Source organism: Propionispira raffinosivorans DSM 20765 (genome assembly GCF_000381065.1).
Lineage (GTDB): Bacteria > Bacillota > Negativicutes > Selenomonadales > Selenomonadaceae > Propionispira > Propionispira raffinosivorans.
This window is the reverse complement of sequence record NZ_KB905839.1, coordinates 1-57671: the sequence shown is the minus strand read 5'-3', so window position 1 is coordinate 57671 and position 57671 is coordinate 1. Positions and strand designations below refer to the sequence as shown.

The following is a 57671-nucleotide window of genomic DNA, read 5'->3' as shown; positions in this document are numbered from 1 at the left end:
TCTTTACGTTCCAATAACTCCATCAGTTCTGCTAAAGCATTCAAGTGACTGTTATTATCTGCAGCACTTAAACAGAATAAATATTTTACTGGGTCATTTTCTTTATTACCAAATGCAACAGGATTTTTTAATGTTGCAATACCAATAGCACTTTCAATGGCCCCGGCTTCCGGTCTGGCATGTGGCAAAGCAACATACTTCGTGATTACGATATACGGACCAGTTTCTTGCACGGCTTTTATAATGGCATCAATATAAGCGTGCGTAATTTTTCCATTTTGCAGCAATGCATCTGCTGATTTTTGAATCGCCTCCTGCCAATTTTTTGCATCTATATTTAGCCGAACAAGGCCTTCGCTAGTTAAGTCTTTTAGCATACTACTTAGCTCCTTTTCTCTACTATTGCTCTAATGTTTCTATCAGGACTTCAAATTTTGGATTTTTAATTAATGTGTTTACACCAAAATCACTAATAAAATATCGATCTACTTTTTCAAAAACCGGTTCCCATATTTTGCTTTTACTTTTAGGTATGCTCAGTAAAAATACAACCTGTACTTTTTCCTTATCCCAAAGAATTGCTTTGTCTAAAATCGCCACTGAAATCACCGCTTCATCATTGTGATTTTCCAATGCATGCGGAATAGCAACAAGATTTCCCAGCTCTGTTGATGACATATTTTCTCTATCAAACACTGATTTTTTCCCAGCTTGATTCATATATCCTTTTGTTACCATAACGTCTGTCAATTTTTCTAAAACATCGATTTTAGAATTGCCTTTTAATCTTGGAAAAAACAAGTCTTTGCGGAAAAATTTTTCCTGCTGCATATCCAATTTTCGTGTATCGTCTGTAATTACTGCTTCAATCCTGCCTAGATCTTGTTCGGTTAAAATGGACTCTACAAAAACAATCTTTGCGGAAGAAATTGCCTGAATTGGTACGGTTGTAAAAACAAAGTCCACACTATTAACAAGTTCTTCGGTTATTTCGTATAGTGGACTTATCTTTACAACACTAAGCTGTTTGCCAAATTTTCTTTGCAGCCTACTCTTTACAAGCATGGCTGTTGATAGACCTGTTCCACACACAATAATTGCTGTTTTTGCTGTCGGAACATTACATTTTCTACGTTCCATTGCTGCCCCAAAATGAATCGCTAAAAAACCCATTTCGTTTTCATTCGTTCGCAAATTTTCTTTTTTTTCTAAAACCTTACTTGCAATAACAGCCATTTCAAAAGCCAAAGGATAATTTTTTTTAATAGGAACTAAAATTTCATTACGGATATTCATATTAAATTTCAACCGACTGACAGCAGCTCCCAAATGAATCATTAATCCAGAAATCAATTCCGTATCCGCAGATAAATCAACGCCAATATCTATTTGGATTTTTATTAAAATACTATCAATCAAATCCCTATATTCTTTTTTTATTTGTGTGTTCTTTTCATTTTCCATCAGCTTTTTACTCGATATAAAATGTTGTGTCAAATAATACACTTCATTTTCAATATCTATATTCATTTGGCTGGAAATAATAGTTATGATTTCTTGTGCTACAGAAAAATAAATAGGTTGTTCTAACGTTTTCATTTCCATTTTGCTATACTCTGTTGTATTTTTGCTATCGGCCCGTTTCAATGTAATAATGACATGCACCAATAAATTTTTAAAAGCAATATCTGTCAAATGAATATCATACTTTAAAATAATTTGTAATAGGATTTTCTTTACTTTCTCAATCTCTTCTGTTGAAAAAATATCACAATAAAATTCATTTTGCGCTAGATCTAATAGGTCATTGCTATTAAAAATATACTCTGAAATGCAGTAACGAATTTGCGCTTCATCTCCCTGAATACGAATTCCATTCAATCTATCAGCCATAATTTCCAGTCCAAAACGTTTCAGACTTTTCTTAATATCTTTTAAATATTTCTTTAATGTAGAAAGACTAATGTACAGTTTGTCTGCCAATTCTGATTCTGTGATTATTTTTTGATGTAGTGAATTCATCAATAGTTCAGCGATAATAAAAGAAATTCTGTCATTTGGATTGGATGGAATAATATGATTGACCAATCGATCCCGTCTGTTTTCATTAACTTGCCTATTTTTAAAAGCTTGATACCGTTCTGGATCGTCAACCTGCAGCCTATATCCAACACCTGTTTCCGAATAGATTTCTGCACCTTCATTGCGACATAAAGCATTGCATTCTTTAATATCATTACGGATTGTTCTGGAACTCACCCCAATTCGTGCTGCAATACTTGCACCATCCCATATTTTTTTTTCGCCGTTAAGTAATTCTAATATTTGAAAAATTCGTTTATTTTGAGTTTCCAATGCCTGATCACCTCGCTTGCTACAAATTTATTATATAATCCTTTAAGCATCCAACATAGACATTTAACTGCCACAGCTTACGGAATCACAAATTAAAACCTGCGTATTTATTGAGCTGATCCCCCTTTTTAACTTTCTCAGCAAAAATATCATTCTTATAAAAAAAAGAATCAACTGCATAAGTTATTGAACCCTGCACAGTTGACCCATTGTAAAAAAAAGATAAATTGAATCGTTTATTTGATTTTCGCAAAAAAATAAATGTTGGAATTAACCAGCTAGCGCTAGCATTCCAACATTTATTATAATCTCTATACTACTATAAAATTTTTATTATTTTAGCAGGTTTTGCATTTATCGTAAATACCATTTTCTTTTAAGACCTTAATCATAGTTTCGCCCATATGAGCTACTGTATCAGCAACTTGAATGCCCGCTGCATTCAAAGCTTTAATTTTATCAGCCGCTGTACCTTTACCGCCCGAAATAATAGCTCCAGCATGACCCATACGTTTCCCTGGAGGGGCTTGGCGCCCGCTGATAAAGCCAACAACTGGTTTTTTCATATTTTTATGAATCCATTCCGCTGCTTCTTCTTCTGCCGTACCACCGATTTCACCAATCAACATAACCGCTTCTGTATCAGGATCTTGGTTAAAAGCTTCTAATGCATCAATAAAGTCAGTACCTTTGATCGGATCGCCGCCAATACCAATTGCCGTTGTTTGACCGATACCAGATGTAGTCAATTGATATACAGCTTCATACGTGAGTGTTCCTGAACGTGAAATGACACCCACATGACCTTTTTTATGGATATATCCCGGTATAATACCGATTTTACATTCATCTGATGTAAGTATTCCTGGACAGTTTGGACCAATAAGACGCGTTTTTTTACCTTCCATATAACGTCTTACTTTTACCATATCAAGAACTGGAATATGCTCCGTAATACAAACAACAAGATCCAGCTCTGCATCCACAGCTTCAAGAATTGCATCGGCAGCAAATTTTGCTGGTACATAAATTACTGAAGCAGTAGCGCCCGTAGTATCAACCGCTTCTTGAAGTGTATTATATACTGGGATACCATCCACAACCTGTCCGCCTTTACCTGGCGTAACACCTGCGACAACATTTGTCCCATAATCACGCATTTGTTTTGTATGAAATAACGCCGTTTTACCAGTAACACCTTGTACTACAACTTTTGTATTTTTATCAACATAAATGCCCATGATTTTTTCCCCCTCAGCCGATCAATTTCGCGTTTTGTTTTGCAACTAATTCGATAATCTTCTGTGCACCTTTTTCCATAGACTCTGCAAGAATTACTTCCGGAACATCTGCTTTGCGCAAGATTTCTCTGCCTTCTTTAACATTTGTTCCTTCAAGTCTTACAACAACCGGCACAGTCAAACCAACAAGTTTTGCCGCTTCTACGACACCACCCGCAATTACATCACACTTATTGATTCCGCCAAAGATATTGACAAATATACCTTTTACCTGATCATCAGAAAGCATAATTTCAAATGCTTTCGCTATTTTTTCAACGCTGGAATCACCACCAACATCAAGGAAGTTTGCTGGTTCACCACCATAATGTTTAATGATGTCGACCGTAGCCATTGCTAAACCTGCACCATTTACCATACAAGCGACATTACCATCTAAGGTTACATAACTGAAACCTTCTTTAGCAGCATCATGTTCTTTAGGGTCTTCTTCCGATTCATCACGAAGTTCCGCAACATCTGGATGACGGTAGAGTGCACTATCATCAAAATTCAATTTCGCATCGAGTGCAATAACTTTATCATCATTCGTTACAACCAACGGATTAATTTCAGCCAAAGAACAATCTTTTGCCATAAAAGCTCTATACAAAGCCCCCATGAGTTTTTCAACTTGACCAATAACTGTTGGGGCAAAATTCATTTTAAAAGCCATGCGTTTTGCTTGAAATGAAGCAAGGCCAACAAGCGGATCAATATATTCTTTAATGATTTTTTCCGGCATTGTATCAGCAACTGCCTCAATATCCATGCCGCCTTCTTCAGAACCCATCATAACTACACGAGCCGTATTGCGATCAATTACAAAGCTGAGATAATATTCTTTTTTGATATCACAACCCTCTTCGATCAGAAGCCGATTTACAACTTTACCAGCTGGACCAGTCTGATGTGTAACGAGGGTTTTACCTAAGATTTCTGTAGCATATGCTTTAACTTCTTCAATAGATTTTGCTACTTTAACGCCGCCGGCTTTACCACGGCCGCCAGCATGTATCTGTGCTTTTACTACACATACTTTTGTGCCCAATTCTTTTGCTGCAGCCACTGCCTCTTCCACTGAAAAAGCTGCCTTTCCGTTCGGTACTACAACGCCATACGATTTCAATATGCTCTTGCCTTGATACTCATGAATGTTCATGTTTTTGCCTCCCCTATTTACTTCGTAATATAGACAAGACACCGGGATTTTCCATTGTATTCCACGAACGAATATACACTCAAAAAATTCTGAGTCTAGCACGTTCCAGAACATCCCTATGTCGTGTTAACAACAATGATTTTTCATAAACAAAAAAACTGTATTCACCTAGCTTTTAGAATCTCTTATATTATTTATTATTAATTCGTATCAGTTCAACAGTTCAATTGTATATGAATCGCAACAATTCGTCCACTACTTATTAACAATAGTAAAATTTACACAATTTATTATAAATTCTTTTTTTTTCGCAGAAAAAGATTTCCTCTGTAAAACCTTCAATAAACTAGGCATAATAGAAATATTATACAAAAATTCCATTTTATTTAAAATTATGCTGTCATACATTTTATTTATTATTGATTTGGTCGAATTCGAAATCTTGCATCGTTAAAGCACCACATTACACCTCTGTTTATACTTCGCTAAACAGAAGACTTATCCTCTTTCTCCGACAGCCTTCAGCCCTATTAATGCAAATTTTACGATCATTCTATAAAAAAACAACCAGACTTTCATTCGGAAAAAGTTGGTTGTCCTTGTATTCGTCCATAAGAAATATGCTACTATTTTTTATTATAATCTTCCAGGGCCTGCACTGCATCCTGCAGCATTTTTTTACTAACTGGATATGGCGAATGAATAAGTTCCGCACTTTTTGCGGTAGATTCAAGAATCGGAACCAATTCTTCTAGTTTTATGTCAATATCAGCTAATTTCGTTGGTAAACCAACGCTTTTGCAAAATTCATATACTCTTTTCAAATCATCTAACTGCTGATCACACATCAGTAACACCAACACGCCATACATCACAACTTCACCGTGCAGATGCTTTGCCTCAATCTGCGGCAAAGTCGTGAGTTCACAAAATAAAGCATGGGCAATATGGGCATTGAAATCTTGCTGAACAAAATTTGAAACCATGCCCGTACTGACAACAATAGCCAGCATTACCTCTTCAAACGAGGCACTTGTCAGTTTGTTTTCATTATCAAGCAAAGCCTGTGCACCATATTGTAGAATTGGTGCCGCACACATCGTACTAATTGCTACACCAAGTCCATCTGAATGTTTTAGACTATCACCACGAGCTGAAATATTGGCTTCATAATATTTTGCAATCGTATCCCCCATACCAGCCCATAAAAATGACTTTGGTGCTTCCACGGCAATGCGAGTACACATAAAGACATGAACTGGTGGTATATTGGAAAAAGAAATTTCTTTATGCCTGCCATCAGGGTAATACATCACTGCCAAGCTAGTAAAAGCTGCACAATTGCTGGCAACTGTTGGAAATGTAAAAAATGGTATATTCAAAGTATGCGCCAATACTTTAGCTGTATCAATTGCCTTGCCGCCGCCAACAGCAAAAATCATATCGGCTTCTTCAACGGCCTGATCCTGACTTAATTTATGTACATTTTCATAGGAAGCTTCGCCGCCATATAGCAAAAATCCCGTAAATTCTAAGCCAATTCCTTCAACGGCTTCAATCAATTTATCTTCAGCCTTAGCAATGGCCGTTTTTCCACCAATTACAACAACTTTTTTCCCATAACGTGGACAAACTTGTTTTACAACCTCATAGGCATCTTTACCAATGGTATATCCCGGAAAAACTACAGTATATTTGCTATCGTTCATCTATTTCGGCTCCTTTATTACGCATATTTTCCTATAAAGCGAATACTCCAAAAATTCTCATGAAGAATGAAGTATCATAAATTCAGTATAGCATAAAACATATCGCTTGCCAAAAGCAAAAAGGCCATACGATAGTGATAACTCAACTATCGCACGACCTTTTTTTAATTTTATAGTTTTCCAGCTTCCACAACAACATCATCCGGTTTAACAGTATCACCATAAGCTGGTTTTAAAGTAGCTTCAAAATCTTTATGGAAAAATTGTTCAGCACCGAGTTTTGTTATTTCATCATTAAGCCAATTGAGTAATTCTGTATTACCTTTTTTAACCGCTGGCGCAATGGAATCCAAATCACCAAGTTTCGTTACACCAACTGTAAATCCAGCATTTTCTCTAGCCCAGGCAAAAACTAAAGTATTATCATGTGCCAGTGCAGCACCACGCCCATCTTTCAATGCCTGGAATGCTTCTGTATTTTGGTCATATTTCAAAAGTTCAATATCAGGATAGTTTTTCGTAAAATATGTTTCTGCTGTTGTACCTTTGTTTACAATTACTTTTTTGCCCTTAAGCTGATCCACACTCGTAATCGGCTGACCATCTGGAGAAACAATCCCCAAGGCAACTTTCATATATGGGTTGGCAAAATCAACTTTTTCTTTGCGTTCTGGTGTCACCGTAAAGTTCGCCAATGTAATATCAACCTTGTCCGCATCAAGAACTTCAGCCCGAGCTGCCGCTTCTGTCAAAACAAACTCAACTGCATTTTCATCACCCAGCAAGTCTTTGGCAATGCGATGCGCAAAATATACATCATAGCCTTGATTTTTCCCATTGGCATCCACAAAACCAAATGGCGGTTTATCACTAAATACTGCAATACGGATTTTACCGCGATCCTTTATTTGCTGAATCGTGGATTTTTGATCCGCTGCTTTCGTATCAGAAGAAGCTGCTTCCTTAGTTTCACTGCCGCATCCCGCTAAAAGCCCTATTGTAAAAACTAAAGTAAATAAAAGTGCCAGTATTTTTCCTGCCTTGTTCATCTAAATTCCCCTTTTCTATTGATAAATCTATTTTAATTTATAACGGCTTGCGCCTAAATTAACCAAATTAATAATTTACGATACTTGTTCATTAAATTTAAAAATATTCAAAAACTTTTTGGCCCGTTCACTTTTAGGGCTCGTAAAAAACAATTCTGGTGCTGCTTCTTCAACAATTTGACCCTGATCAATAAAAATGACACGGTCGGCTGCCGCTTTAGCAAAGCCCATTTCATGTGTTACAATGACCATCGTCATACCAGCTTGTGCCAATTCCAGCATAACATCCAACACTTCGCGAACCATTTCAGGATCTAATGAGGCGGTAACTTCATCAAACAACATAATTTCTGGATTCATACACAATGCTCGGATGATCGCAATTCTTTGTTTTTGACCACCAGAAAGCTGTGATGGATAGGCTTCTTTCTTATCAAGCAAACCCACGCGTTCCAGTAATTTTTCTGCCTGCTGCAAAACCTCTAAACGGTCTCTGCCCTGCGCTTTAATAGGACCTAATAAGATGTTCTCCAAAATCGTCATATGCGGAAATAAATCATAGCTTTGAAAAACCATTCCTATTTTTTGGCGAACAACATGCCATTTTGTTGCATCGGCATTAATGATCTGTCCATTTAGCTTGATTTCTCCTGCCTGAATTTCTTCAAGACCATTCAGACATCGCAAAAAGGTTGACTTGCCGCAGCCAGATGGTCCGAGCAGTACCACGACTTCGCCCCGCTGTACCTCAAGATTAAAGTCTGGCAGAACCTCAGTCTCACCATATTTTTTATTTAAATGTCTAACTTCCAAGACTTTTTCATTGGACTGTTTTGCCATAACAAAACATCCCCCCTAAGATTTTCTTATTTTCCATATTCGTACTATAACGATTATATCTTTCTCTCCTTTTTATTGCTGCCATTTCGTCTCTAGTTTTTTTGAAAACAAAGATACCGGATAACAGATGATAAAATAGAGAAAAAAGATACAACCATAAACCCAAAAAGATGCCGTCGGGTTTTTTAAAATCGATACTTCGATAATCTGCTGACCAACTTTTAATACTTCAACAACACCAATCAGAACAACGAGTGATGTCGTCTTAATCATCCGCGTGGCAAGATTGATTGCCGAGGGGATTAGGCGACGTAATGCTTGTGGAATCACAATGTATCGATAGACTTGCAATTTGGTAAGCCCAATCGCAAAACCACTATCCATTTGGTGTTTCGGCATGGAAGTAATTGCGCCCCGCACCAGATCACCCATTTCAGCCGTACCCCATAACGAAAAAACAATATCCGAAGCAAACTCAGCACTTAAATGAAAATGCAAGATTTTCGTAAGACTGAAATAAAACAAGAACAACCAGACAAGTGTAGGTATGATCCGAATTGCTTCCAGATAAAGCCGACAAATATAACGAATCAGGCGATAGCGTGACGTCATCAAGACCCCCAGCAAAATTCCAAAAACAGCTGAAAAAGCAATTGATACAGCTGCAATCCGAATACTCACGCTAAGTCCGTCGACAAGCCTAAATAGATTTTGACCTTCAAAAAGAACACTAATTCCCCACTCCTGCATGACGCACTCTCCTTTCTATATACGTCAGAAAAATTGATATCGGCAATAAAAGGATCAAATACGCCAAGACCAAAAGCACCAATGCTTCCGTAGTTTTATAATACATACCGATCAAATCTTTGGCGACAAACATCAAATCCGCCAAGGCAATCGCTGACACAACGGATGTTTCTTTCAATAAAAAAATAGCATTCGCGCCAAGAGCAGGTACAGCAACGGCGAAAGCCTGCGGTAAAATAATATACCGTGTCAATTGCCAGCGAGTAAGCCCGATACTGAGTCCTGACTCAATCTGGATTTTGCTCACAGCTTCCAGTCCGGCTCGAAATGCTTCTGACATGTAGCTGCCACCGAGAAAAGCCAGCCCTAATATTGCACAAGTATAGGCTTCCAGCTTAATCCCCAGCTTCGCCAAACCATAATACAAGAAAAATAACTGGATTAAAAGAGGTGTATTTCTTGATAATTCAATATAAATCCGCACGATTTTATCAAGTATTTTAATCTTATAATAGCCAATCAAAGCACAAATAAAGCCTATAATTAAAGACGATAAAATCCCCCACACTGCCAAATCCAATGTCATTTTTGCCGCTTTGATATACAATGGAATACTAGCTGACATAAAATTGAAATCCATTAAACCATTCCTTTATAGTATTTAAAACATATTTGTAATATATGTTTTATTTTTATCTGTTTGTATTATAATCCCTTTCATTTTTCTTGTCAATAGTTTTCATATATATATTATATGCTTTAGTGTAAACAAAAAGCACGGCAGTCCACAATCGGTCTGCCGTGCCCCTAGTTAAATAATATAATCAAAATAAAAGGTAAGTTTGCGATATTTATTAAAGAAAAACCATTTATTGGAGAATTTTGCATTTACTTGCGGATTATTGTAATCAATCGCTGCATAATCTTTGAAGATATCTTGCACATCCAAAGTTGAATTCGCTTTGATCCCAAAGCCCCGCCCATTAACGAGCGGATACGCTTCATATTCATATTCGCTAAATGGAATCAACGCCGCAACTTTGCCGCTGCGAATCTTGATTACGACTTGATCACGAAATACTAAAATATCAAAATGCTCTGGGTAATCAAAACTTTCACCCTGCGTTTTGATTGGATCACCAATTGTATATACATTGCTATGACCCGCTATTTTTGTGACTTCCAAAGAGTCAACATCATAATAAAATTCATCAAAAATATCGCCATGAGCCGTCAGTTCATTGCCGAAAAATGTTGGTGTGTTTTCAGCAATTGCTATTTGTTCACCGGCAATAACAATTCCGCCGCCGGCAACATCATATCCATCGACAACAACAAATCGTCCGGTCACATGGTTTTGCTGAAATACATCAAAAGCAATCGGCTCTTTTGTCTTAAAAACAACTTCCGCCACATCATTTAAAACAATTTTATCAACAACTTCTGCGGCGTGGAGCTGGGTTGCATCAATCACTCGAACAATCTGTTCCACTTCGCATTCGACTTCCTGCGTCGCCAATTTCAGTTTATATTTTTTATGTAATACTAAATCGGTTTTTCCCATCCAAAAGATCGAAGCACGGAATCGGTTGGAAATAAGGGGTTCGGAGCCGACACGTGTAATAATTTCACCACGCTTATTAAAAAACTCATCTTGCACAGTAATACCGGTCGACTCTCCGGCCGAAACGGTTTGTTTTTTATCACGTTCACTCCAATGTTCAATGGATTGCACTGTTGTTTTTTTTCCGCCTGGACAGATGATGATCTCATCGCCTACCGACAGCGTGCCAGCTTCAATACGTCCGGCAATAATACGACGGTCATCAAATTTATAAACATCCTGTATAGGAAAACGCAACGGTTTATTGCCGATTCCAGCTGCTGGTTCCAATAAGTCAATCGCTGCCAGGATTGGTTCACCTTTAAACCACGGCATTTTATCCGACTGCTGCGAAATATTTTCACCCAAAAAACCAGAAACCGGAATATATTTGAGCGGATAGACGCCGAGCCCTGACAAAAATTCTTTCATTTCCGCCACGACGGAATGAAAAACGCTTTCGGAATAATCCACTAAGTCCATTTTATTGATTACTACATATACTTTTTTTATCCCGAGCAGCGACAGCATATAACCATGGCGTTTGGACTGTTCTTGCACTCCTTGTTTGGCATCAATTACCAAAAGTGCCGCTTCGGCATTGGCTGCACCGGAAATCATATTTTTCAGGAATTCTTTATGCCCAGGGGCATCGATAATAACATATTCTCTTTGTTTCGTAAAAAACTGTATTTGGGTCGTATCAATGGTAATGCCTTGTTTCTGTTCTTCTTCAAATGCATCGAGCAAATAAGCATACTCAAACGGTTTTCCTGTTTCTTTGGCAATGCGTTTGACTTTATCGACTGCACCTTCTGGCAGTGAATTCGTATCATATAAAAGTCTGCCGATCACCGTTGACTTCCCATGATCCACATGACCAACTACAACAATTTTTAATCCATCTTTCTCTTGCGCCATGACTTAAACCTCCTAATAGTTTCCCATATATTTTGCAAAATCAATCTAAAACCGTGCTCTTCTTTGCGCTTACATATAACCATCTTTCCTGAGTTTCTGCATGGCATAAGAATCTTCCTGATCCTGTTTGCGGCCAGCCCGTTCACTTGTTTTGGTTGTTTTTAATTCTTCAATAATTTTATCGAGTGTATCCGCCTCTGAATCGATTTGGCCGGTACACATTTCACAGCCCAAACTCCGATATCGTTTACCATTTTTGGCAAAATACAGATCGATGATCGGTATATTTTCTCGACGAATGTATTCCCAAATATCCACTTCACTCCAAGCTAAAAGTGGATGAACCCGAATATGATTGCCCTTAGGAAAATCGGTTTTAAACTGATCCCAAAGTTCTGGCGGTTGATTGGCATAATCCCACGAATAATCTTTGCTGCGTTCACTAAAAACCCGCTCTTTGGAACGTGATCCTTCTTCATCACGTCTCACCCCAACGATCAATCCTTCAAAACCATATACTTGCACGACCTGCTGCAGCCCTTCTGTTTTGAGTGCTTTGCAGCAAGCCAGCCGACCTTTATCCGGACCCATTCCGGCATCAATTGCTGCTTGATTCGTATGGACAATTAAATCCAGATTAAGTTCTTTCGCTACACGATCTCGATAAGCAATCATGGCTGGAATTTTATGTTTTGTATCAACATGAATAAACGGAAATGGGCAGTGACCATAAAATGCTTTTTTTGCTAACCATAAAAGGACTGTAGAATCTTTACCAATTGACCATAACATGCCTAATTTACCAAGTTTTTTATATGCTTCCCGCAAAATATAAATACTTTCCGCTTCTAACTTATCTAAATGATCCATAGCCTAAGCCCTCCCGTTAATACGAATTTGAATTTGATTTGTTAATAATAATACTTTCCGTTGTCCCGTCACCTTTATCAATGACCCACTCGATGGTTGTTTCATTATCTTTAACATAGAGTAAGGTACCATTGCCACCCATATCCGCTCCCAAATAATAACGAATGGCATTTTGCGGACACTCTTTCAGACAAGAAGCACACCCCCAGCACTCTTCGGCGGCATGAATTTCTGCTTTCCCCTGTTTATCCAGTCGAATTAAATTCCCCGGACAAACCTGTTTGCACTTTTGGCAGCCAATACATTTTGTTTTGTCAATTTTGATGCTCATATCGTTCACCTCGACCGACTAATTTACGAAAAATAATTTTGATTTCGCCTGCATGATAGCGCGAGTTTACATATTTTTCCCAAGCTTGACTTTTGTTCGGATAATCAAGATTTTCAGCAAAACTATGCCATCTGGTTTCATGACGCGCTTTCAGATGAGCAATCAACACCTGACATACCGTTAGGCGTTCCTTCAGTTCAAAAATCTTGACCAATTCATACATATCCACTGCATTTAATTTTTTACTTAATTTCACTATTTTTTCAATTTTCTGCTGGGCCAAATCCAGCTGCTTTTCATTAAACTGATAATGACTGGTTATACCACCAGCATAGGTATCCATTACCTTCTGCATTGCTTCTTCTAGTTCACCCGTTGAGTATAGGCTTATTTCATTTTGAAAATAACCCTTTACGGATTGATACTTTTGCTGAAGTAAGACTTCATTTAATTTTGGCAATTTCTGATTAGCTGCATAAACGACTGCTGCCTTACCAGCTATTTCGCCTTCCACAAACGCTCCGGTAACATACTTTTGCGGGCAGCCTCCAGCAACATCCCCCGCCGCAAAAAGGCCCGGTAGTGTTGTGGCTCTATTACCATCAACCCAGTAGCCGCTAGCAGTATGACCACCTACAATATAAGGTTCTGTTGCTTCTATTTCCACGTTATCCTGCCCCGGACCTGTACCGGATTCAATCCACTTCAGTGTCTGGGCTGGAGACATATTCAGGTAAGCTTTTTTCAGAGCCTCTTCTTGCTCTAAGCTAATACCTTTTGTCTTTAGATAACACGGACCACGGCCTGCCAAGTTTTCTTGAATCGTTGCATAGACCCGTTCGGCTGTTGTATTACCATATTTATATTGATACTCTTCGCCACAAGAATTGATTTGTGCTGCCAAAACACCTTGGGCAAGCGTCCCAGTCGGTGAAATTGTATCCTTACAACGAAGCGCAATAAAGCGCATCTCAAAGGTTGTCATCTCGGCTCCCGAGCGAATCCCCATCGCGTAGCCTGCCCCCGTATTAAAAGGGCTGTACCACATCTTGTGCCTTGAAAATCCCGGATTATTGGGTTTGTATAAACCAGCAGCTCCGCCGGTTGCACAAATCACAGCCTTCGCTGTCAAAACATAAAACAGATTATGCTCAGCCGATAAGCCATAGGCACCAATCACTGCACTAGATTGATTGATATAATCAATGATATTAACATGATTTAAAACAGTAATATTTTTATGCCGCACAACTTCTTTTGCCAGAATAGGTTTAATGTTTTCACCGTTTATCTTTAGGTTACGACTCCCTCTTGTCACATACTCACCATTTGCATCCTTCAAAATCACCAAACCTAGACTTTCTACTTTTTGCGTAACCCGGTTCAAACCTTGCGCCATTGACAAAAGTAAATCTTCCCGCACAATATCTTCGGCATCTCGTTTTGCATAAGCAACGTAGTCTTCAGGTACTTGCCCTTTGGTAATATAGGCATTCAAGGCATTGACACCAGCTGCTAAACAGCCACTGCGCTTAATGTTAGCTTTATCCACAAGAATAATCGATAACGCGGGGTTTTGTTCTGCTATCGTAAATGCCGCATAACAACCAGCTGCCCCACCGCCAATGATCAAAATATCTGCGGCTTGTTGTTTTATTTCCATAAAAGCTACTCCTATCCCCGTTAAATATACACGGAATTCTGCTCTGTTTTAATGCGATTTTCAATAACTTCTGTATGACTTCCTTCAAAAGTGTAGACACGATGAATCAGAACAAAAACTTCCATACCAATCGTCAGGTCTTCCTGTTCGAGAGTTCGATACCCTGTTAATGGCTGACCTTTGACTTCAATATCGACCTGAATATTATTTCCCCGGAAATAAATGGTTCTTACAATTCCCTTTTCTGCCGCGAGCGGCGTAAGTATTTCTGTTTCATCTTTGGCTATCTCAATAAACTCCGGACGTAAAACGCCTTTTTCTTGGGGTTTTGCTCCATCTTTGCTTTCAAAGCCTTTAAATTTCGTATAATCATCAATAATCGTTGATTCTCCAATAAACTGGGCCACAAAAGGCGTTGCTGGTTTTTTGTAAATTTGCAGTGGTGTACCTTTTTGTTCAATCTGACCACGATTCGTTATAATGATTTCATCAGCCACTTCAACAGCCTCTTCTTGATCATGCGTAACAAAAATACTCGTGATCCCCAGCTTACCTATCGTCGTACGAAGCCACTGTCGCAGTTCTTTTCTTACTTTTGCATCAATCGCTGCAAATGGTTCATCAAGTAAAAGCAGTTGTGGATTTGGAGCCAAAGCCCGCGCAAAAGCAACCCGCTGACGCTGCCCGCCTGACAATTGATTTGGATATCGCCCTTCAAATCCCGTCAGACCAATCAGTTCCGTCAATTCATTTACTTTTTGGATAATTTCTTTTTTACTTTTTTTCTGCAAAGTAAGACCAAAAGCTATATTATCAAAAAGCGTCATATGCCGAAACAAAGCATAGCTTTGAAACACAAAACCGATACCACGTTTCCCCGGGGCAATATCGTTGACACGGCTGCCGCCAATCATAATATCCCCGCTATCTGGTTTTTCCAGACCAGCAATCATTCGTAAAATAGTTGTCTTGCCGCTGCCACTCGGTCCCAATAGGCCAACAAGTTTCCCCTGTTCGATCGAAAAATTCACATCCTGAGATGCTTTGAAATCACCAAATTTTTTATTGATCTGCTTCAATTCAACATACATGCGGCTAGGCCTCCTTTTCATTCTTCCATTCAACAATATTGCGGACAATCAAGATAAGTATCGCAAAGATGACAAGAATGGATGCTACCGCAAATGCAGCGGTGAAATTATATTCATTATAAAGAATCTCAATATGCAGCGGCAGCGTATTGGTCTTGCCGCGAATGTGTCCGGAAACAACCGATACTGCACCAAATTCTCCCATGGCACGTGCCGTACAGAGAACTACCCCATAAATCAGCCCCCACTTGATATTGGGCAGCGTGACTTTTCGAAAGATGGTAAAGCCACTGGCTCCCATCATCGTTGCTGCTTCTTCTTCATCTTTCCCCTGCGAATGCATCAGCGGAATCAATTCTCGTGTCACAAAGGGAAATGTGACAAAGATTGTGGCTAAAATAATGCCCGGTGTCGCAAAAACAATTCTCAGATTGTTTGCCGTCAGAAAATCATTTAGATAACTAATCCTCCCAAAAGTCATAACAAAAACCAACCCGGCAATAACCGGTGAAATAGCAAAAGGGAGATCAATCAGACTGCTCAAAATATTTTTCCCTTTAAAGCTGTATTTCGTAAGAACCCATGCCGCACATAAACCAAAAACAGTATTGCAGACAACAGCAACTACAGTAGCAATCAGTGTCAAATTCATTGCCTTCAGGGCAAATGGATCTAAAATCGCTTTGAAATAAACGGCAAAACCTTTTGATAAAGCTTCTACAATCACCACGAGCAAGGGTATAATCAGCATCAAAGTCAAAAACACAACACTAAGACCAATCAAGGTATATTTTACATATTTACTTTCTTGCATTGTCTCACCTCATATTCCCTTTAATCGGCTCATCCGCCATTGAATCAAATTGATGCTAAATAAAATCAGAAACGATAAAATGAGCAAAACCAGGGCAATCGCGGTTGCACCGTAATAATCATATTGTTCCAATTTGGACATGATCATTAAGGGAGCAATTTCCGTTTTCAGCGGTGTATTGCCAGCAATAAAAACAACACTGCCGTATTCACCAACGCCTCGGGCAAAAGCTAAACCAAACCCTGTCAAAAGTGAAGGCAGTATTTCAGGGAAAATAACCCGACGAAAAGTTGTCCAACGATTCGCACCGAGCATCATAGATGCTTCTTCGTATTGCGTATCCAGATCTTTTAAGATAGGTTGAATATTTCTTGTCACAAAAGGAATCCCAATAAAAATCAAAGCAATGGTAATTCCCATAAGTGAAAAGGATGATTCAATGCCAATTGCATAAAAAAATCTTCCAATCCAGCCATTTTCAGAATACAAAGAGGTCAGCGCAATCCCAGCTACCGCAGTTGGCAGAGCAAAAGGCAAATCAATCAACCCATCGATGATTTTCTTACAGGAAAACTCATAACGCACCAAAACCCAGGCCAAAATAATACCAAAAATACTATTGATAATCGCTGCAAAAAAAGCGCAGCCAAAGCTTACAATATAAGAATGTAACACGCGAGGATCAAGTACGGTTTGCAAAAACTTACCAAATCCCATGCCCCCGCCTTTTAAAATCAAACTCGCCAGCGGAATTAAAACAATCAATGTCAAATAAAATAGTGTGAACCCCATCGTAAAGCGAAATCCAGGGATCACTCGAGTGACTTTTGCCATATGCTGCGCTCCTTCTCCATTAAAATAAGCTCATATAACATTTGTCTTTATTTCCATAGGTAAAGGGATTCAATGTATGAATTAATACACTTGAATCCCCTTTCCTTTTAATCTGGATTTTTCGACAAATACAGCTATTTTTATTTATCTGTATAGATCTGATCAAAGGAACCGCCATCGGCAAAGTGATCGGCCTGCGCTTTAGCCCAACCGCCAAAGGCACCATCAATCGTCACAAGTTTAAGTGTTGGAAATTTATCTTTATATTTTTCGGCAATTTCAGGATCACGTGGCCGATAGAAATTTTTTGCTGCGATTTCCTGACCTTCTTTGGTATAGAGGAAGTCAAGATATGCTTTCGCAAGTTCTCGTGTTCCTTTTTTATCCACGACTTCATCAACAATGGCTACAGGCGGCTCTGCCAAAATACTAATAGAAGGCACAACAATTTCAAATTGATCCGGACTTTCCACAAGCGATAAAAAAGCTTCGTTTTCCCAAGCGATCAAAACGTCACCTTGTTCACGCTGCACAAAGCTCGTTGTAGCACCGCGGGCTCCTGAATCTAAAACTTTTACATTGTGAAATAATTTTGCCATAAAGGCTTTGATTTGACTTTCATCACCACCAAATTTTTCACTGGCATAAGCCCAGGCGGCAAGATAATTCCATCTAGCGCCACCGGATGTTTTCGGATTTGGCGTAACAATTGACACATCATCACGAACAAGATCATCCCAGTCCTTGATGTTTTTCGGATTTCCTTTCCTCACAAGCAATACAATCGTCGATGTATATGGCGAGGCATTATCCTTGAAATTCTTCTGCCAATCCTTATGTATAAGACCAGCTTGACTGATTTCATCAATATCATAAGCCAGCGCCAATGTGACAACATCAGCATCTAAACCTTCTATAACCGAACGACCTTGTTTGCCAGAACCACCATGTGACTGGGCAAAGTTAACTTCTTGACCTGTTTTATTCTTCCAGTATTCGGCGAAACTTTTATTAAACTCTACATAGAGTTCTCGCGTTGGATCATAGGATACATTTAAAAACTCTACGGGTGCTTTATCATCGGTTTTTGCTGCTGATTCATCGCCACATCCTGTGAGTCCAACCACTGCGAATAAGATTGCCGCTGCTACACTCAAAATGCTTTTTTTGTTCATTTTGCCGCCTCCAAATTATAAAATAAATTCATTGTTAATAAGTATGTTTTATATGCTTTCTGTATTTATAAATTATAATCTTTCAGTGTAATGTTGTCAATATATTTTTCATATATAACATATCAATTAGCTATGTATTCTGCGTAAAAAAAGCATGATCCAAGTCGATGGATCATGCTTTACATTTTAGCTATATTACATATTTATAATTTTATCTTTGCGTACGAGTACATCGCCAGTAAGAAGTTCCTGTTGAAACCATTTGAACCCCAAACGCTCAATCATTTTACCCAAACGTTCTTTTGTCTTGCCATTTTCTTTAAATAAAAGAATAGTCTTTTCGATCATCTCCATTGCTTCCTCACGAGTATAAAGACCTTTGATTGGTTTGCCGATGTTGATAAATTTCCCCCAAGTACCACCAACAAAAATGCGAATTCCTTCTTCATAACCATCAAGTGCTTTAAATGGACATTTTGCCCCGCAGCGCCCGCATTGAATACATTTATTGCGATTTAGACGTTTTTTTCCATCCGGTCCTGTCGTATAAGCTCCCACTGGGCAAATTAATTCACAGCCACATTTTTTACAGCCATGGCACTGACTGCGATGAAAAATTGGTTTGTGACTGCCGACAAGACCAATATCATTGAGCATTGGTTTAATACAATTATGCGGACAGCCCCCCACACCGATCTTAAATTTATGCGGTAGCTTCACCTGCCGATAGCCCATATAAAATCTATCATGTGCTTCTTTCGCAATACTATGTGTATCGATTTTGCCAAATTTACAAACAGTACCTTTACAGCTTGTCACCGGACGGACTTTATCGCCGGTCCCGCCAACTTGCATACCATGGTCTTTAAGAAATGCTGTAAACGGTTCAATATTTGCATAAGGAATCGCCAAAACCTCTACCGTCATTCGCGATGTCAAGGAAACATTGCCGTCGGCATAAAGGCGACTCGCTTCGGCAATTGTTTCCAATTGTTCGGCGGTTAAACAAGTATTTTCTGTAAGCACCCGAGCGGAAAATTTTTCAGTTCCACGATTGTTTAAAAAACCTAGTCCTTTTACTCGCATAATTTCTTCATTGCTGATTATCATCTGCCTGCCCCCAAATACAAATTAAATTTACACAAAATATCTAAAACTATGGATGAGTATATCATGCGCCGGAAAAAGCGTCAATACAAAACATATATGCATTATAAGATATGTATGTTTATAAAATGGTCAATAAAAAATGACCTCACACAAAAAAGTGAGATCATTCTCTTCCATTCAATTTAAAATAGATTTTTCTGACGTCTGATCAAAAAGATGAATTTTATCCATATCGAAAACAATTTCTATCGTTTCTCCTGTCTGTGCTTTTGTCTTCGGACTAACTCTGGCAACGACATTCCTATCCGCTATTTTCATAAATAAATACGTTTCTGCACCCATCAGCTCAATCACATCAACTATGCCTTTGATAATCATAGCATTTGCCTCTTTTAAATCATTTGCATCATCATACAAATCTTCCGGGCGTATTCCCATGATAATTTCTTTACCAATATACTCTTTCAGCTTTGGATTATTCGTTACAACTGGCGGTAAAACAAGACTCTCATCAGCAAAATCCAGCGTGAAAACTGTCGCTTTTTGCGTCACCGTAACTTTGAAAAAATTCATCTGCGGACTGCCTAAAAACCCAGCTACAAATAAATTACAAGGATGTCCATACAATTGCTGTGGTGTGTCAACCTGCTGCACAATGCCATCTTTCATTACCACGATCCGCGTACCCATGGTCATTGCTTCACGTTGGTCATGGGTAACATAGATGAAAGTTGTTTGTAATTTTTGATGTAATTTACGAATTTCTGTCCGCATCTGATCACGTAATTTTGCATCTAAATTGGACAGAGGTTCATCTAATAGAAAGACCTTAGGCTGCCGCACCATCGCCCGTCCCAATGCCACACGCTGACGCTGTCCGCCAGACAAAGCTTTTGGTTTACGGTCGAGCAAATCCTCAATTCCCAATGTATGCGCGGCTTCTAAGACACAACGCTGTATTTCCGGTTTCGGCAATTTACGGATTTTTAAACCAAATGCCATATTTTCATATACAGTCATATGCGGATATAATGCATAATTTTGAAATACCATGGCAATATCTCTATTTTTGGGTAAAATATCGTTTACCACCATACCATCAATTGATAATTCTCCCGTTGTAATATCTTCTAAACCAGCAATCATACGCAAAGTGGTAGACTTACCGCACCCAGATGGACCTACTAAAACAACAAATTCTTTATGTTTGATATCGAGGTTCAAGTTTTTTACAACCTCAACCCCGCCCGGATATGTTTTACTAATATTTTGTAACTGTACACTTGCCATAGCTATCACAATCCTCTCTACTATCTGGTTTTTCTTACAGAAGATGTTTTGTATTACTTCCACCTCATTCATTATGTATAGGAAACAACACTAGCTTTTATACTTTGCTTTATATTCTATCGGCGTTACACCTTCCAAAACCTTAAACACTTTAAAAAAGTACGTATAATTATTGAAGCCTACCTGTTGGACAATTTCCTTAAGTTTCGTATCCGTATGCTCCATTAAGTGCTTAGCCTGTCGAACCCGAATCTTATTTAAATATTCGGCAAAGCCAATGCCACAATCTTCTTTAAATATACGGCTGAGATAGGAACTATTACCACCGATATGCTCTGCCGTCTGATGCAGTGAAATATCTTTGGTATAATTTTGCCGAATATATTCCATGATTCTTTTTGTCAAATCACTATAATTGCTTTTTATATCGACGTCCAAAAGCAAAATAATCAAACGATGATACACTTCCAAAATCCAAGTTTTCACATCAAGGATTGTCTCATGTTTTTTCATTTCATCATAGGGTATCTCTGTATTCGTATACAAAATAGTAACATCCACCGAAGCTGCTCTAGCCAGTCGATTTGCAATACCAATGAGCTCTGCACAAATCATCTGAACCGACTTATAACTCACCTTAAGCAGCAGCATTTTGTCAAAAACAAAATCGAGCTGCTGGCTAACTTTTTCATAATCACCAGTACGCAAAAATAACATGATTTGCTTTTCATCTTTTACATCCAGATTGAAAAAATCAACCGTATGCTGCACAGGCTCAACATCACGAAAAACCTGATCTTTTCCCATGATCATCTTCCTATTTAATAAATCAACGGCTTCTTGATACATTTGCCGCGTATTCTCAATATGATCAAAAATTTTACCAATACTAAAACAAGCTGTAATATTCAAGTACCTTTTAATACTGACACTGATCCGATTCACTGTCGTATTAATTTGAGTCCAAATGCCGCGTTGACTGCGAATTGTCCCAAATGAAAATAAAATGACAAATTTACCTTTCTCCAGATAAGTCAGCACACCGTTGTTCATATCCCGTAAAATATCTTCGGTAAGATTCATAACCGAAGCCACCAGTCGAACTTCTTCAGCCTTTGTCAAACGACCCTTAATTAACTGAAAATCATCAATTGAAATCGCAACAAGCGAAAAATTATTTACTCCCAGCGGCAGTTCCAATTCTTTGATTTTCCCTTGAATGACCCTGTTATCTTGCTCATCCCCTAAAACCAAAGATCTGATAAATTCATGCTGCAAAATCGCTTTACTTTGTGCAAACTGCCGACGCAGCTTATGTTGTTGACTAATGGTATCTGTAGCTGCTTTTAATACGTTCAGTAATACTGTACGATCCAATTTGTGTTTTAACAGGTAATCAACCGCTCCATTTTTCATACTGTCTTTCACATAAGCAAAATCTTCATATCCACTCAAGGCAATACTCTTAATATCTTTGTAGTTTTCCTTTATATATTCAATCAAAGCCACACCATCCATAACGGGCATACTCATATCCGTAATCACTATATCAGGCAGGCATTCCTTGATCATTTCAATTGCATTTTGTCCATTCGTAGCCTCGCCACAAATTTCAAATCCATATTTTCCCCATTCAATGATGGTACGCAGATTCGTTCGCGTTGTAAAATCATCATCAACAATCAATACTCGGAACATTGTGCTCACCTCCTTGCTGCATTGCAGGCAAGATGATCTCTACTGTCGTATAAAAATTGAGCTCGCTCTCGATTGATACTCCATAGGAATTTCCAAAATACATTTTTATTCTTTCATTTACATTCGCAATACCAATACCGCTTAGTCCTGAACTACTCGCTGTTTGCCTTTTCAATAAAATCGCTAAAGTTTCTTTAGACATGCCCACACCATTATCGGTAATAACAAACTTAACTGTCTGTTCTTCCAAATACCCCTTAAGAACAATCATGCCCTGCCCCTCCATTGGTTCAATGCCATGAATCAATGCATTTTCAATAATTGGCTGCAATAACATTTTTGGTATTCGATACTTAAAAAGTTCTGGCTCAATATTATAAATAATATTGAATTTATTTAGATAGCGATATTCTTGAATATTCAAGTAATTTTTAATATATTCAATTTCCTCGCCAATACCAATAAGATCATCGCCGCTTCCCACCATAGCGTGAAAAATATTAATCAAGGATGTTGTAATATTTTCAATATTATAAGCATTTTGTGCTTTTGCTAAAAACCTTACAGTATTTAAGGTATTGGATAAAAAATGGGGATTGATCTGTGACTGTAAAGCCTTCAGCTCGGCCCGTCTTTTTTGCTTTTCTTTATATTTTATATTTTCTAGCAACTTTTTTATTTGCTGCAGCATAACATTGAACCGTTGCGTCACTTCACCAATTTCATCATTGTACTCATCTTTTATACTGACCGATAAATCACCCTGACGGGCCTGATTCATTGCTGTACGCAACCGCTGCAACGGTGCCAAAATCGTAGCAGCAAAAAAATAAGCTAAAAATACGGCTGCAAAAAAACAGCCAATCGCAATAACAAGTGTTTTTTCATAAATTTCCTGGCTGTTTGAGTTTAGATAACTAAACGGGATCACACCAACAACAAACCAGTCCGCACCTTTAATAGGGGAAAAGGCAATCAGATTTTCATTCTCTTCGATTGAATAATTAAAGACACGTTTGCCCGCTTGTGCTTGTTGCTTAAGCTCCGCAATCAGTTCCATATCCTGATAATGACTGCTGATACGCATTTGCGGATCACCGCTGGATATAATCGTCCCTTTTGTATCTACGACAAAAATTTTAGAACCGGCTCCAATATCAATGTCTTTATAAATATCAGATAAATATTCTTCACTGCTCCGAATAATCAAAGAACCAATTGCCTCTCCTGTATCGATTGATTTTATGGCTCGTCCCAATAAAATACCATCACTGCGCCGCAATTGTTCAGCACTCGTGGCATATTTGACCAGATAAAACTCATTATCCGAATTCACAGCATCCCAGACGACACCACCATCCTTGTCTTGCAGCTGCAGCAGAAAATCTTTTGTATAATCTGCCGTTAAATTCAATTTCATGCCCGGATCACCATAGGCATTTATTTTTTTCCCTTGCCTGGTATAGATCAAGACATCCGAGACATTACGCAATGAATAAAATTTTTTCGTATATTCTTCACGCATCACAACCTGGGCATGCTCAACTTCCCATTCGCTCATTGCATCATATTTTAACAAAGTGTTTTGAACTACATCCGAAAATTCAATTTCGATACTGTCATTTTCGAGTCTATCGAGATCCCGTTTAATATTTTGGGCAACTTGACTCATAACCTGAACGGAATATGTACTGATTTTTTCTTGAAGCGAATAATTGAATTGTTGATAAAAAACAAACACCGTCACCAGTAAAGGAATCAGTGAAAGGATCATAAAGAGAAAAACCAGCCTCGTTCTGATTTTAAGATTTCTAAACAACATAATAAATTTTGCCACAAAATAAATTTGGACTAATCGTTTACTAAACCAATTCTTTAAATATCGCATGACGATGCTCCTGTCTGCTCTGCTGTATTTTAGAAAAAATTCGTCTGATTTTTTATTTTATACATATCCATATTTCTCCAAAATCAGTATACCACAAAGCAGACAGTGAAACGTCAATAAGGATGAGTCACTTTTTACACCTAGGTAATTTTTTTATTTTATAACAATAAAGCGGAAAACATGCCAGGAAAGTTTCGGTAAAACGATTTGAAATACGGTAGTACCAACTACAGGAATTTCATTTTTCGGCACAACTGCCTGGGAGTTCTCAAATGTATTTTTAGCAAATAAATCTGGACCTGCTAATATACTATGTTCTATCATTTCAACTTTTCCAAAAGAACGCAAGTCAAGGGTAAATTCTGTGTCTTCTTTCATTTCACAGTTAAGAACGAAAACACTGATACTGTCATCTTGTTCGTTGTACGAAGCAGCGATCTGCATAGCAGGTACCATACCCCGATCTGGTGTATTTATACAATCTGCTTTCGTAAGTGTCTTCAAAGATTTGCCTCGCCCATAAGTGGACACTTGCTGAAATGGATAATAAATAGCTTGTTTTAAGACGCGTCCGCCTTTTTCGGTAAAGATAGGTGCTATTACATTGACAAGCTGCGCCAAGCAAGCCATCTTTACGCGATCGGCATTATTAAGCAATGTACATAACATACCGCCAAAAACTAGCGCATCCAATAAAGAATATTGATCTTCTAAGATCGGTGGCGCTTCCATCCAAGGAAAACGGACTTGTTTTTGAATATACCAAACATTCCATTCATCAAAAGAAATTTTCATTGTTTTCTTACTTCTGGTTTTGGCTTTTACATAATCTGCAGTGGCTGCAACTGTTTTGATAAACTCATCCATATCAATATATGACGTCAGAAAGTTTTCCACACTGCCTTCATTTTCATAATATCTATGCATGGAAATATAATCTACCTGTTCATAAGTATGTTCCAAGACAATACGATCCCATTCGGGATACGAATCTAAAAGCGGACTCGAGCTTCCACAACAAACCAGTTCTACCGATGGATCAATCCACTTCATAATCTTAGCTGCTTCACGAGCTTTTTCACCATAAGCCGCCGCCGAAAGAGCACCTGTCTGCCAAGGCCCATCCATCTCATTACCCAAACACCATGTTTTTATAGCATGTGGCTCTTTATGTCCATTTTTGCGACGTAAATCACTCCAATAAGTGCCAGCAGGATGATTGCAGTATTCCATCATATACCCAGCATCCTGTGGTGTGCCTGTACCTAAATTAACTGCAGCCATAACTTGGGTATTGGCTTTTTTACACCAGTCAACAAATTCATCAATACCAATTTGATTTGGCTCAACAGAGAGCCACGCGTAATCCAGACGTTTGGGTCTTGCATCTACCGGGCCAATACCATCGGTCCAACGATAACCAGATACGAAGTTTCCACCCGGATAGCGGACAATTGGTACGGAAAGTTCCCGAACCAGCTCCAAAACATCCTGTCTAAACCCCTGCTCATCGGCACGAGAATGGGTCGGTTCATAAATACCAGAATAGACCGCCCGTCCTAAATGTTCAATAAAAGATCCATATAATTTCGGATCAATATCTGCGATAGTATATGCTTTATCAATTTGACACGCTGCGTGTTTCATTACCAAACCCTCCAATAGTTATAATTAACCTTTCACTCCACCAACTGTAAGTCCTGAAATAAATGCTTTTTGATTTAAAATAAACAAGATAATAATTGGTATAACTGACATCACTGCACCAGGAAACAAAATATCATAATTGTTGCCATAAGGAGTAATCAAAGATTGCAATCCAATCGGCAAAGTCAGCATATCGTTCGAACGCAATACAATCAGCGGCCAAACAAAATTATTCCAGCTAAACATGGCCTGCAAAATCCCCATAGCACCAAAAGCCGGTTTCATGAGTGGCAGCATGATCTTGAAAAAAATTTTGAATTCACCGCAGCCATCAATTCGCCCTGCGTCCAAAAGTTCACGTGGCAAGGATTGGGCATACTGCCGAAAAAAGAAAATGGACATCGGTGCCACAACAAAGGGCAGAATGACACCCAGATAGCTATCAATCAAACCGGTACTAATCGATAATTCATATAGTGGTAATATCAATATCTCCACTGGAATCATCATAACTACTAAAACAATGATAAAAACTGCATTTTTTCCTTTGAAATTATACATCGCCAAACCATAACCAACCATAGATGTCAATAAAAGCGATAACAATGTATGAACCACGGTTATAACTACACTGTTAAAATACCAGGAAAGATAAATCCCTTCCTTGCCATCCAGTAAAAGCACATAATTATCAAAGTTCAATGCTGAAAAATCAATATTGAGGGAAATTCCCTGGCGTATCATTTCCACACCAGGTCGTAAGGATGAAATAACCAAGAAGAAAAAAGGAGCCAAACAAAATACTGCAAAAATCAATAAAATGACAAATACCAATGCATTGGTTATCTTTGGTCCCATATCAGTCAACCTCCTTTTTAAAGAAACCATTCAACCATAATTGAATAATGTTTAAGACCATCACGAGGACAAACAAACCAACACCAATCGCTGATCCTAATCCCAGATTATTATTATTGAACCCTTCTTGATACAGATACGTGACAATCGTTGTGCCAATTTCACCGGGAGAACGCGCACTGCTAAATAGGGCAAAGGATTCAGCAAACATAGAATATCCACCATACACACTGATCGTGAGCACATACACAATGACTGGCTTCAAACCAGGAATCGTTATATGTAAAAACTTTTCCCAAGCATTCGCTCCATCGATCGAGGCTGCTTCATATAGTTCATCAGGAATGCTTTGCAGCCCTGATAAAAAATAGATCACATTGACACCAAGCCAGCGCCATGTACACAACAAAACCATGACAAACATCGCTGTATTGGGATTTTGGAGCCATACTGTAGAACTTATGCCAAATACACTAAGCATTGAATTGATCAACGTTGTATCCTGTTCACCAAAAGCCAGACGGAAAAAAAGTCCGGCTACGATAACCGAGGTCAGTGCTGGCATAAAAAAAGCGGATCGAAAAAAGTTACGCCCCGGCAGTGTTTTTTTATTCAAGCATACCGCAAATAACAAAGGCAGCGGAATCAAAACAAGTAAGGTCCAAAACGTATATTTTGTTGTAATCCAGATTGCATTAAAAAAATGCGGATTCAATAAATTCATATAGTTCTGCCAACCAATAAAAGTTACATCCCCCGGTCCGTCAATTCTTTCAAAACTCATAATAACGGTAGAAATAATCGGATACAGGAAAAAAATCAAAAAAGAAATAACAAAGGGTAACACAAACAGATATGGAGCCGCCGTCTGTGAAAAAAATAAATCACCCCACTGTTTTTTCTTTTGTTTTTCGGTACAAATTGTTCTTGCTATAGGTTCTGACACGTAAAAAAACCTCCTCGCCCGCTGGGGAAATCTTGAATAAAATGATAAGGCCCCGCCTGCCATAGCCGAGTCCTACCACTCCCATTCATAGCAAAACCACCATTTGCTTTATTGTGCTTTAAGATCTTCTCCCGCTGCTTTTAAAGCTTCTTCTGGTGATTGGCTTTGTTCCTTAAGCACTCTAAAACAAACATTCTTTTGCAATAAAGAAATAGCCGCTGGATATTTCGCCCCAACATTTAATTGTCCAATATCAGCTACAATCGATTGCAATGTACTAAATATATCTGTACCAAAATAATCGGTATATTTATTTGGTGCTGACATGGCTGGATCAGACCAAGCATCTTTTCTGATTGGATCAAACCCTAATAAAGTCCATGTTTTGATACTGCCTTCTTTTGATAATTTTGCTTCCGCTAAAAATTGTTTAACTAATTCTGCATGTTTACTCTGCGTTGTAATAACAGTTGCGGTTCCCCCCATCCCCACTGATCTTTTACCACCAGCAAATACTGGCATCGGACGGATGACAATTTTACCTTTTAATTCAGGCATATATTGTACAAATCGCCCCATATACCACATTGGCATCCAAACCGAAGCCGCATTGCCTTTATTCATCCAAGCCCAGTATTCTTCGGAATGATGATACCCTCCTGGTGCCGGTACCGCAATTTTATCTTTATATAACATATCTTTCACCATTTGTAGTGTTTTGATATTAGTCGCATTGTCAAAACTTGAATTCCCGTCTTTATCTAAAACATCAGACCCTTGCATATTCATCAGTGGATAGACCGACCAGTGTTCTGTCGTTTCAATTGTTGTCATTGGTTTACCAGTTTTAGCAACGACTTGTTTACCGGCGGCAATATAATCATCCCAAGTAACAATTTTATTGATATCCACGCCGGCCTGATCTAATATTTCTTTATTGTAATACATGACTTCAGCGCCAACATGATAATCCACACCATAATATTTACCATCTTTCGCGTAATTGTCCATTCTCCCCATAATCAAATTATCTTTGATTGGATCAACAATATCATTCAGTTCTACCAAGCCTGGTTTACTGCCCTTAATATAATTTGCAAATTTCCCTATTTCAATATCTGCCAAATCCGGTGCTCCAGTACCAGACTGCAAAGCAATCAATAATTTATTATGCTGTTCATCATACGGATATACGTCCGTTTTTAAAATTATTTTTTTGTCGGGATGCTTTTCATTCCAGGTACTAACCGCATCATCCATAAACCCCTTGTGTAATTCTTGAAATGTCCAAAAATTAAGTACCGTTGCATCACCATCACCTGACGATTGTGCTGATTCTTTTTTTTGTCCACACCCTGCGGCTGCTACCGCTAACAAAACGACCATTGAAAGTACATAAACCCAGCTTTTTTTCATGAATACGTCTCCTCTCGTTTTTAAGATTAATTACCATTTTTAGATACCCATTCTGTAACATTGCCTCATAATATATAGTGTAACAAAATTCCACATTTTTTAAGCTCAACATTTTTTACATTTTATTTAAATTTTCTGTTTTTTCTGTAGATTTCATCATTTGTTCTCAATTCAAAAAAAATACAGGCAGTGACGACTCCATGGATACATTCAAATCCACCCTCGTTACTTCCTGTATTTTTCATCTTTTTCTGTACAAAAGCTATTTTCAAGCACGAAGTACCCGCCCCGGTTTTTTACCGGTAAATACACCTTGATAAACAACCGGCACACCATTCACTAAGACATATTCAATACCTTCTGGCTTATTATCCGGACAGCCTTGATCTGGGAAAACCGCCCTGTCTTTAATCGTACTTAAATTAAAAATCGTCAGATCCGCATCCATGCCAATTTCAATCTGCCCTTTTTTGTCCAAATGAAACGTTTGCGCTGGTAGCAGCGTTGCTTTATAGATAGCTGCCTCCAGTGTTAAATCATGTCGTTCCCGCACCATTTCCTTAATATATTTTGGAAATGACCCAGCAATTTGCGGATGACCTTCGCCTGGCAGATATTGTCCTATATCCGTGGATGGCATGGCATAATCTGGTTTTAAAGCAGCATAAATTTGCGTTGCATCATTTGGCACGCAGCAAATGACTGAATCATTTGGATATTTTTGACGCATCAGACGATACAATTCAAGATTCAACCGCTGCCCTTTATACGGACCGCTCGCTGCAATCATATCCGAAAAACGTATTTCATTATCATTAATGGTCTGTTCATCGAACGTTGCAGTACCAATAAATGTAAGCCAGTCCATATACATCCCGCTGTCAATCTTAATATTGAGTCCGTCTTGTATTGCTTTTTCGATAATCTCTAAAGCATCTCTCATAATGCCTGAACCATATTGGTAAACAAAATGAGAAAACAATAATGTAACGCCCGTTCGTTTGGCAATCGACAACACTTCAAATAAAGAATATAAATCATTTTGCGTAAACAAACGCGTGTGAATCGGCATCACACGATCAAAATCGGCACAAATACTGGCGAGGGATGTAATTTCATCAAAGGATGCCCCCGGCGAATAGTCGAGACCGAATGAAATACCACAAGCTCCGGCATCTAATGCAGCACGAGCCATAGACTTCATCCTATCAAACTCGCAAGGCAGTGCCCTCCGATAAGGATTGGAAATTCCTGCCGCTTGACGCAATGAAAAAGAATGTCCCACCAGTTCACCCTGATTAATATAAAACGCAGCCTTTTCCTGGCAGTAAAAAAAATCATCAAAATCAATCGGACTTAGACCGCAATTGCCACCAATGCTTGTTGTAATTCCTTGGCAGGCAGATAATTCACCACTATAAAGATACCCATCAACATGTCCATGCACATCAATAAACCCCGGACTTACAATTAAACCTTGTGCATCAATTACGATAGAAGCAGTCAAATCATCCCCTGTAACACAGACAATTTCACCATCTTTAATTCCAATATTTGCAATTCGTTTTGTCTGTCTGTTTGTGTTAATAACCGAACCTTTGCAGATTACAACATCAAGCATGTTCTCACCTGATCTCCCCTACATCAATATAAAATTTCTTTAAATATTACCAGAGTAATCGCCACCGATTACTCCGCTTTTTTGATCAAGTGACTGCTGTTTCCAGAGCCTCAGCCAACGAAAAAGTTCATTGCGACCGAGTGGCTGCGGCATAATTATGTTCTTGGTAACTGTAATCTTTTCCGCCAAGCCGGTAAAAAACAAAGCAGCCTTGCTGTCCGGCTGCGAAACAAAGATTGTCTCACCCGCCAGTTCGCTATGCTCGAGGCGCTGATAATAATCCAAATAATCTAAGATAGTTAACTGTGTCGTCACTGCATATGCATCTAGCTGTGATCTAGTGGGATAACGATCCGCATAATTCACCAGCATTTGAATTGAAATCGGCTCATTGCGTCTTGCTTTTACAATTCCAGCAATAATACTATTGGCCGTAACAAATGATGTGACCGAACCATCGGTCACTACAATACAAGTATCCATGATTCCATCGCGCATTGGCAGGATATAGCCGGTACACGGAATATCCCCCGCAATATCATATATGATGTAATCTAAATCTAAAGCATCCGTAATCCCCTGCATCTCCATCATTTCATCAATAATTTGAATACCTCGCGCCATACAGCCTACCCCTGGTTCTAAACTACCAAGTTCTAAGCAATAAGCTCCCGAAGCAGTTTTTATAATATAATCAGCCAATTGAATCACATAATTTTTTCTGTATTCTTCCAGTGCTGGAACCGCATCTGTAAAACCACGGAGCAAAATCGTTGAGCTTAAACTGCTATCATTACCGATTTGCAATACATGGTATCCAGCTCGTACCAATGCTTCACTCAAATTTGCTGCAATGATCGATTTGCCTACACCGCCTTTTCCTAAAAAGCAAATTTTCTTCGCTTCTTTCATAAAGCCTGCCACCTTTGCTATGATCTTTTCTTTACTATAACATTCTATTATAGCACCGTCAATCAAGCATATATGTTTTATATGCAATATATGTTTTATCTTATCACTTTATAAAACAAAAAAGTTGCTGCCACTAACTATCTTGATTACAACAGATAGTTTGCTGTCAGCAACTTCTTGATCTATTTATTTTTGTCCATAATATGAATTTGCACCATGTTTACGCAGATAATGTTTATCGAGCAGCGTTTGCTGCATCGGCAATAAAGAAGGATTAAGCGTCATCGCCTGATAAGCCATAAATGCAACTTCTTCCAAAACAACTGCTTTTTTTACAGCAGCGATTGGATCAGGGCCCCAAGCAAACGGTCCATGTGAATAAACAATTACGCCTGGCACTTCTTCCATCATGCGCTGCCCCATAGTCTCTATGATTACCTTTCCGGTCTCTTTTTCATATTCTCCTTGAATTTCTTCATTCGTCATCGCTCTCGTACAAGGAATTGCACCATAAAAATCATCCGCATGCGTTGTCCCCAATGCCGGAATGCTCATCCTTGCCTGCGCCCAGGATGTTGCATAACGTGAATGGGTATGGACAATTCCGCCAATGTTTTCACAAGCTTTATACAGCTCAATATGAGTTGCTGTATCCGAGGATGGATTGAGTCGACCTTCGATAATATTTCCCTCTAGATCAACAACGACCATATCTTCAGCTTTCATTTTGTTATATTCAACTCCGGATGGCTTAATAACAATCAATTTGCGTGTTTCATCAATGGCCGAAACGTTACCCCAGGTAAAGGTCACCATTTTATATTCCGGCAGCATCATATTTGCTTCATAGACTTTTTGTTTAAGTTCTTCTAGCATCTAGCTTCACCCTACTCTCTTATTTCAATTTCCAAACAAGATCTGCCATGAGTAAATCCTGTTTAAATTGATCGATCTCTGTTTTTTCGCCAATATGCACAAATTCAATATCCATGATTTCGGCCCAATCTCGCAGCTGTTCTGCTGTTACACTGTAGCTAATTACACTGTGATGAGCACCGCCCGCTAAAATCCAGCTTTCGGCAGACGTTTCGAGATTAGGAAGTGGTTTCCACATAACTCTGGCCACTGGCAGATTTGGCATAGAGAGAATTGGCTTTACAGCCAGAACATCATTCACAATCAGACGCATCCTGCCACCCATATCTATCAAAGTGGCAGTAATAGCGGGACCTGTTTTACCTTCAAAGACAAGCCGTGCCGGAGCATCTTTTCCGCCGATGCCTAAATCATGCACTTCAATCCTTGGTTTATCCGCAGCCACACTTGGACAAACTTCCAGCATATGTGCCCCTAAAATAAGGCTTTCACCATGATCTGCATAATGATACGTATAATCTTCCATTAGAGCCGTGCCCTTATCATCACCTTGCGCCATGATTTTCATAACACTTGCCAAAGCAGCAATTTTCCAGTCACCTTCTGGACCAAATCCATATCCGGCAGCCGTTAGATCTTGTGTAGCAAGTCCCGGCAGCTGATCCATTCCAAACAAGTCTTCAAAATTATTGACAAAAGCATCAAACCCGCCTGCTTCAAGGAACGTTTTCATCCCAATTTCCATTTTTGCCTGATAGCGCACCGATGCAATATTATCTGTATGCATCGTGTATTTCTGATCATAGTCCTTCATGAGGACATCAATTTGACTTTCCGTGACTTTATTAATATATTGTACTAAATCCCCTACAGGATATGTATTGACAGCCCAACCAAGCTTGATCTGTGCTTCTACTTTATCCCCTTCCGTCACTGCAACGTCACGCATATTATCAGAGAAGCGTGCCACCTTCAGTTCACGGCTGCCCATGACGCCTATAGCAGTACGCATCCATCTGCCGATTTTTTCCTGAACGATTTCATCTTCCCAATAGCCTACGACAACTTTACGTGCCAATCGCATACGCGTACCGATAAAACCGTGTTCTCTATCGCCATGCGCGGACTGATTTAAATTCATAAAATCCATATCAATCCCTTCATTGGGAATTTCTCGATTAAATTGAGTATGCAAATGCAGATATGGTTTTTGCAGTTTTCCTAAACCGCGTATCCACATTTTTGATGGCGAAAACGTATGCATCCAAGTGATAATACCCGCACAATTTTTATCATAGTTTGCATCTTCAATCACCTGTTCAATAGCATCCGAAGTTGTCGCTACCAACTTAAACACAATTCGTGCTGGTATTTTTGCTGATTCATTTAACTTTGTTACAATCGTTTCCGAATGACTGCCTACCAAACGTAAAGTTTCTTCACCATAAAGATGTTGACTACCTGTAATAAACCAAAATTCTGCTTCTTTTAAACATTTCATAAAAATCTACCTCCTATTATTATGATACTAAAATTCAAAGTATCATTTTTATTGTAAAAGCATCGCTTAGCTGTTAAAAATTTCAGTTATTTTTAGCTTTTATTACATCTTTTTTTATCTTTTTAAGACGTTTCATCGCATTATTATCACCACGACCAAAATAATCATGTAAGATATCATATTCTGCATAAAGTTTGTCATATACTGCAGCACTAACCTGATTTGGGATGTAAACATCCTCACGAAGTTTTCCCATATCACGCGTTGCCTGGAATATATCGTCATACCCACCACATGTTTTCCCAGCAGCTACTGCTCCAAAAATTGCCGAACCTAATGCCGGACCCTGTTTTGAACCAGCAATTCTAACTGGCAGATTGATGACATCTGCATAGATCTGCATCGCCATAGTATTTTTTTGTGAAATACCCCCTGATGCATAAAATTCCTGAATTGGTACACCACTCTTAATAAAGGTTTCGATAATTTTCCGCGTGCCATAAGCCGTTGCTTCAATCAAGGCACGATACATTTCTTCTGGTTTCGTCTGTAGGGTCATCCCGAGCATAAGTCCCGTCAGATCAACATCGACTAAAACAGAACGATTACCATTCCACCAATCAAGTGCCACAAGTCCCGATTCGCCAGCATCCAGCATTGCTGCTTTATCCGTCAAATATTCATGAATATTTTTATGTTCTTTTTTAGCGGCTGCTTCATATTCACTGGAAACGCAATTTTTAACAAACCAGTCAAAATGGTCCCCTACACAAGATTGTCCTGCTTCATAGCCAAAAAATCCCGGTAATATTCCATCTTCAACAACGCCGCACATTCCTGGAACGATTTTTTCTTCAACGCCTAAAAGCACATGACAGGTAGAAGTTCCCATGATTCCCAAGATCTTGCCCGGCCCTTCTATCTTGACTGCTGGAATCGTTACATGCGCATCAACATTACCAATAGCTACTGCTGTCCCTGGCTTTAGTCCCGTAAGTTTGGCCATTGCCGCTGTGATTTCACCAGCTTTTTCACCAAGTGCTGTAACTGGACAGCTTAATTTGGTGGTAGTTATATCTTCTAAACGAGGATCAAGGGCTTTAAAAAAAGCCGGAGATGGATAGCCATCTTTTTTATTCCACATCGCTTTATATCCCGCTGTACAGGAATTACGAGACTGTACTCCCGTCATCTGCCAAATAATCCAATCGGCAGCTTCAACAAAATAATCCATCGCCGCATAAATTTCTGGAGCTTCATCAAGAATTTGCCAAATTTTAGGAATTGCCCATTCCGATGAGATTTTTCCACCATATCTGTTCAGCCATGACTGCCCCATCTTGGCTGCAATCTCGTTGAGTTGATTCGCTTTATCCTGCGCTGCATGATGTTTCCATAGTTTCACATAAGCATGTGGCTGACTGCGATATTCAGCGAGAAAACAAAGTGGTGTTCCATCCGCTTTAACTGGTAAAACCGTACACGCCGTAAAATCAGTACCGATTCCAATAATATCATCTGGGGAAACACCTGTTTTTTTGATCAATTCCGGAATCGTATGCGATAATACATCAATATAATCTTGCGGATCCTGCAAAGCCCAATCCACACCAAGTTTTGTTCCGTCTGGCAACTGCTTATCCATGACTGCATGGGGATAGTCAAAAATACAACTCTCTAATTCTTTGCCTGTACCTATTTCCACTAAAACCGACCTGCCAGAAAGTGACCCAAAGTCCACACCGATTGAATATTTTGGCATGTATACCCCTCCTAAAAATTTATGACTCATCTTATTTTCTAAATATTATGCCCAAATCGAATAATCCAGTCACTATATTATTGAATATTCTTATTTTTAAGACTATTCAATAATATAGTGACTCTTTGCAATAACGACGCTTCTTCACTCCCCATTTCTACTTCAATTTATCAAAACTGTATGTTGAAATTTCATAAATCATACAACTAAGCTTATTTATCATACAAGTTCTATTGTTAGTATACTATTTAAAATAAAATTTTTCAATATTATTTTACTAAAATTTTAGAATTATCAATTTATTTAAAATGCTTTTCTGTTTCTCTGTCATAAATAAAAACAAAGAGACTCCGTACGCAATTATTGCTCACGGACGGAATCTCTTTCAATGAGTTCTGGTTTAAACTTTACAGTCATTTCACATTGTTCTTTATGGATAATTTTCATAAGATTTTCAGCAGCCACGCGGCCTAATTCTTCTTTTGGATGCGTAAAGGTAGTCAGTCCAACAGGTCCCAATGTTGCCAAATTGGAGTTATCAAATGAAATAACCGATAGATCTTCTGGTACTGATTTGTTGTTTCGTGCTAACAAATCCATCACCCGTAAGGCAATTTGATCATTATAGCAAATCACGGCACTGCAGCCATCGAGACGTTTCAAAATACGCTGCTCAAAATTTTCAACTACGTCACTATCTAAATCTTCCGTCGTAAACCAGACGATACTGTCTTCTTGCAGTAAAACCTTATTTTTTTTCAATTCACCCGCACATCCAGCATAACGAAGATGTCCCTGGATATCATCCGCTTTAAATATGCCCGCTACACGTGTATGATTTTTCTCCATCAAGTAATCTACCGCCGCTTTCCCGCAGGCATAATCATCCATAGCCACATAAGGAAAGCTCAGTCCCTGATAACAAGCATGGATAAATACACAGGGAATGCCCTGACGTTTAATCTGCTTATAAAGTTCTGCATTCAAGTTTGGCAGACCACTTTTTGTCGGCTCAACAATAAGTCCATCAACGCCTTTTTCGAGCATAGCTTCCAGAATTTTCATTTCGTTCTCTACTTTATTGTATGTAATAGCCAATTGCATTGAGTAATTATTATTTGTAAGAACCTGATCGATGCCTCGTATAACCCGCGGAAATAGATAATCATCCAAATATGTTGTAATAACAGCAATATTCATTGTAACAGCTCGCTGCACAATTCGAGTTGACGCCACATACGTTCCACTACCGCGTCGTCTTTCCAAAATACCATCATTTTCTAAAATACTCGTTGCCTGTCGCACAGTCTGGCGACTCAAAGAAAAAGCTATACTGAGTTCATTTTCCGACTGAAGTCGATCCCCTACGGCGAGAGCTTCTTCGGCAATCTGCTGTTTAATCCAATTAACAATTTTCAAATATTTCGGTTCACTTTTCTGCACTGCCATACAAATCACTCCATTAGTTTTCCAACTATTTTGTCTTTTTATAAAATCACAAAATTTTATGCTAAAGTTGTTCTTATGTTCAACTTTAGCATAGGCAAGACTTCATTGCAATATAAATCATACAAATAAGATTAATTTGTATGATTTGTCTCAATTTAAAAAACAATATCCTTTGATAGTTGTATTTTTTACTAAAAGACTTTGCTGCAGCCTGCAAAAAAGACCGTTCCTTAATATTATCTATTCTGGGCTGAACAGATATATATTGAGGAACGGTCTTTGCCTAAGCACAATTATCAATCACTATGTACGATCAGTCTGTAAACAAAGCAGTTGATAAATACCGTTCGCCGGTATCAGGTAAAAGTGCCACAATCGTTTTCCCTTCATTTTCCGGACGTTTAGCAAGTTCCACAGCTGCGGCAAAAGCTGCACCGCAGGAGATACCAACGAGTACGCCTTCTGAATGACAAAAATCACGAGCAAATTTAAAGGCCACTTCATTATCAATCGTTATGATTTCATCATAAATTTTAGTATTTAATGTATCCGGTACAAAACCTGCACCAATTCCCTGTATTTTATGTGGACCGGCAACGCCTTTTGACAATACCGGTGATGTTGTAGGTTCAACTGCCACAATTTTGATCGCTGGGTTTTGCGATTTCAAATATTCCCCAACACCAGTCAATGTTCCACCAGTACCAACACCAGCAACAAAAATATCTACTTTTCCATCTGTATCCTGCCAAATTTCAGGACCTGTAGTTGCTTTATGAGCAGCTGGATTTGCCTGATTTGTGAACTGGGATGGAATATAGGAATGTGGTGTTTCTTTTGCCAGCTCTTCCGCTTTTGCAATTGCACCTTTCATACCTTTTGCACCATCCGTCAATACAATCTGAGCACCATATGCCTTAAGAAGATTTCTTCTTTCAATACTCATTGTTTCTGGCATTGTAAGAATCGCTTTATAACCACGAGCTGCTGCTACGCTTGCTAAACCAATACCGGTGTTACCACTCGTTGGTTCTATAATGATGGAATCTTTATTGATGAGACCTTTTTCTTCTGCTTCATCAATCATTGCTTTTGCAATACGATCTTTTACACTACCTGCCGGATTAAAATATTCCAATTTAACTAAAATTGTTGCTTTAAGATCATTTTTTTTACTATAATTTTTTGCTCTTAATAAAGGTGTACCTCCAATAAGATCTGTGATGCTTTCATAAATTTTTGCCATGTTGAATCCCTCCGCATATTATTTTTTATCTCGACTACTAAACTCGAAACGCAAATGTTTCGCTCGAATTATTTCGTAAAACATATATGATTAATATGCTTACATTGTATACCCCTTTACCGATCCTGTCAATACTTTTTCGGAAAAATGTCAATAACATACTCCTTAACTATGTTATTGACATTATACTTCAACTTATATTATAATGAAAAACATATAGTATTAGTATGAAATGGGTGGTTATTCATGAAAATTTCTGCAAAAGGACGCTATGGTCTTGCCGCCATGTCACATATGGCACAAAACTATCAAACAGGCAGCCCGATTACCATTATTAGCATTGCTGAAAAACTTGGTATTTCGAAGATTTATCTTGAACAAGTTTTTTCACTGCTCAAAAGATCTGGTCTGGTCAATTCAATAAAAGGTGCGCAAGGCGGCTATCAATTGGCTTTAGCACCAAATAAAATCACCGTATATGCGATATTGGCCGCTATTGAAATCGCATTAGTGGAAACAACTGAAAACACGGTCAAAGAGCAAGCTCCATCACTCGACGCAGCGCTTCGTATCACTGTATTCAATGTCATTGACCGCAATCTTTCTGAAACATTAAAACAAATATCACTAAATGATATTATCAATGAAGCAGAAAAACAAAAACCAATCGATGATTTTATGTATTTTATTTAAAAAGGACTGAAACATATGAAAAAAGATACACTCTGCATTCATGCAGCAGCCATTGAAAACAACCCGACCCGAGCAATCAGTATGCCGATTTATCAATCAGCAACGTTTGTTCACCCCGGAGTCGGTCAGACTGCCGGTTATGATTATTCACGCCTGCAAAACCCAACCCGTGAACACTTAGAAAAAACGGTTGCTCATCTTGAACACGGTTTGGACGCAATGGCGTTTTCCACGGGTATGGCAGCACTTACTATGTTAATGGAACTGTTCACTCCAGGTGATCATATCATCGCCTCGAACGATTTATACGGTGGTTCACACCGCCTGTTCGATCATATCTCCACAAAAAACGGTCTTTCTTTTAGTTCAATTGATACGTCCGATCTAGCTCAGATCGAACAAAATATCAACCCCAGCACAAAAGCAATCTATATTGAAACACCAACCAATCCGATGATGCATGTTACAGATATCAAAGCTGTTTGCGAAATCGCTAAAACACATAATTTGCTTGTCATCGTCGATAATACCTTCCTTACACCTTATTTTCAGCAGCCACTCAGCCTTGGTGCTGATGTTGTTTTACACAGCGGAACGAAATATTTGGGTGGACACAATGATACCCTGGCTGGTTTTCTCGTCGTTAATGATGCTGAACTATCAGCCAAATTACGGTTCATCTATAAGACGGTTGGCTCTTGCTTAGCTCCCTTTGACAGCTGGCTTTTATTGCGGGGCATAAAAACATTAGCAATTCGCATGGAAAAACAACAAGAAAATGCTTTGCAAATTGCAAATTGGTTAAAAAAGCAGCCAAAAATAAAAAAAGTATATTATGTCGGTTTACCAGAACATCCCGCTTATGAAATTTCAACCCAACAAGCTTCAGGCTATGGTAGTATGATCTCATTTACCGTTGATCAAGAAAAAACGGCCTGTCAGCTATTAGAACATATTAAAATCATTCAATTTGCTGAAAGCTTGGGCGGTGTAGAAACACTCATGACCTATCCAATGATGCAAACCCATGCTGACCTGCCGCAAGCAGAACGTGAAGCAAAAGGGATCAATGAATGTCTCTTAAGATTATCGGTTGGTATCGAAAATGCCGCCGATCTCATTGCCGATCTCGAAGCAGCCTTTATTTAATTTCAGGAGGACTACATATGAACTATAACTTTGATAAGATTATTGATCGAAAAAATACGAATTCTTTAAAGTATGACTTTGCTGTAGAACGCGGCAAACCCGCAAATATACTGCCGCTTTGGGTAGCCGATATGGATGTTATGGCTGCCCCTGAAATTATCGCCGCCATAACCGCCGGCTGCCAGCATGGTATTTTTGGATATTCAGATGTCAAACGTGATTATTTTCTAACAATTGCTAAATGGCTGGATGAATCTTTCAACTGGAAAGTCCAAGAAGACTGGCTTATTAAAGCCCCCGGGGTTGTTTTTTCCATTGCCATGGCCATTCGGGCTTTCACAAACCCCGGTGACAGTATACTCATTCAGAGACCCGTCTATTATCCCTTTTCACTGACAATCGAAGATAATGATCGACGGCTAGTCAATTCACCGCTCATTTATAAAAATTTTCATTATGAAATGGACTACACGGATTTCGAAGAAAAAATTATTCAAAACAACATAAAACTCTTTCTTCTCTGCAGCCCACACAATCCCGTTGGCAGAGTTTGGACAAAAGAGGAACTCATTCGCATTGGTGACATCTGCCTAAAACATGATGTCTTAATTTTAGCTGATGAAATACATCATGAATTTGTTTACAGCGGACATAAGCACCATGTCTTTGCTGATTTAAAACCTGAATACTTAAATCGTACTATCACTTGTACAGCGCCGAGTAAAACATTCAATCTAGCCGGTTTACAAGTCTCACATATTTTTATTGCTGACCAAACATTACGAAAAAAATTCAAAAAAGAAATTGATAAAACCGGGTATTGTGAGTTAAATTCGTTAGGATTGATTGCGGCAAAAGCAGCTTATGAACATGGTCGAGATTGGCTGAACCAACTAAAAGTATATCTGGCAGAAAATCTTCGTCTGAGTCGTGACTTTATCGAAAAGGAACTCCCCGGTGTTCGGCTCGTCGAACCAGAAGGCACTTATTTGATCTGGCTTGATTTTTCTGCACTGGGTCTATCGCCGGAAGAGTTGGATCAAAAGATCATCCACAAGGCTGGTCTGTGGCTTGATCGTGGCCCGATGTTCGGTCCTGAAGGGGCAAATTTTCAAAGAATTAATATCGCCTGCCCCCGTGCAACGCTCACGCAGGCTTTGCAAAATCTAAAAAACATACTCGAATGACGTCAAAATTTTCACAACCATATAAATAATCTATTCTCTAGTTGTGTGACATCTTGCGAAATTTGTCTTAACAAATTTTCTTTTTTAGTGTATAATAAGTATATAGCAAGGTGTTCCGCAATTTTGATGGAGGTATTTTGTATGTTGATCGACAACGTCTATGTTACTATCGAGGACGGTCAACTGGAAAAAAGTGAAATTCAATATTATATAGAAAAAATCAAAAAGCATTCCAAAGGCAAGGAGCTTAAAAGTATAGATTTTAAGCTTACTGACGATTATGTGGATCTTAGATATGCATTTCACTCTATTCCATTTGAACGAATTCGTCGCGTAAATATCACAACATTTAATTCAAATCGTTGTGTCGTTTAAAAAGCAATTTTTGTTTTTTATTGACACTTTGTTTTTTATTCTTAAAAATCGAATAAAGCAGGGCATAAAATCCATCTGGATTTTATGCCCTGCTTTATTTTATTGACTAACTCTTTTATTCTAATGTAACAGCCGCTTTATCTTCTGTCTTGGCACGCAGCAATTCTTTCACGCAGTGAAAAGCAACCGATGCCGCTAAGGTCATCAATGCTAAAGCCAAAATAAGCTGCAATCCATCAATCATAAAAACAAAACCACCGCTGACAAATAACTTATTATAAATGCCATAAACGGCTTGCAGTAACGCCGTGAAAGTAACCAGAAACATAACCGTCATTGGCACGTAAAGCATCCAGCCCTGGCGCCCGGTTGTTTTTAAAAACACGGCTAGGCCAATCAGCACCAATGCACTCAATAACTGATTCGCTGCACCAAACAGCGGCCAAATATTCATATACCCACCCAAACATAATAAATATCCACAAAACAAGGTGATAATAGTTGCAAAATATTTATTCGTACAAACACGCTGTACCCATGTGACTTCCCCTTGTGTTTCACTCATAAAAAGTTCTTGGAAAGACATCCGACCGATACGAGCAACGGAGTCAAGTGACGTCATTGCCAGTGCTGATACGCACATCGTCATAATACAGCTAGCAATGCCGATTGGCAGTCCAAACATCGATAAAAATCCAGCTACTGCATTGGAAAAAATCTGAAATGGCGTGCCTTCCGGTAATACACCATTTGTTGCTGCCGAACAAACTACAACTAAAGCAACAATTCCCAGCAAACATTCTACCAGCATCGCACCATAACCAACAAACAGCATATCTTTTTCGTTGCGAATCGTTTTAGAAGACGTACCTGATGAAACCAAACTATGAAAGCCCGATACAGCACCACAAGCAATCGTAATGAAAAGCATTGGAAAGAGCATTTTCCCATTCACTTCAAAACCAACAAATGCTGGCATCTGGAGCGTTGGATTTGCTACAATCACCCCGATAACTGCTCCCGCAATCATACCTAGCAATAAAAAAGAACTAAGATAATCACGAGGTTGCATCAAAAGCCACATTGGCATAACTGATGCCGCAAAAATATAAGCGAAAACCACATACAGCCAAACCGTTTTATCAAAATACAATGGATAGGCAATACCAGCTGCGAGCATCACAAGAATCAAAATAATACCAACAACAAATTCAAGTTTTTCCGATGGTTTAAATCGTTTAATAAAGAGTCCAAATAAAATGGCTACAAAAATATATAACATTGAAATGGATGCAGCGGCAGCATTTGGTGTCGCCAGCGAACCATCTTTGGCAAAACCATTAAATGTATTGGCTACAATATCGGCAAAAGCAGCAATAACCAGTAGCGTAAAAAGCCAGGAAAATAATAAAAATAACCGTTTTCCCATTTTGCCAATATATTTTTCAATAAGAACCCCCATTGATTTGCCATCGTTTTTAACAGAGGCATAGAGTGCTGTAAAATCTTGTACCGCACCAAAAAAAATGCCCCCAACTAAAATCCATAACAATGCTGGCAGCCAGCCAAACATGGCGGCAATAATCGGTCCAGTCACCGGTCCTGCACCCGCAATTGAAGAAAATTGATGTGTAAACACCGTGATTTTTGAAGCTGGTATATAATCCTGACCGTCCTCAAATTTATAAGCAGGCGTTTTCGCCTTCGGATCAATGCCCCATATTCTAACGAGCCACCTGCCGTAACTGATATAGGCACCAGCTAGTATAACGATACCAATTCCTACAATGGTTAAACCATTCATAAATAAGTCCCTCATTTCTTTCTATAATTCTAGAATAATAGCTGCAGATAAATCAGGTGATGTAAATAAATAAATGCAAAAAAAACCTTCCTCTCCATAAATTCCATGAAGACGAAGGCGACTCCGTGTTACCACTCCAATTGCTGCTCCAGCAGCCACTCAGAACAGTTTTCAGCCTGACTAAAAACTGCTTCCCGTTAACGGTGGAAAACCGTACAGACTGATTCTATATTCCAGCCAAGATTCGATAGGTGATAAAATCATTGTTCCAATGTCACTCTTCCACCAACAAATGACTCTCTGTAGAAAACATGCCAAGATTTCGTGTCCTAATTATCTGCATTTCTTTATTCTATTGTATGATAATATATCATTCAATAGAATATTTGTCAATATTTTTGTGTCAACATGTAAACCAGTATAATAAAACGAATATGCTAATTTTATTTTTTTTAAACGAAAAAGTCGAAATCTACTAAAAAGATTTCGACTTTTTCGACTTGCCAAAAGAGGGTATCATGAAAAATTTATTGTTTAGCGGCTTCAATCGAACTTTTCGATGAAAGCTTGCTTTTACGTTCCGTAATCAAAGCTTGCATAATAATAAAAATGCAGAGCAATGCTCCCACAACAATTTTTGTCCACCAGGCAGACAATGTTCCTTGAAATGTGATAAAGGTAAGAATGACACCCTGAATGAGTACTCCAAACAAAGTTCCTGGAATGAAACCAACCCCGCCGGTAAGAAGTGTTCCGCCAATTACGGACGAAGCAATCGCATCCATTTCCATACCTAATCCATGCAGGGTGTACCCAGATAGCATGATCCAAGAATATACAACACCACCCAAAGCTGCACAAAAACCACTAATAACATAGACCATGATTTTCGTTTTAAATACAGGCAGTCCCATAAGTGATGCAGATGCTTCATTGCCACCCAAGGCAAAGATCGTACGACCAAACTTCGTATATTTTAAAACGACCGCCGCAACAACCAGTGCACATAAAGCCACTACTGCACCAATTGATATAAACCCTAAACCAAAGATACCAATACGTTCACTGGCAATTGACACATAAAAGTCATTGGTTATACTGATCGTTTCCCTTGAAATAACCGCTGTAAGTCCTCGGCAAAAGAACATCCCGGCCAAAGTCACGATAAACGGCTGCATATTGAAGGCTGTAATCAAATACCCCTGCACACCGCCAATGAAGATTCCCAAAACGAGTACTGCGACCACTGCAACAGGTACAGATACACCTGTATTTTGCAAAAGCGATGCCAAAATCATACAGGAAAGAGCTACAATTGCACCAACCGATAAATCAATTCCACCCGTTAAAAGCGTAAAAGTAATCCCGATTGTCACAATGATTAAGGCCGAATTATCAATAAAGAGATTAAAAAATACCTGTGGCCGCATAAACCCCTTATAGGTCATGATACCAACACCATATAGAACCAGAAACAAAATCACAGTTACAAAAAATGAAAAATATTGTGATGAAATCGCTTCATTGGTCAATGTTCTCAATTTTGAATTCATGCTTTATTCACCGCCTTTTCATCCATCAGAAAGTTTTTATCTCCCTGTGGACCCACTTTATTGCGGGATTTCCAATTATTGAACATAACTCTGAATTTGCTAGACTGCATCAAGCAGAGAATAATAACGGCAACCGCCTTAATTACCGGCAATTGCTCTGAAGACACGCCCAATGCATACATGGTCGTTGTCAGAGTCTGAATTGTAATGGCGCCGATAACACTGCCGCCAATATTGAATTTACCACCGCTAAGCAAGGTACCGCCTAAAGCTACAGCCAATATCGCGTCCATTTCCATATTAAGTCCTGCATTATTGGCATCAGCGGCGCGAATCAAGGAACTTTCAATCAGCCCTGACACCCCCGCACAAAAACCCGAAAATGCATAAACAAGAAAAATAACAAACGTTACATTGATACCTGTAAATCGACTTGCTGTTGGATTAATCCCCACCGACTGAACAAATAGGCCAATCGATGTTTTTTTAATGATGAACGTTACGAGTAAGATCATGGCAATGGCAATAAAAATTGTCGTTGGTAAAATATTGCCAGGAATACTACTGCCTATATAGGCAAAAGGTTTATAGTATACCGTTATGATCTGACCTTCTGTAATAAGCTGAGCAATCCCACGCCCGGCTGTCATCAAGATCAGTGTTGCAACAACCGGTTGAATTTTAAACTTCGCTACGAGTAAACCATTCCAAACACCACATAAAACGCCTGCCAAAACAGCTGCCAGCATCGCTAAAATCATTGGATATTCAGCTGCCCCATCGCCGCGTCCGCCGATCAGCGTACAACAAACCGCTGAGGATATGGCGATTACAGAACCAACCGATATATCTATACCACTCGTCGCTATGACAAAGGTCATGCCAAGTGCCAGAATAATAAGCGATGACGAGCGATTTAAAATATCAATCAACCGTCCATACAGACGACCATCATCGGTCATTTCAATCGTTAAAAACCCATCCACAAAAATAACGTTGAAAATAAGTAATACTGCTAGCGCAAAAAGAGGTAAAAACAATGGACTAGCTGTTATTTTCTTGAGTGTTTCCATCAAGCATCCCCCCCTGCAATCGCCCGCATCACATTTTCCGAGCTTATAGCATCGCCTTCAATTTCAGCGACTTTATTACGATCACGCAAAACGATTAACTTAGAACAAGTACGAATCATTTCATCCAATTCACTAGAAATAAATATCACCGCCATGCCCTTTTGTTTCGCTAAAGTAACGGCCATTTTCTGTATCTCATTTTTGGTACCAACATCGATACCTCTCGTTGGTTCATCTAAAATTAAAAGCTCCGGATTTGTTGCTAGCCAACGGGCAATAATCACTTTTTGCTGATTACCACCGCTCAGGTTTTTAATAAGCTGCTCCCGATCAGAAACTTTTATATTCAAAAGTTTAATGTAGTCATCGACAATAACAATCTGCTCGTTAAGGGGAATATGATGAAAAATGCCATCTTTGGCCTGCAACGCTAATATAATATTTTCTCGTACACTCAAATCTCCAACAACACCTTGTTGCTTGCGATCTTCTGGACAAAAGGCAATTTGTTGCTGCATGGCCTTCATTGGTTCATCCAAGCGCATTTGTGTCCCGTGAATAAGGATTTCCCCTGCCGTGATTTTGTTGATACCAAACAACAATTCTGCTGTTTCAGTCCGGCCTGAACCCAAAAGTCCCGCAAAGCCCATTACTTCACCTTGATGGATTTGCACATCCATATGATTGAGTTTTCCAATACAAGAAATATTTTTTGCATCAAGGAAAACTCCTGCTGATGGTACACTTTTTTCTTCTGATTTATCGAAATCTTTCAAAGCTGATAAATCTTTTCCGATCATTTTCGCAATGAGTTCAACTCGTGGCAATTTTGCAACATCATACGCCCCCACAAGTTCTCCATTACGTAAAATCGTAATTTTTTCGCACAAATCATAAATTTGTTCCAAAAAATGTGAAATAAAAATAATACCCATGCCCTGTTTTTTCAGTCGGCGAATTACCGTAAAAAGTTTCTGTGTTTCCTGTTCATCAAGGCTTGATGTTGGTTCATCAAGAATCAATATCTTTGCTGAAACATCAACAGACCGAGCAATCGCAATCATTTGCTGAATTGCAACTGAATAATGATCCAATGTTTTTGTCACATCAATATCAACATTCAGTTTCTGTAATAGTTCCTGCGCTCTTGTATTCATTTGCTTCCAGTCAATAAAACCATGTTTTGTCGGCTGGCGGCCAATAAATATATTCTCTGTAACTGTCAGATTCGCACAAAGATTGACTTCCTGATATACCGTAGATATACCGACTTCTTGTGCTTCTTTTGGCGTTCGCGGGGCAATTGCTTTCCCTTCCATATAAATACTGCCGCCATCGCGCGGGTAAACGCCTGTTAAAACCTTTATCAATGTTGATTTCCCTGCACCATTTTCACCCATAATAGAATGAATTTCTCCAGCCCTTAAAGTGAAGTCAACGCCGCTCAATGCTTTAACGCCAGGAAAAACTTTATCAATTTGTCGCATTTCTAAAAGTAGATTTTCCATATTCCCACTTCTTTCTCCTGATGGCAGTTTTTAGATAAAAATAACCACACCCTAACCGAACAACCCGGTTACGGGTGTGGTTATAGCTTTAGATCAAAACCTTAATATTTTCTTTCTGGTAAAGTTTTAGCAGCTACATCCGCTGGGAAGATTCCTTCTTCAACATATACATTTTTAGGAACTTCTTCTTTATTTAAAATTTTCTTTGCTGTTTCCATAAGAATATCTCCTTGGAGTGGATTACATTCTACAGTACAGTTTGCTTTACCATCGATCATTGCCTGGAACATACCTTTTACTGAGTCAATCGAAATAATTGTAATATCTTTACCTGGTTTAAGACCTGCTGCTTCGATAGCCTGAATTGCACCAAGTGCCATATCATCATTATGAGCAAATAAGATATCAATTTTATCACGATCAGATTTCAAGAATGATTCCATAACTTCTTGACCTTTTTGGCGTGTAAATTCACCAGTTTGTGATGCCAAAATCGTATATTTCGCTGCATCAGGAGCTGCTGCCATAGCTTCTTTAAATCCATTCGCCCGACCAATCGCTACGGAAGAACCTACGGTGCCTTCAAGAACTACGATATTGAATTTATCACCACTACGTGGTTGTTTATTTTCTTTTTTCATGTATTCGTCAATCCAATTGAATACTTTTTTACCTTCTGCAACTGAATCCGTACCAATTTTTGCTATATATAAGGATTCATCGCTTAATTTCACATCTCTATCAACTACGATTACAGGAATCTTAGCATCTTTTGCTTCTTTCAATACAGTATCCCAGCCTGTTTCCACGATTGGAACAAAAGCAATAATATCAACGCCTTGAGCGATGAAAGAACGAATTGCCTTAATTTGATTTTCTTGTTTTTGCTGTGCATCTGAAAATTGTAAGTTAATACCTGCTGTTTTAGCTGCTGATTTTATAGATTCTGTATGGGCCGTTCTCCACTCAGATTCAGCACCAATTTGGGAGAATCCCATGGTAATCTGTTTTCCACCGGATGAGGCCGCTTTTGCATCATCTTTTTTTGCCTGGTCACCGCCGCCACAACCTACAGCTAAGACTAACAACGAAATTGCCAATAATAACGAAATAACTTTTTTCATTTTCTCGACTCCTTTTTCTTGTTAATTAAAGTATCCCCGCTTCATTTGATAAAACTTTTTCTTGCACACCCTTTTTTCCCATTCACCTCGAATTCTACAAAATATCCAATTTGGAGTTATATACAAAAACCCCCTGAGTTCCAACAGATGAAATCCTGTAAATCCACCTGTAATCGTAAAGCAGGAAGTGCTTTACACATTTTTATTCTTTAGCCATTTTCTTAACCGAAACATTCGCTGACAACAATCTGAATTGTTTATAAATCAAAAACTAACAAAACTTTCTGAATTTTATTATGTAAAAAATAAGCCTCTATTGTTACTTTCATTATCATACAACTTGTTTCTTGCTTATTTACTTTTATCATACAACTATCAGAATTATTTTTCAATAGTTTTTTAAAAATTCACAAAATATTTTATTAATTGAATATTAAATCAATAAAAAAAAAGAGAGCCGCCTGCTACTCTCTTGTAAAATAAATCAATTTGTTTTTTTTAATTTACGGTGTAAGACACAACGTATTCCAGGCTTGATATGGGGAATAGCAAAACAGCGATTACACGAGAGGCATTTCGCTTTTTCTTGTCCGGCCAAAAGGTTCAGAAATAAATCCGGTTCGCAAATTAAAGGGCGCCCTAACGATACCATATCAATCCCAGCTGCCAATACTTTATCCATATCGTTCAAAGACTGTACGCCACCTACTAAAGCGATTGGTATGTCCACCGAATTTTTCAATTTCGCAATACGATCCAAATAATAAAGACTAGCTGTCCGCGGCAGTGAAATAAAATCAACACCACTAAATTCAACTAGTTCTACCTGTAAAGCCTTGCACTCATGCAGTACATACAACATATCTTGTCCATATTGTTCATCATTGGTTTTACTATCATTATTGATTTTAATCAATACCGGAAAAGATTGGCCACACTGTTTTTGAATTCCCTGAATGATTTCACGGCAAATCCGAAACCGATTTTCAATACTGCCACCATATTGATCAACTCTTTGATTAAACGTTTCATCCAGAAAACGTGATAAAAGATAGCTGTGAGCTGCATGTATCTGAACTCCATCTACACCCGCTTTTTGTAAACGAACTGCAGCCGCAATAAACTGTTCTTCAATTCCCTTGATTTCTTCAATTGTCAGTGCTCGTGCATGACGATCTTTTCTTAGATCACGTTCTACAACATCAATTAAATCATCATTATTAACCGCTCTAGGTCCGGCGTGATTAATCTGCACAACAAATTTAGCTCCATAAGCATGAACCATATCACGAGCTTTGGTGAACTGCGCAATAAAACGGTCATCATAAATATTAATTTGCTCTTCGTTGGCCTGACCTTGTGGGGAAACACTGCAATGCCCTGTTATAATAAGGCCCACATTATTTTTAGCTAAGGTTTCATACATATCATATTCAGCATCTGTCATAGTTCCATCCGAATTGCCCAAAAAGCTATGCACAGCGGATCGTATCAGGCGGTTTTTAACTGTTAAATGCTGTAATTTAATTTTTTCTTCTATTTTTCTCATACAAATACCCTCCAAATTGTCACAATAACTTGTTTATTATACCACAATCAAAAATATTTGACCTAGCTGCACCGCTTAACGCAAAAATGTTTTATATACTAAAGGACCGTTGCCAATTAATGCAACAGTCCTTTTTAAGCGTATTCTTATTTTTCTGTTCTCCGAATGTCCGCACCCAAGCCGCAGAGCTTCGTTACAAGGTGATCGTAACCTCGATCTATATGATGTATATACCCGACTTGTGTTTCGCCGTCTGCAACAAGTCCAGCCAGCACCATGGCAGCACCAGCGCGAAGATCCGTTGCTTTAACCTGGCAGCCAGTTAATTTATGAACACCTTCAACAACCGATGTTCGTCCATCGATTTTGATATTCGATCCCATACGTTTTAATTCATCTACATGCATAAAACGATTTTCAAAAACTGTTTCCGTAACGAGTCCGGTACCTTCGGAGACCGTAAGCATTGCCATGAATTGTGCCTGCATATCGGTTGGAAAGCCTGGATATGGCATTGTTTTAACATCCACCGCTTTCGTCTGTTTATCACAAGTCACACGAATACCATTTACATCTTCTTCAATCGTGACACCAGCCTCTTTAAGCTTTGCAATTACTGGCTTCAAATGTTCACTAATTGCGTTTTCAATATAAACATTCCCACGAGTCATTGCTGCAGCGACCATATACGTCCCTGCTTCAATGCGATCCGGAATAATCGTATAATTTTTACCAATGAGCTTCGTAACACCATCAATCTTAATTACATTCGTACCAGCACCACGAATTTTAGCCCCCATAACGTTCAAATAGTTTGCTAAATCAATGATTTCTGGTTCTTGTGCTGGATTTTCAAGAATAGTCTGCCCTTGTGCCATACAAGCTGCCATCATGATATTTTCCGTTGCCCCGACACTTGGAAAATCAAGATAAATCCTTGCCCCTTTCAAGCCATGTGGTGCACTAGCCTGAATAAAGCCATGACCTATTTCTATCTCCGCACCAAGAGCTTCAAATCCTTTTAAATGAAGATCAATCGGTCTTGTTCCAATAGCGCAGCCTCCTGGCAAAGAAATTTTTGCTTCACCGCAGCGTGCTAAAAGCGGACCCATGATTAAAAAAGACGCTCGCATTTTGCGCACAAGTTCATATGGTGCTTCACAACTGGCAATCACAGAACTATCAACAAATAAAGTATCTTTTTCACTATCAAACTGTACTTTTACACCTAATTCAGTTAAGACTTCAGAAATTGTATGTACATCTTCTAGTGCCGGAACTTCATCGAGAAGACTCGGCCCGTCTTGACCCAAAAGTGTCGCCGCAATAATCGGTAACACTGCATTTTTTGCCCCGCTGATTTTCACGCGGCCTTCCAATCTATGACCACCATTTATAATTAACTTCTCCATTATATCCTCCCGAAATAATACTCCTAAGCATCACTCCATAGTTTATCATCAACAAGGATTTCTATCAAGTCCTTTCCTGCTTAATATGAAAATAAAAAAAGAAGTGCGGCCAAATCCACACTTCTTTTTTTATCTTTAAAAATCTGTTTTTGTTGCTTTAAGCCGTGCTTTGGCACGTTCAAAAGCAGCATGAGCACGACTTGAATCGATATCTTTGCCTTTTTCAGCACCGACTTTAAAAGCATCCAATCGTTCCTGTGCCCTAGCATATGCTTGTTTTGCACGATTGATATCAATATTGATTGGCAGTTCAGCCGCCGATGCTAAGATCGTAATCTTATCTGGCTGCACTTCCATAAAACCGCCGCTCACAGCAATAAGCTGCTCACCAGCATCTGTCTTAGCCCTCATAGCATGAGGAATCAATCCAGTAATAAGCGGAGCATGATGCGGTAAAATGCCAAGTTCACCACCCGTACTACGGACAATAAGCATATTAACATCGGTTGTATAAACAACTTTTGTTGGAGAAACAATTTCCAGCTTTATTGTAGCCATGAATTATTCCCCCTTTTTCATTTTGCGATCTGCTTCTATAACCTCATCAATAGTACCAGCCATATAGAAAGCGGCTTCTGGAATATCGTCATGTTTACCTTCTAAAATTTCTTTAAACCCGCGAATCGTTTCTTTCAGTGGAACATATTTCCCTGGTGAACCAGTAAATACTTCCGCTACGAAAAACGGCTGGCTTAAAAATCTTTGAATTTTACGCGCTCTGGCAACAACGAGTTTATCATCATCTGATAATTCTTCCATACCCAAAATCGCAATAATATCCTGCAATTCTTTGTATTTCTGAAGGACTGCCTGTACACCACGAGCTACTTCATAATGATCTTCACCAATAACATGAGGGTCAAGAATACGAGAAGTAGAATCCAGTGGATCCACTGCTGGATAAATACCTAATTCGGCAATTTGACGAGAAAGTACTGTCGTTGCATCCAAATGGGCAAATGTTGCAGCTGGAGCGGGATCTGTCAAATCATCAGCCGGTACATATACGGCCTGTACCGAAGTAATAGACCCTTTTTTCGTTGATGTAATACGTTCTTCAAGCGCACCAACATCGGTTGCCAGTGTAGGCTGATACCCAACTGCAGACGGCATACGACCGAGCAATGCAGATACTTCAGACCCAGCTTGAATAAAACGGAAAATATTATCAATAAACAAAAGTACATCCTGACCTTGTACGTCACGGAAATATTCTGCCATCGTAAGACCTGTTAATGCTACACGCATACGAGCACCTGGTGGTTCATTCATCTGTCCATAAACAAGTGCTGTCTTATCAATAACGCCGGATTCTGTCATTTCTGACCACAAATCATTACCTTCACGCGTACGTTCACCTACACCAGCAAATACGGAGTATCCACCATGCTGTGTTGCAATGTTATGAATCAATTCCATAATCAGAACTGTTTTACCAACACCAGCACCACCGAACAAACCGATTTTACCACCACGGGAATACGGTGCAATAAGATCGACAACCTTAATCCCCGTTTCGAGAATCTGTGTTGAAGTTTCCTGTTCGTCGAATTTTGGTGCAGAACGATGAATTGACCAAAATTCTTTATTGCCAACCGGCGCTGGATTATGATCAACCGTTTTACCAAGTACATTAAATACTCGACCAAGGGTTTCATTCCCAACAGGTACTTTAATTGGAGATTTCGTATCGACTGCTTCCATTCCACGAGTCAAACCATCGGTAGAACTCATTGCGATACAACGAGTGACACAATCACCCAAATGCTGCATAACTTCAACTGTCAAATCAATCTTCACTTCACCTGCGACCCCCTGAATGGTGATCGCATTTAAAATTGCTGGTAGTGAATCCGCTGGAAATTCAATATCTACGACAGGTCCAATGACCTGTACTACTTTACCATTAGCCACTATAAGAAAACCTCCTTACTTCAAGGCTTCCGCACCACCCACGATTTCTGTGATCTCGCGGGTAATGTTTGCCTGACGCACTTTATTATAATGCAAGTCTAATTTGTCAATGAGTTCTTCGGCGTTGTCCGTTGCATTGCTCATCGCAGTCATACGGGAACTTAGCTCACTTGCGGAAGCTTGGAGTAACGCCGCATATATTGTTGTTACCAAGTATTGTGGTAATAAGAATCCTAGCACTTCACCAGCGGATGGTTCATAAATATATTCTCCACTTGATGCATCCTTTTCACCATCTCCAAGATCGTCAAACGGCAATAATTTAATCGTTGTCGGAATGGAGGTGATTGCCGAGATGAATTTTGTATATACCATATAGATTTCATCACATTCACCTGCTGTGAATTTTTTGATGAGATCCGAAGCGATTTCGCGCGCATTATCATACGTAGGGCGTTCGCTGATACCGGTATATTGACTCACGATACTGTAATGGCGGTTGACGAAATGATCTCTCGTTTTTCTGCCGACCGTGACTAAATCCACTTCGGATTTGTTTGAAATATGCGCTGCTGCTTCTTTAAAAACATTACTGGCATAAGCACCAGCAAGACCTTTATCCGAGGCAAGCACGAGATAGAGTTTTTTTCCATCTTGACGCACTTCGAGCAGCGGATGGCTGAATTCGCCGCCTGCATTTGCCGCTACATCGGCAATAACCTGACGCATTTTATCAGCGTATGGCTTATTGGCCACTGCCGATTCCTGTGCCCGGCGCAAGCGAGCTGCAGCTACCATTTTCATGGCTTTTGTGATTTGCTGGATACTTTTTACGCTTTTTATACGACGGCGTATGTCTTGTAAACTAGCCAATTAAAAATCACCTCGCTGCATTATGCTTTCTTATAAGAAAATGTTTCCTTAAATTCACCAATTGCCTTGTTGATCTGTTCTTCAAGGGCATCGTCGAGTTTTTTCTGTTCAATAATTTTTGCACCAATTTCAGCATGCGTGCTATTCATGAATTTGAGGAAGCCCTGATGGAAGCGCACTACCTGATCTACTGGAATATCCGCTAAAAACCCTCTTACTGCGGTATAAATAATCAGTACCTGATCTTGTACTAAAAGTGGTGAATACTGTGCCTGTTTCAACGTTTCTACCATACGTGCACCACGATCGAGCTGATCTTTGGTAGCTTTATCAAGATCCGAACCAAACTGCGAAAAAGCAGCAAGTTCACGATATTGAGCAAGGTCAAGACGCATACGCCCGGAAACTTGTTTCATCGCTTTAATCTGAGCACTACCACCAACACGTGATACCGAAAGACCTACATTGATAGCCGGTCTAATCCCAGAATAAAACATTTCTGTTTCAAGCATGATCTGACCATCTGTAATTGAAATAACATTTGTCGGAATATATCCGGAAAGATCGCCTGCCAAAGTTTCGATAATTGGCAGTGCCGTAATGGAACCTGCACCAAGTTCATCTGATAACTTTGCCGCACGTTCCAAAAGACGAGAATGTAAATAAAATACGTCCCCAGGGTATGCTTCACGACCTGGTGGTCTACGAAGCAATAAGCTCATGGCACGATAAGCTGCCGCATGTTTCGAAAGGTCATCATATACGCATAGACCATGCTGGCCTTTGTACATGAAATATTCCGCAATTGCCACACCGGCATAAGGAGCCAAATACTGAAGTGGTGCACTATCTGCAGCCGTTGCAACAACAACAACTGAATATGCCATAGCGCCCTGATCTTCTAATGTTTTTACCACACGAGCAATTGTCGATGCTTTCTGACCAATTGCTACATAAACGCAGAAGCAATCCTGTCCTTTTTGATTTAAAATTGTGTCAATCGCAATTGCTGTTTTACCAGTACCACGGTCACCAATGATAAGTTCACGTTGTCCACGACCAATTGGCACCAAAGCATCAATTGCTTTAATCCCTGTTTGCAATGGTTCATGTACTGATTTTCTATCAGCGATACCAGGAGCCGGATATTCAATCGGACGATTTTCTGTCGATTCAATAGGCCCTTTGCCGTCAATTGGACGACCCAAAGCATCCACCACACGTCCGATCATTGCTTCACCAACAGGTACCTGCATGATACGGCCAGTTCTTTTAACCGTGTCGCCTTCTTTAATAAGTACATCGCCACCGAGAATAACGGCGCCGACGTTATCTTGTTCAAGGTTTAATACTAAACCATAAATATCGTTACCAAAGTCAAGTAATTCTCCCGCCATAGCTTTTTCTAAACCATGGATGTGAGCAATACCATCACCAATTTCGATAACAGTTCCTACATCATCAACATTCAGATCCACATCATAGTTTTTGATCTGTTCCTTGATAATGGCTGTTATTTCTTCTGGATTCATTTTCATACTACTCTGTCACCCCAATCTACAAGTTAATTTGCCATTAATTGTTTTTGTAATGATTGCATCTGGCGTATTATGCTGCCATCGATAAGTCTATCACCGATTTTTACAACTACACCGCCGATAATGCTCTGATCTATTTTTGTCCGAACCACAACTTTTTTCCCTGTAGATTCTTCCAATTTTTCAATCAGTTTTGCTTGCTGCTTTTCATTTAAAGCAGATGCTACCGTAACTTCTGCATGAATGATATTTTGAGCAGCATTTGACAGAGTTTGATATTCTCTGACAATTTCTTGTAATAAAACTTCACGACGTTTGTCGATGAGCAGCATCAAAAAATTATAAACTGATACAGACAGTTCTTCCTTAAACAGTTTAGCGCAAAGATCTTTTTTTGCATTTGGCTGAATTTGAGGGTTCACTAAAAATGAGGCTAATTCTTTATGTGCATCAATTTCGCTGGCAACTGTTTTTAGATCAGTGCCATATTCATCGATTTTACCATCATCTTGTGCTACTTCAAAAATTGCCTTCGCATATTTATTTGCCAACTGCATGTTTAACATGGCAAACCACCCATTTTGTCTTTGTCTAGTTTATCGATGAATTCACCAATCAAGCGATCATTAGCTTCTGTATCAATATTGCTGCCAATAATTTTTGTTGCTGCAGCCATTGATAAAGCGACAACTTCGCCTTTTAACTGGGCTACGGCCCGCTCACGTTCGTGAACGATTTCTGCCTGAGCGGCTTTGCGCATTTGATCGATCTCACGTTTTGTTTCATTGATATGTGCTTCGCGCTCTTCTTGCGCTCTTTTAATCGCCTTATCTACGATTTCTTGTGCTTGTATTCTAGCGGTTGCAAGCTGATCATGGTATTCCTTCAGAAGTTCCTGTGCTTTAAGCTCATCTGCTTCTGCGGATTCAATGCTTTTCGCAATTTGATCTTCACGCTCTTTTAAAACTTTCATCAAAGGTTTATAAGCAAATTTTGTTAAAATTGCTGCCAAAATTAAAAAGTTAAAAATCTGTGCAACCAAAGTCATATTAATGTCAACCATTCTGCTGCCTCCTTATCTCACGTATAAAGTGGGCGACGGCATTCTTATGCTGTCGCCCTCACATAAAAAGTCTATGACAATTCATTATTTGATTAATGGATTTGCATATAACAGAACGATGGCGATAAC

General features: G+C 39.0%; 49 protein-coding genes (1 of these 49 running past the window's edge). 4 read left to right on the top strand and 45 right to left on the bottom strand.

What is annotated here, in order from left to right; translation table 11 throughout:
- From F606_RS0100255 to cysK, 32 genes are all read right to left on the bottom strand, one after another.
- Positions 1–377 carry the 5' portion of a PTS sugar transporter subunit IIA gene (locus F606_RS0100255; RefSeq protein ID WP_019551845.1) on the bottom strand. It extends 67 nt beyond the left edge of the window, so the window shows 377 of its 444 coding nt (coding positions 1–377); it begins with the start codon at positions 375–377; the stop codon falls past the left edge of the window.
- 22 nt (positions 378–399) lie between these two features.
- Positions 400–2355: a BglG family transcription antiterminator gene (locus tag F606_RS0100250; RefSeq protein WP_019551844.1), complete on the bottom strand. Its 1956-nt coding sequence runs from the start codon at positions 2353–2355 to the stop codon at positions 400–402.
- A 338-nt stretch (positions 2356–2693) separates the two neighbouring features.
- Positions 2694–3596, bottom strand: coding sequence for a succinate--CoA ligase subunit alpha (gene sucD / locus F606_RS0100245; RefSeq protein ID WP_019551843.1), 903 nt, complete (start codon positions 3594–3596; stop codon positions 2694–2696).
- Between the two features lie 13 nt (positions 3597–3609).
- Entirely contained in the window at positions 3610–4797 is a 1188-nt protein-coding gene (gene sucC / locus F606_RS0100240) for an ADP-forming succinate--CoA ligase subunit beta (protein WP_019551842.1), read from the bottom strand.
- A 626-nt stretch (positions 4798–5423) separates the two neighbouring features.
- On the bottom strand, positions 5424–6506 hold the full coding sequence (locus F606_RS0100235) for an iron-containing alcohol dehydrogenase family protein (protein ID WP_019551841.1): 1083 nt from the start codon (positions 6504–6506) through the stop codon (positions 5424–5426).
- 170 nt (positions 6507–6676) lie between these two features.
- Positions 6677–7555 (bottom strand): cysteine ABC transporter substrate-binding protein, encoded by an 879-nt coding sequence (locus tag F606_RS0100230; protein ID WP_019551840.1) that lies wholly within the window; start codon positions 7553–7555, stop codon positions 6677–6679.
- A gap of 75 nt (positions 7556–7630) precedes the next feature.
- Entirely contained in the window at positions 7631–8395 is a 765-nt protein-coding gene (locus tag F606_RS0100225; RefSeq protein WP_019551839.1) for an amino acid ABC transporter ATP-binding protein, read from the bottom strand.
- A 72-nt stretch (positions 8396–8467) separates the two neighbouring features.
- The gene (locus F606_RS0100220; RefSeq protein ID WP_019551838.1) at positions 8468–9145 is read right to left on the bottom strand and encodes an amino acid ABC transporter permease; all 678 of its coding nucleotides are present in this window, start codon (positions 9143–9145) and stop codon (positions 8468–8470) included.
- Positions 9126–9770, bottom strand: coding sequence for an amino acid ABC transporter permease (locus F606_RS0100215; protein ID WP_245542063.1), 645 nt, complete (start codon positions 9768–9770; stop codon positions 9126–9128). The genes F606_RS0100220 and F606_RS0100215 overlap by 20 nt, the downstream gene beginning before the upstream one ends.
- 186 nt (positions 9771–9956) lie before the next feature.
- Positions 9957–11669: a sulfate adenylyltransferase subunit 1 gene (locus F606_RS0100210; protein ID WP_019551836.1), complete on the bottom strand. Its 1713-nt coding sequence runs from the start codon at positions 11667–11669 to the stop codon at positions 9957–9959.
- 69 nt (positions 11670–11738) lie between these two features.
- Positions 11739–12539, bottom strand: coding sequence for a sulfate adenylyltransferase subunit CysD (gene cysD, locus F606_RS0100205; RefSeq protein WP_019551835.1), 801 nt, complete (start codon positions 12537–12539; stop codon positions 11739–11741).
- 16 nt (positions 12540–12555) lie between these two features.
- The gene (locus tag F606_RS0100200; protein WP_019551834.1) at positions 12556–12870 is read right to left on the bottom strand and encodes a 4Fe-4S dicluster domain-containing protein; all 315 of its coding nucleotides are present in this window, start codon (positions 12868–12870) and stop codon (positions 12556–12558) included.
- Positions 12854–14533, bottom strand: a complete 1680-nt coding sequence (locus F606_RS0100195; RefSeq protein WP_019551833.1) for an adenylyl-sulfate reductase subunit alpha — start codon at positions 14531–14533, stop codon at positions 12854–12856. Before F606_RS0100195 ends, F606_RS0100200 begins: the two co-directional genes overlap by 17 nt.
- A 20-nt stretch (positions 14534–14553) precedes the next feature.
- Positions 14554–15624, bottom strand: coding sequence for a sulfate/molybdate ABC transporter ATP-binding protein (locus F606_RS0100190; protein ID WP_019551832.1), 1071 nt, complete (start codon positions 15622–15624; stop codon positions 14554–14556).
- Positions 15625–15628: 4 nt separating this feature from the next.
- A complete protein-coding gene (gene cysW, locus F606_RS0100185; protein ID WP_019551831.1) occupies positions 15629–16438 on the bottom strand; it encodes a sulfate ABC transporter permease subunit CysW in 810 nt (269 codons plus the stop codon).
- 9 nt (positions 16439–16447) lie between these two features.
- Positions 16448–17272, bottom strand: a complete 825-nt coding sequence (cysT, locus tag F606_RS0100180) for a sulfate ABC transporter permease subunit CysT (protein WP_019551830.1) — start codon at positions 17270–17272, stop codon at positions 16448–16450.
- A gap of 140 nt (positions 17273–17412) precedes the next feature.
- Complete coding sequence (locus F606_RS0100175; protein WP_019551829.1) at positions 17413–18447, bottom strand: sulfate ABC transporter substrate-binding protein; 1035 nt, start codon at positions 18445–18447, stop codon at positions 17413–17415.
- A gap of 195 nt (positions 18448–18642) precedes the next feature.
- On the bottom strand, positions 18643–19557 hold the full coding sequence (locus tag F606_RS0100170) for a ferredoxin-like domain-containing protein (protein WP_019551828.1): 915 nt from the start codon (positions 19555–19557) through the stop codon (positions 18643–18645).
- A gap of 177 nt (positions 19558–19734) precedes the next feature.
- Positions 19735–20847 carry an ABC transporter ATP-binding protein gene (locus F606_RS0100165; RefSeq protein ID WP_019551827.1) on the bottom strand — a complete coding sequence of 371 codons (1113 nt, stop codon included), beginning with the start codon at positions 20845–20847 and terminating at the stop codon, positions 19735–19737.
- Positions 20848–20937: 90 nt separating this feature from the next.
- The gene (locus F606_RS0100160) at positions 20938–22545 is read right to left on the bottom strand and encodes a response regulator (protein WP_019551826.1); all 1608 of its coding nucleotides are present in this window, start codon (positions 22543–22545) and stop codon (positions 20938–20940) included.
- On the bottom strand, positions 22523–24433 hold the full coding sequence (locus F606_RS0100155; RefSeq protein WP_019551825.1) for a sensor histidine kinase: 1911 nt from the start codon (positions 24431–24433) through the stop codon (positions 22523–22525). The genes F606_RS0100160 and F606_RS0100155 overlap by 23 nt, the downstream gene beginning before the upstream one ends.
- 153 nt (positions 24434–24586) lie before the next feature.
- Complete coding sequence (arfA, locus tag F606_RS0100150; protein ID WP_019551824.1) at positions 24587–26080, bottom strand: arabinosylfuranosidase ArfA; 1494 nt, start codon at positions 26078–26080, stop codon at positions 24587–24589.
- Positions 26081–26104: 24 nt separating this feature from the next.
- Complete coding sequence (locus F606_RS0100145) at positions 26105–26938, bottom strand: carbohydrate ABC transporter permease (RefSeq protein WP_019551823.1); 834 nt, start codon at positions 26936–26938, stop codon at positions 26105–26107.
- A 1-nt stretch (position 26939) separates the two neighbouring features.
- Positions 26940–27884, bottom strand: a complete 945-nt coding sequence (locus F606_RS0100140; protein ID WP_019551822.1) for a carbohydrate ABC transporter permease — start codon at positions 27882–27884, stop codon at positions 26940–26942.
- A gap of 108 nt (positions 27885–27992) precedes the next feature.
- Positions 27993–29300: an ABC transporter substrate-binding protein gene (locus F606_RS0100135; protein ID WP_019551821.1), complete on the bottom strand. Its 1308-nt coding sequence runs from the start codon at positions 29298–29300 to the stop codon at positions 27993–27995.
- A 268-nt stretch (positions 29301–29568) separates the two neighbouring features.
- Positions 29569–30921 (bottom strand): amidohydrolase family protein, encoded by a 1353-nt coding sequence (locus F606_RS0100125; protein ID WP_019551819.1) that lies wholly within the window; start codon positions 30919–30921, stop codon positions 29569–29571.
- Positions 30922–30960: 39 nt separating this feature from the next.
- Positions 30961–31833: a nucleotide-binding protein gene (locus tag F606_RS0100120; RefSeq protein WP_019551818.1), complete on the bottom strand. Its 873-nt coding sequence runs from the start codon at positions 31831–31833 to the stop codon at positions 30961–30963.
- A gap of 186 nt (positions 31834–32019) precedes the next feature.
- Positions 32020–32709, bottom strand: a complete 690-nt coding sequence (gene araD, locus F606_RS0100115) for an L-ribulose-5-phosphate 4-epimerase (protein WP_019551817.1) — start codon at positions 32707–32709, stop codon at positions 32020–32022.
- Positions 32710–32728: 19 nt separating this feature from the next.
- Positions 32729–34210 carry an L-arabinose isomerase gene (araA, locus tag F606_RS0100110; protein ID WP_019551816.1) on the bottom strand — a complete coding sequence of 494 codons (1482 nt, stop codon included), beginning with the start codon at positions 34208–34210 and terminating at the stop codon, positions 32729–32731.
- Between the two features lie 82 nt (positions 34211–34292).
- The gene (araB, locus tag F606_RS0100105; protein WP_019551815.1) at positions 34293–35972 is read right to left on the bottom strand and encodes a ribulokinase; all 1680 of its coding nucleotides are present in this window, start codon (positions 35970–35972) and stop codon (positions 34293–34295) included.
- 360 nt (positions 35973–36332) lie between these two features.
- The gene (locus F606_RS0100100) at positions 36333–37421 is read right to left on the bottom strand and encodes a GntR family transcriptional regulator (RefSeq protein ID WP_019551814.1); all 1089 of its coding nucleotides are present in this window, start codon (positions 37419–37421) and stop codon (positions 36333–36335) included.
- 313 nt (positions 37422–37734) lie between these two features.
- Positions 37735–38667, bottom strand: a complete 933-nt coding sequence (cysK, locus tag F606_RS0100095) for a cysteine synthase A (RefSeq protein WP_019551813.1) — start codon at positions 38665–38667, stop codon at positions 37735–37737.
- Positions 38668–38913: 246 nt separating this feature from the next.
- Between cysK and F606_RS0100090 the strand changes: the two genes are divergently transcribed.
- The 4 genes from F606_RS0100090 to F606_RS0100075 all read left to right on the top strand — a co-directional run bounded on the left by F606_RS0100090 (position 38914) and on the right by F606_RS0100075 (position 42071).
- Positions 38914–39360: an RrF2 family transcriptional regulator gene (locus tag F606_RS0100090; RefSeq protein ID WP_019551812.1), complete on the top strand. Its 447-nt coding sequence runs from the start codon at positions 38914–38916 to the stop codon at positions 39358–39360.
- A gap of 15 nt (positions 39361–39375) precedes the next feature.
- Positions 39376–40509, top strand: a complete 1134-nt coding sequence (locus F606_RS0100085; protein ID WP_019551811.1) for a trans-sulfuration enzyme family protein — start codon at positions 39376–39378, stop codon at positions 40507–40509.
- Positions 40510–40526: 17 nt separating this feature from the next.
- A complete protein-coding gene (locus F606_RS0100080) occupies positions 40527–41696 on the top strand; it encodes a MalY/PatB family protein (protein ID WP_019551810.1) in 1170 nt (389 codons plus the stop codon).
- Positions 41697–41837: 141 nt separating this feature from the next.
- A complete protein-coding gene (locus tag F606_RS0100075; protein ID WP_019551809.1) occupies positions 41838–42071 on the top strand; it encodes a hypothetical protein in 234 nt (77 codons plus the stop codon).
- 115 nt (positions 42072–42186) lie between these two features.
- On the opposite strand, the gene F606_RS0100070 is transcribed toward F606_RS0100075, so the two are convergent.
- The 13 genes from F606_RS0100070 to atpF all read right to left on the bottom strand — a co-directional run bounded on the left by F606_RS0100070 (position 42187) and on the right by atpF (position 57542).
- Entirely contained in the window at positions 42187–43875 is a 1689-nt protein-coding gene (locus F606_RS0100070; protein WP_019551808.1) for a carbon starvation CstA family protein, read from the bottom strand.
- 527 nt (positions 43876–44402) lie between these two features.
- On the bottom strand, positions 44403–45428 hold the full coding sequence (yjfF, locus tag F606_RS0100060; RefSeq protein ID WP_019551806.1) for a galactofuranose ABC transporter, permease protein YjfF: 1026 nt from the start codon (positions 45426–45428) through the stop codon (positions 44403–44405).
- Positions 45425–46501: an ABC transporter permease gene (locus tag F606_RS0100055; RefSeq protein WP_019551805.1), complete on the bottom strand. Its 1077-nt coding sequence runs from the start codon at positions 46499–46501 to the stop codon at positions 45425–45427. The genes yjfF and F606_RS0100055 overlap by 4 nt, the downstream gene beginning before the upstream one ends.
- Positions 46501–48009 carry a sugar ABC transporter ATP-binding protein gene (locus tag F606_RS0100050; RefSeq protein WP_019551804.1) on the bottom strand — a complete coding sequence of 503 codons (1509 nt, stop codon included), beginning with the start codon at positions 48007–48009 and terminating at the stop codon, positions 46501–46503. The genes F606_RS0100055 and F606_RS0100050 overlap by 1 nt, the downstream gene beginning before the upstream one ends.
- A gap of 101 nt (positions 48010–48110) precedes the next feature.
- Positions 48111–49133 (bottom strand): ABC transporter substrate-binding protein, encoded by a 1023-nt coding sequence (locus tag F606_RS0100045; protein ID WP_019551803.1) that lies wholly within the window; start codon positions 49131–49133, stop codon positions 48111–48113.
- A gap of 484 nt (positions 49134–49617) precedes the next feature.
- On the bottom strand, positions 49618–50682 hold the full coding sequence (locus F606_RS0100040) for an NADH:flavin oxidoreductase (protein WP_019551802.1): 1065 nt from the start codon (positions 50680–50682) through the stop codon (positions 49618–49620).
- 146 nt (positions 50683–50828) lie between these two features.
- Positions 50829–52094, bottom strand: a complete 1266-nt coding sequence (murA, locus tag F606_RS0100035) for a UDP-N-acetylglucosamine 1-carboxyvinyltransferase (protein WP_019551801.1) — start codon at positions 52092–52094, stop codon at positions 50829–50831.
- Between the two features lie 135 nt (positions 52095–52229).
- On the bottom strand, positions 52230–52652 hold the full coding sequence (gene atpC, locus F606_RS0100030) for an ATP synthase F1 subunit epsilon (RefSeq protein ID WP_019551800.1): 423 nt from the start codon (positions 52650–52652) through the stop codon (positions 52230–52232).
- A 3-nt stretch (positions 52653–52655) separates the two neighbouring features.
- Positions 52656–54068 carry a F0F1 ATP synthase subunit beta gene (gene atpD / locus F606_RS0100025; RefSeq protein WP_019551799.1) on the bottom strand — a complete coding sequence of 471 codons (1413 nt, stop codon included), beginning with the start codon at positions 54066–54068 and terminating at the stop codon, positions 52656–52658.
- Between the two features lie 15 nt (positions 54069–54083).
- Complete coding sequence (gene atpG, locus F606_RS0100020) at positions 54084–54941, bottom strand: ATP synthase F1 subunit gamma (RefSeq protein WP_019551798.1); 858 nt, start codon at positions 54939–54941, stop codon at positions 54084–54086.
- Between the two features lie 20 nt (positions 54942–54961).
- Positions 54962–56479, bottom strand: a complete 1518-nt coding sequence (gene atpA, locus F606_RS0100015; RefSeq protein ID WP_019551797.1) for a F0F1 ATP synthase subunit alpha — start codon at positions 56477–56479, stop codon at positions 54962–54964.
- A gap of 26 nt (positions 56480–56505) precedes the next feature.
- Positions 56506–57045, bottom strand: a complete 540-nt coding sequence (locus F606_RS0100010; protein ID WP_019551796.1) for a F0F1 ATP synthase subunit delta — start codon at positions 57043–57045, stop codon at positions 56506–56508.
- Positions 57039–57542 carry a F0F1 ATP synthase subunit B gene (gene atpF, locus F606_RS0100005; protein WP_019551795.1) on the bottom strand — a complete coding sequence of 168 codons (504 nt, stop codon included), beginning with the start codon at positions 57540–57542 and terminating at the stop codon, positions 57039–57041. The genes F606_RS0100010 and atpF overlap by 7 nt, the downstream gene beginning before the upstream one ends.
- Positions 57543–57671: the final 129 nt, after the last annotated feature.

Excerpts from the sequence above, each read along its gene's own strand:
- atpC (WP_019551800.1), bottom strand. The coding sequence starts at position 52,652 with ATGGCTACAATAAAGCTGGAAATTGTTTCTCCAACAAAAGTTGTTTAT.
- arfA (WP_019551824.1), bottom strand. The coding sequence starts at position 26,080 with ATGAAACACGCAGCGTGTCAAATTGATAAAGCATATACTATCGCAGAT.
- F606_RS0100230 (WP_019551840.1), bottom strand. The coding sequence starts at position 7,555 with ATGAACAAGGCAGGAAAAATACTGGCACTTTTATTTACTTTAGTTTTT.
- F606_RS0100235 (WP_019551841.1), bottom strand. The coding sequence starts at position 6,506 with ATGAACGATAGCAAATATACTGTAGTTTTTCCGGGATATACCATTGGT.
- F606_RS0100215 (WP_245542063.1), bottom strand. The coding sequence starts at position 9,770 with ATGTCAGCTAGTATTCCATTGTATATCAAAGCGGCAAAAATGACATTG.
- F606_RS0100145 (WP_019551823.1), bottom strand. The coding sequence starts at position 26,938 with ATGGGACCAAAGATAACCAATGCATTGGTATTTGTCATTTTATTGATT.
- F606_RS0100175 (WP_019551829.1), bottom strand. The coding sequence starts at position 18,447 with ATGAACAAAAAAAGCATTTTGAGTGTAGCAGCGGCAATCTTATTCGCA.
- F606_RS0100125 (WP_019551819.1), bottom strand. The coding sequence starts at position 30,921 with ATGCTTGATGTTGTAATCTGCAAAGGTTCGGTTATTAACACAAACAGA.
- F606_RS0100090 (WP_019551812.1), top strand. The coding sequence starts at position 38,914 with ATGAAAATTTCTGCAAAAGGACGCTATGGTCTTGCCGCCATGTCACAT.
- F606_RS0100045 (WP_019551803.1), bottom strand. The coding sequence starts at position 49,133 with ATGAAAAAAGTTATTTCGTTATTATTGGCAATTTCGTTGTTAGTCTTA.
- F606_RS0100190 (WP_019551832.1), bottom strand. The coding sequence starts at position 15,624 with ATGTATGTTGAATTGAAGCAGATCAATAAAAAATTTGGTGATTTCAAA.
- F606_RS0100010 (WP_019551796.1), bottom strand. The coding sequence starts at position 57,045 with ATGTTAAACATGCAGTTGGCAAATAAATATGCGAAGGCAATTTTTGAA.
- araA (WP_019551816.1), bottom strand. The coding sequence starts at position 34,210 with ATGAAATGTTTAAAAGAAGCAGAATTTTGGTTTATTACAGGTAGTCAA.
- F606_RS0100170 (WP_019551828.1), bottom strand. The coding sequence starts at position 19,557 with ATGATAATCAGCAATGAAGAAATTATGCGAGTAAAAGGACTAGGTTTT.
- F606_RS0100075 (WP_019551809.1), top strand. The coding sequence starts at position 41,838 with ATGTTGATCGACAACGTCTATGTTACTATCGAGGACGGTCAACTGGAA.
- F606_RS0100080 (WP_019551810.1), top strand. The coding sequence starts at position 40,527 with ATGAACTATAACTTTGATAAGATTATTGATCGAAAAAATACGAATTCT.
- F606_RS0100210 (WP_019551836.1), bottom strand. The coding sequence starts at position 11,669 with ATGGCGCAAGAGAAAGATGGATTAAAAATTGTTGTAGTTGGTCATGTG.
- F606_RS0100200 (WP_019551834.1), bottom strand. The coding sequence starts at position 12,870 with ATGAGCATCAAAATTGACAAAACAAAATGTATTGGCTGCCAAAAGTGC.
- araD (WP_019551817.1), bottom strand. The coding sequence starts at position 32,709 with ATGCTAGAAGAACTTAAACAAAAAGTCTATGAAGCAAATATGATGCTG.
- F606_RS0100195 (WP_019551833.1), bottom strand. The coding sequence starts at position 14,533 with ATGGAAATAAAACAACAAGCCGCAGATATTTTGATCATTGGCGGTGGG.
- yjfF (WP_019551806.1), bottom strand. The coding sequence starts at position 45,428 with ATGAATTCAAAATTGAGAACATTGACCAATGAAGCGATTTCATCACAA.
- F606_RS0100070 (WP_019551808.1), bottom strand. The coding sequence starts at position 43,875 with ATGAATGGTTTAACCATTGTAGGAATTGGTATCGTTATACTAGCTGGT.
- cysW (WP_019551831.1), bottom strand. The coding sequence starts at position 16,438 with ATGCAAGAAAGTAAATATGTAAAATATACCTTGATTGGTCTTAGTGTT.
- F606_RS0100160 (WP_019551826.1), bottom strand. The coding sequence starts at position 22,545 with ATGTTCCGAGTATTGATTGTTGATGATGATTTTACAACGCGAACGAAT.
- F606_RS0100055 (WP_019551805.1), bottom strand. The coding sequence starts at position 46,501 with ATGGAAACACTCAAGAAAATAACAGCTAGTCCATTGTTTTTACCTCTT.
- F606_RS0100165 (WP_019551827.1), bottom strand. The coding sequence starts at position 20,847 with ATGGCAAGTGTACAGTTACAAAATATTAGTAAAACATATCCGGGCGGG.
- F606_RS0100040 (WP_019551802.1), bottom strand. The coding sequence starts at position 50,682 with ATGAGAAAAATAGAAGAAAAAATTAAATTACAGCATTTAACAGTTAAA.
- F606_RS0100120 (WP_019551818.1), bottom strand. The coding sequence starts at position 31,833 with ATGAAAGAAGCGAAGAAAATTTGCTTTTTAGGAAAAGGCGGTGTAGGC.
- F606_RS0100135 (WP_019551821.1), bottom strand. The coding sequence starts at position 29,300 with ATGAAAAAAAGCTGGGTTTATGTACTTTCAATGGTCGTTTTGTTAGCG.
- F606_RS0100085 (WP_019551811.1), top strand. The coding sequence starts at position 39,376 with ATGAAAAAAGATACACTCTGCATTCATGCAGCAGCCATTGAAAACAAC.
- F606_RS0100220 (WP_019551838.1), bottom strand. The coding sequence starts at position 9,145 with ATGCAGGAGTGGGGAATTAGTGTTCTTTTTGAAGGTCAAAATCTATTT.
- sucC (WP_019551842.1), bottom strand. The coding sequence starts at position 4,797 with ATGAACATTCATGAGTATCAAGGCAAGAGCATATTGAAATCGTATGGC.
- F606_RS0100225 (WP_019551839.1), bottom strand. The coding sequence starts at position 8,395 with ATGGCAAAACAGTCCAATGAAAAAGTCTTGGAAGTTAGACATTTAAAT.
- cysK (WP_019551813.1), bottom strand. The coding sequence starts at position 38,667 with ATGGCAAAAATTTATGAAAGCATCACAGATCTTATTGGAGGTACACCT.
- cysT (WP_019551830.1), bottom strand. The coding sequence starts at position 17,272 with ATGGCAAAAGTCACTCGAGTGATCCCTGGATTTCGCTTTACGATGGGG.
- F606_RS0100050 (WP_019551804.1), bottom strand. The coding sequence starts at position 48,009 with ATGGAAAATCTACTTTTAGAAATGCGACAAATTGATAAAGTTTTTCCT.
- cysD (WP_019551835.1), bottom strand. The coding sequence starts at position 12,539 with ATGGATCATTTAGATAAGTTAGAAGCGGAAAGTATTTATATTTTGCGG.
- F606_RS0100100 (WP_019551814.1), bottom strand. The coding sequence starts at position 37,421 with ATGGCAGTGCAGAAAAGTGAACCGAAATATTTGAAAATTGTTAATTGG.
- murA (WP_019551801.1), bottom strand. The coding sequence starts at position 52,094 with ATGGAGAAGTTAATTATAAATGGTGGTCATAGATTGGAAGGCCGCGTG.
- atpA (WP_019551797.1), bottom strand. The coding sequence starts at position 56,479 with ATGAAAATGAATCCAGAAGAAATAACAGCCATTATCAAGGAACAGATC.
- atpF (WP_019551795.1), bottom strand. The coding sequence starts at position 57,542 with ATGGTTGACATTAATATGACTTTGGTTGCACAGATTTTTAACTTTTTA.
- F606_RS0100155 (WP_019551825.1), bottom strand. The coding sequence starts at position 24,433 with ATGCGATATTTAAAGAATTGGTTTAGTAAACGATTAGTCCAAATTTAT.
- sucD (WP_019551843.1), bottom strand. The coding sequence starts at position 3,596 with ATGGGCATTTATGTTGATAAAAATACAAAAGTTGTAGTACAAGGTGTT.
- araB (WP_019551815.1), bottom strand. The coding sequence starts at position 35,972 with ATGCCAAAATATTCAATCGGTGTGGACTTTGGGTCACTTTCTGGCAGG.